Origin of the sequence: Enterobacter cloacae complex sp. 2024EL-00227 (assembly GCF_043945315.1) — a bacterium.
Lineage (GTDB): Bacteria > Pseudomonadota > Gammaproteobacteria > Enterobacterales > Enterobacteriaceae > Enterobacter > Enterobacter roggenkampii.
The window spans coordinates 56,468-109,473 of the sequence record NZ_JBIMQP010000009.1 but is presented as its reverse complement, the minus strand read 5'-3'; the positions used below and the strand labels follow the sequence as shown (position 1 = coordinate 109,473).

Genomic DNA, 53,006 nt, shown 5'->3' with positions numbered 1-53,006 from the left:
GTTGCCCTGATGCCAGAAGTTCGGGTAGTCGAGCTTGCTGACCGACTCCGCGCCCTCTTTAATCAGCATGCTCTTTTCAAAGTTGAGCAGGTCCGGCGTCTCTTTGCTGGCCTTCTTCCACCAGCTGTCGAAATGGCGAGCGGAGATGACGTCGTGGCTGATGCGCTGGTCATAAAACTCGAACAGCGCTTCATCATCCACCAGAATGTCGCGGCGGCGGGACTTGTGCTCAAGTTCCTCCACTTCCGCGCGCAGCTTCAGGTTTTCTCGGAAGAAGGCATGGCGCGTCTGCCAGTCTCCCTCCACCAGCGCGTGACGGATAAACAGCTCGCGGCTGAGCGCCGGATCGATCTGGCTGTAGTTGACCTTGCGCGCGGCGACCACCGGCAGGCCGTAAACGGTCACTTTTTCGGTCGCCATCACCGCACCCTGCGCGCGCTCCCAGTGCGGTTCACTGTACGAGCGCTTAAGCAGATGTTGCGCCACCGGCTCCACCCATTCCGGATCGATACGGGCGGCAATGCGTCCCCACAGGCGGCTGGTTTCCACCAGCTCGGCAACCATGGTCCATTTCGGCGGCTTCTTGAACAGGCCAGAACCCGGGAAGATGGCGAAACGGGCGTTGCGCGCGCCGGTATACTCCTGCTTCTCGGCGTCCTTCATCCCAATGTGGGACAGCAGGCCGGTCAGCAGCGCGATATGAATTTCGCGGTACTCCGCCGGTTCGCTGTTCACCGGAATGCCCAGCTCTTTCACCACCTGGCGAAGCTGGGTATAGATATCCTGCCACTCGCGCACGCGCAGGTAGTTGAGGAAATCCACCCGGCACTGGCGGCGGAACTGGTTCGAAGAGAGCGCCTTCTGCTGCTCGCCGAGGTAGTTCCACAGGTTCACGAAGGCGAGGAAATCGGACTCTTTGTCGTGGAAGCGACGGTGCTTTTCGTCCGAGGCCTGCTGTTTGTCCATCGGACGCTCGCGCGGATCCTGAATGGAGAGCGCCGAGGTAATGATCATCGCCTCGCGCACGCAGCCGTGCTTTTGCGCTTCCAGCACCATACGCGCCAGGCGCGGGTCGACCGGGAGCTGGCTGAGCTGGCGGCCCAGCGGCGTCAGCTTATAAACCGTCGCCTGCTCGTCGGTGGTAATCGCCCCGAGCTCTTCCAGCAGACGCACGCCGTCCTGAATGTTGCGTTTATCCGGCGCTTCGACGAACGGAAACGCCGCGATGTCGCCCAGCCCCAGGGCGGTCATCTGCAGGATAACGGACGCCAGGTTGGTGCGCAGAATTTCCGGGTCGGTAAACTCCGGGCGCGACAGGAAATCGTCTTCGGAATAGAGACGAATGCAGATCCCTTCCGACACGCGGCCGCAGCGGCCCTTACGCTGGTTAGCAGACGCCTGCGAAACGGGCTCAATCGGCAGCCGCTGGACCTTGGTGCGGTAGCTGTAGCGGCTGATGCGCGCCGTGCCCGGGTCGATCACGTATTTAATGCCCGGCACGGTGAGCGAGGTTTCCGCCACGTTGGTCGCCAGGACGATGCGGCGTCCGCTGTGCGGCTGGAAGACGCGGTTCTGTTCGCTGTTGGACAGGCGGGCATACAGCGGCAGGATCTCCGTGTGGCGCAGGTCGCGCTTGCTGAGCGCATCGGCGGTATCGCGGATTTCGCGTTCGCCGCTCATGAAGATCAGGATATCCCCCGCGCTTTCGTTACCCAGCTCGTCAACGGCATCAAAAATGGCCTGCAGCTGGTCGCGCTCGGTATCATCCGCCTCTTCCACAATCGGGCGATAGCGCACTTCCACGGGATACGTGCGTCCCGACACTTCAATAATCGGCGCATTGTTGAAGTGCTTCGAGAAGCGTTCCGGGTCGATGGTCGCGGAGGTGATGATCACTTTCAGATCCGGGCGACGCGGCAGCAGCTCTTTCAGGTAGCCGAGCAGGAAGTCGATGTTCAGGCTGCGCTCGTGCGCTTCGTCAATGATGATGGTGTCGTACTGCATCAGCAGGCGATCCTGCTGGATTTCCGCCAGCAGAATACCGTCGGTCATCAGCTTGACCATGGTGTTATCACTCACGTGGTCGCTGAATCGCACCTTATAACCAATGCAGCCACCCGGCTCCGTTTGCAGCTCTTCGGCAATACGGTTGGCGACGGTGCGCGCCGCCAGACGACGCGGCTGGGTGTGGCCAATCAGGCCTTTGATCCCGCGGCCCAGCTCCATACAGATTTTCGGCAGCTGGGTGGTTTTCCCCGAACCGGTTTCACCCGCGACAATCACCACCTGGTGGTCGCGTACGGCCTCAAGAATGTCCTGTTTCTTCTGGCTGACGGGCAGGTTTTCCGGGTAGGTAATCGCCGGGCGCGCAGCTTCGCGCAGCACAACCTTCCCTGCCGCCTGTTCAATCTCTTTCGCCATCTCCTGGTAAATGGCCTGTTGAGCATCAGGATTTTTAACCTTCTTGACGCCGTGCAGACGGCGGGCGAAGCGCTGTTTATCACGCAGCGTCAGAGAATCGAGCTGTTGCAGGAGCATCGGGAAGGTGAATTTTTGTTGTTCTGTCATAGCGTTAAAGGGCAGTACACGCCCTGATAAACTCTCTTTTTAATGATTGCTATAGAGTACCACACTGACGCCTTTCGTGCCTTATTCAAAAAATTCGAACATAGGCTTCGATATATTGCGCTATCTCTGTGGCAGGATTGTGAATAGAGTGTCAACAAGCAACGGGGCAACCCCCTTCAATCAAATGCAACAACAGGAATCACCCATGAGCAAAGTATTAGTTTTGAAATCCAGCATTCTGGCAGGGTACTCTCAGTCTGGTCAGCTGTCTGATTACTTCGTTGAACAGTGGCGTGAACAGCATTCTGCTGACGAAATCACCGTGCGTGACCTGGCTGCAAACCCCATTCCTGTGCTTGATGGCGAGCTGGTTGGCGCGCTGCGCCCAAGCGATGCACCGCTGAGCCCGCGTCAGCAGGAAGCGCTGGCCCTGTCCGACGAGCTGATTGCTGAGCTGCAGGCGCATGACGTTATCGTCATCAACGCCCCAATGTACAACTTCAACATCCCAACCCAGCTGAAGAACTACTTCGACCTGGTGGCGCGTGCTGGCGTAACCTTCCGTTACACCGAGAACGGCCCTGAAGGTCTGGTAAAAGGCAAGCGTGCGATCGTACTGACCAGCCGCGGCGGTATCCATAAAGATACCCCAACCGACCTGGTTGCGCCGTACCTGAGCCTGTTCCTGGGCTTCATCGGCATCACTGACGTGAACTTCGTGTTCGCGGAAGGCATCGCTTACGGTCCGGAAGTGGCGACCAAAGCGCAGACCGACGCAAAAGCCGCCATCGACAGCCTGGTAGCCGCGTAAGACTTCACCCTCTCACCGCCCGGTGGGAGGGTTTTTCTTTTCTCCCGCATTTCGCTATCATCCGCTCCCACTCTCCAGCCGGGCGGCCTGATGTCTGCGATCATTGATTCTTTTATTGCCCCACCGTGTCACGATGACATTCAGATCCTCTGGCAGGATGAACATCTGCTGCTGATCGACAAGCCTTCCGGCCTGCTCAGCCTCTCGGGCAAAAATCCGCAAAACCTTGATTCCGTCCACTATCGTCTGGTTCAGACGTTCCCGGGCTGCACGCTGGTGCACCGTCTGGATTTTGGCACGTCCGGGCTGATGGTGGTTGCGCGCAATAAGGCCATTAACGCGGCACTGTGCCAGCAGTTTAGCCAGCGCAGCGTGGAGAAAGTCTACAGCGCCCTGCTTTGCGGCCACGTGGAAAATGATGAAGGGGTTATTGATGCGCCGATTGCCAAAGACCCGGCGCTGTTTCCGCTGATGTCGATCTGCGCCATCACCGGTAAACCCGCCCGCTCCCGCTACCAGGTTGTGGAACGGTTTTATCAGGGGGCGGGATTACCGTTAACGCGAGTGAAACTGATCCCGGAGACCGGGCGAACCCATCAGCTGCGTATTCACTGCCAGCAGCTGGGACACCCGATTCTGGGCTGCGATCTGTATGGCGGTCTTGACGTGCCGGGTGCTGAGGAAGCGCCCCGGCTGATGCTGCATGCCTGCGAGCTGAATTTTATTCATCCCGCGAGCGGCGAGCCGGTTAACGCCCGCCACGCCGCCCCGTTCTGAATGTGGTTTACCACATCAAATCGTCAGGGATTTTGAAGTCCGCGTACGGATCGTCTTCGTCCTGCTCTTCCTGGCTGAGCGCGCTGTTTAACACGATGCTGTCGGCATCGCGCTGGGCAATTTTATCGGCCACTACCGCCGGGATAATCGCGTATTCGCAGTCGCCGCTGGCGTTGATGACCAAGCGGGCAATCGCCAGACGGCCGTTGATCAGCTGAGCCTGGGTTTGCTTGTCCACCTCAATTTTCTTGATCACATTACCGTCGGTGAAGTTAAAGGTAATGTTGCCCCTTGAGACGGTGATGCGGTTCATCTCGATCAGCTGCTTCACCTGCGCCTTAAACTCTTTCGCCAGCACGGCCTGCTTCTGCTGCTCGCTCAGCAGCTTGTCACGCTCGATCTGCGCCTTCTTGTTCTCTTCTACCGCTTCCCGAGCCTCACGCGCCTGAACGCGTGATTTCTTTGCCGTGCGCTGCACTTTCGCCGCTTTCTTGCTGCTGACGAGGCCCGCTTTCAGCATCTGCTCTTGTAAGGTGAGTTTTGTCATGATTATTTCTAAACCGGTTGGAAATTTTGGGGATTATAGCGGGAATTGCGGAGCGTGTGCCAGAGAAGCAGGCATGGCGTTTTGTTAGCTGAGTCTGGTTCATTATTCATTCAGCATTTACTAAGGTTAACGAGAAAGCGTGATTAAAAATTGTCAGGTCATTTTCTTAAAAAAAATGAGCCGTTCATAAATATGATGTGGGTTGAATATCTATGGTCACGTCAGGCGTAGGCTGGCTTTCTCTTAATAAAAGGATGCGGAGAAAAGATGGCCTTAAAAGGAACGATGCTGCTAAATGGTGCTGACTATGCGCCTTTTAACCTGTACGGCGTTGGCGTGTTTATGGCGCATTCCGGGCAGGGAATTTACAGAAACAACGGATTTTGTGGTGCAGTTAAAGGGTCGGGTCCAATTCCCCCAGGTAAATACTGGATTGTTGACAGAGGGACTGGAGGTTTCTTTTCAGGTTTAAAAGCGAAGGTTCAGGATCGGTGGAATAAGGTCAGGTCCGGTGCAGAATTTGGCCGCGATGAGTGGTTTGCTTTGTACAAGGATGACTGGGGAATCGATGATGGTACCTGGATTGATAACGTCTATCGGGGTTTGTTTCGGCTGCATCCGGGTACGGTATCTGAAGGATGTATCACGATTGCCCATAATTCTGATTACGCACTGATCCGGAATGCTCTCATGAGTACAGAGCTTATTCAGGTTCCCTGTATGCGGTCACTGATGGCACGCGGTTGGGTTGAGGTGAGTGAAAGTGGATATACCAACGAGTGCCCTTAAATGGGGCATCAGGCTGTTCAAAACGGTCTGGTTTCTTTGCATCAGCATTTTAGTAGGCCGCACATTGGGACCCGCTGAACGCTATCTTGATCATGACGTGGTCTCATCTCTATGTGATTTTATTTATGGTGATGTGAATGCTGAAACACTATACGACACATATACCAATATCGATATTTTAATCGTACTGACCCTCGCTACGGTTATTTACCGCTTAACAACGCTACTACTCAATAAAATAAGGAAATAAAGAATGCCTATTCCTCCCTATATGTGGCTAAAAGACGACGGTGGAGCACATATTAAAGGTTCTGTAGATGTTCAGGATCGTGAAGGTAGCATTGAGATCATAGGACTGAGTCATGGCCTTAACCTCCCGGTAGACAGCGCTAACGGCAAGATCACCGGCACGCGTCAACACTCATCTATGCGGATTGAAAAGGAAGTTGATAGCGCCACGCCCTACCTTTACAAAGCAGCATCTACCGGTCAGGCACTCAAAAGCGCTGAAATTAAGTTCTATCATATTAATGATGCCGGACAGGAAGTCTGTTATTACACCGTACTAATGGAGAACGTAAAGGTTACGGGTGTTAACTGCAGCGTGCCGAACGTGAAAATCGCTGCCAACGATAAAATGAACCATGTTGAAAGCGTAAGTCTGCAGTACGAAAAAATTACCTGGCGCATCGTCGACGGGAACATAATGCACAGTGACGCCTGGAACGAACGCCCTACAGCATAACGCTAAGGGGCGCGATGCCCCTTACTCTCTCACTTTCCTCTCCAGGCTGTGCGCAATCCTGTTCATGAACTTCCCTCATGTTGCATTGAAATTAAGTCACTTCCCCTGCGCCACGGGCTCAGGCATAAATTATGCATTGGTAACTTCTTAGCAACATGAACTTAGGATGCATAACCACAATGAGCAAAGCTTTCACATATACCCTTAAGCGCAGTTGCTTCGATGAGAATTACAACCCGTCAGAAAATACGCGTACGACCACCAACTTCGCCAACCTGGCGCGCGGAGAAAAGCGTCAGGAAAACCTGCGCAATACGCTGGTGATGATCAACAACCGCTTTAACGCCTTAGCGCGCTGGGATAACCCAAACGCCGATCGCTATGCGGTTGAACTTGAAATCATCTCTGTCGATTTGAATATTGGCGCGGAAAAGCCGTTCCCGGCCATTGAGATTCTGCAAACCACCATTGTCGACAAGAAAAACAACCAGCGTATCCCTGGGATCGTCGGGAATAACTTCTCGTCTTACGTGCGGGATTATGATTTCAGCGTGCTGCTGCTGGAGCACAACAAGAACCAGCAGCACTTCAGCATTCCGGAAAAATTTGGCGAACTGCACGGCAATATCTTCCGCCATTTTGTGAGTTCACCGGAATACAAAGAGAACTTCACAAAAGGACCGGTGATTTGCCTGAGCGTCTCCAGCAAAGATACCTATCGCCGCACCGGTAACCAGCACCCCGTGCTGGGCGTTGAGTACCAGCCGGATGGCGAATCGCTTACGGAGCAGTACTTCGCGAAGATGGGCCTGAGCGTGCGCTACTTCATGCCGGAACACAGCGTGGCGCCGTTCGCGTTCTTCTTTACCGGGGATTTGCTGAGTGATTACACCGACCTCGAACTGATCGCCACCATCAGCACGATGGAGACGTTCCAGAAGATCTATCGCCCGGAAATTTATAACGCCAACTCGGCGGCGGGGCTGTGCTACCGACCGGATCTGAACCAGCAGGATCACTCCTTAACCAAAATTGTGTATGACCGGGAAGAGCGAAGCCGCCTGGCGATTGAACAGGGTCGGTTTACCGAAGAGTACTTTATTAAGCCTTACAAACACATTCTTGAGCAGTGGTCTGATAACTACACGCTTTAATACATTAAAAAAGGTCTTTTATTATGAAAACATTGCTCCCGACTTCAACGGCTGGCAGCCTGCCAAAGCCGACCTGGCTTGCGCAACCTGAGACGCTCTGGTCACCGTGGAAGTTACAGGGTCAGGAACTGCTGGCAGGCAAGCAGGATGCGCTGCGCCTGTCTCTGGATGAGCAGATCCGCGCGGGAATCGATATCGTCAGCGACGGGGAACAGACCCGCCAGCACTTCGTCACCACCTTTATTGAACACCTGAGCGGCGTCGATTTTGAGAACCGCCAGACGGTGCGCATTCGTAACCGCTATGACGCCAGCGTGCCGACCGTGGTTTCCGCGGTTGCGCGCCAGAAACCGGTCTTCGTCGACGATGCAAAGTACCTGCGCCAGCTCACGGACAAGCCGATCAAATGGGCCCTGCCGGGGCCGATGACTATGATCGACACCCTGTATGACGCGCACTATAAAAGCCGCGAAAAGCTGGCCTGGGAATTTGCCAAAATCCTTAACCAGGAAGCGCGAGAGTTAGAGGCCGCAGGCGTGGACATTATCCAGTTCGATGAACCGGCGTTTAACGTCTTTTTTGATGAGGTCAATGACTGGGGCATCGCCGCGTTGGAGCGCGCCATTGAAGGGCTGAAGTGCGAAACCGCGGTCCACATCTGCTACGGCTACGGCATCAAGGCCAATACCGACTGGAAAAAGACGCTCGGCTCGGAGTGGCGCCAGTACGAAGAGGCCTTCCCTAAGCTGCAGACCTCTAACATCGACATCATCTCCCTGGAGTGCCACAACTCCCGCGTGCCGATGGATCTGCTGGAGCTGATCCGCGGTAAAAAAGTGATGGTTGGGGCGATCGACGTGGCAACCAACACGGTTGAAACGCCGGAGGAAGTGGCCGATACGCTGCGAAAAGCGCTGCAGTTTGTCGACGCCGACAAGCTGTACCCGTCAACCAACTGCGGCATGGCGCCCCTCTCCCGTCAGGTTGCCAACGGCAAGCTTAGAGCACTCAGCGCTGGCGCAGAAATTATCCGCCAGGAGCTTGGCGCGTAATCCCCTTACGCTGCCAGTACAGCGGCGTACCAAATCGCTCGACGTAATAATCAATCACCGCCCTGACGTTCAGGGGCGGATGTCGGGCATCAGGGTAGATCGCCGCGATAGCCTGTTGTTCCGTAGTGATGGCGCACTCCAGCGCGGGCAGGAGCGGAATCAGCTCACCGCGCTGGAGCGGCTCGCTCACCAGCCAGTCCGGAAACAACACAATCCCCATCCCTCCCCGCGCCGCAGCCAGCAACGCTTCCGCATTATTCGAGGTCATCAATGGCGTCACGGGATAGTGTGTCCACGCCTCGCCCGCCCTGCGCAACAGCCAGCGGTTAGGCCCTGACGATCCGCGATACACCAGGCAATGATGGCGGTTCAGATCGTCCGGCACTTCTGGCGCACCGTGTTTACGCACGTAGTCTGGCGACGCGGCCAGATGGTACACCTGCTGCCCAAACACCCGCGCGCGAAACGACGAGTCCGTCAGCACGCCAATGCGGAAGATAAGATCTGCCGCATCACGGTGGGGGTCAATGAAATCATCGGTCAGCGTCAGCTCTACGCTCAGGCGAGGATAGCGTGCCGACAGGCCGGGAAGTCCTGGGGCTATGTGCTTCTGGCCGAAAAACACCGGTCCGTTAATGCGGATCGCACCGGACGGCTCCACCGCACGCGCGTCCAGCTCCCGGCGCGCCTCTTCAAGATTCTCCGCCATCGACCGGGCGTAGCGAATAAACAGATGACCGCTTTCCGTGGGAATGACGGCCCGCGTATTGCGATAGAAAAGCTGCTGCCCGAGCGCATCCTCGAGCTGGTGGATCACGCGCGATATCTGCGAGGCCGATATCCCCTGCCGCCGCGCCACGACGGAGAAGTTCTGCGCTTCATACACGTCGATAAAGATCAGCAGCGCGCGGATGTTGATGTTGCTGGCGTCAACCATTAATGCATATCCTGCAAAGGTGTTTACACCATTATGGCATTTTTCTCATTGCACAACCCACGTAATCTTCTTCGCCTGAAAACGGAGGAAGAAGAATGCAGTTGGTTTTGATTTTACTGGTGATTGCTGGCGGGATGGGCCTCTCCGTCGAGGCGGGCCTGCTGGGCCCCCTGGGGGGAAAAGTCGGGGATTTATGGGCGACGTTCAGCATTTTTGGCGTCGGCGCCGCGCTGACGTTTCTGCTGATGCTGTTTTTCAGCCCGCGGAACAGCCCGTCGTTTTTCGCACAGCCCGGCTGGCAGCTCCTCGGCGGGGTGCTGGGTCCGATCTACGTCGTCATACTGACGCTCGCCACGCCGACTATCGGCATCGCGCTGACGATGATTGGCATTCTGGCAGGTCAGGTTTTTAAAAGCCTGATCATTGACCACTTTGGCCTGCTGGGTACGCCGCACAGGAAGATAAACGCAAGACGCATCGTGGCGCTGGTTTTTATTATTGCCGCACTGGTACTGGTCGCAAAGGGGTAAACACATGACACTGATGATGATAATTCTGGCCATCTGCGGCGGCGCGACGCTGAGCATACAGGCCGCAATTAATGGGCAGCTCGGCAGCAGCGTGGGCGTTTTCAAGAGCGCGTTTCTAACGTTTTCCGTCGGCGCGCTGGTGACCGCCCTGCTCATTTTCTTCTTTGAGCCTAAGCAGGCGGTCACGCTGCTGGACGTGCCGAAATGGCAGCTCCTCGGGGCGATGTTTGGCGTGCCCTATATCGTGATAATGGTGCTCGCCGTACAGCGGATCGGCACCGCCGTCGCCACGGTGGCGGTGATATTCGGCCAGCTCGCCATGAGTATGCTGATTGATAACTTTGGCTGGCTGGGCAATCCCGCCATTTCGTTTTCACCGAGCCGTCTGAGCGCGGTGGTATGCCTGGGGATTGCCCTGTACTTCATCTACTCCAGCAGCAAAACCGGCAGCGTCCGCGACTAAGCTGAGGTCTTACGGGTAAAGAACAGCGTTACCGTGGCGACGGTGACGCCCAGTTTCTTCATCTCGGTTTTATTAAACAGATGGTTCTCATCCTGCAGGTACATCCAGTCGTCAAAGTTCAGTAGCCAGGTGCTGCCGTTGGCCTTCACGTTCATGCTGTAATGCCAGTTGAACGCGTTGCCGGCGGCCTGCCCCGTTGCTACCCCTTCAATATCCCCCGCCGTGCCTTCGTAGCGATCGCTCCCCACGCGGCGGATATGCCAGACCCGCTGCTGCTTCTCGCCGTCGTCGTAAACGAAGTGCTCGTTCAGCGTCAGCGTATCGCCGATAACGTCCCCGGCAATCTCAACGTGAAAGCGGCGGATCTGCTTGCCGCTGCGATCCTGCACCATCCCCCACGCTTCGGTTTTGCCCTGGAAGTAATGGAAGATATCCAGCCGCGGCGACTGCTGGCGATACTCGGTCACCTCCGTGCTACAGCCTGCCAGCAGCATCGTCAATGCCAGCGCCATCATCAGGATACGTTTCATTTTTGGCCTCCGATTAACTGCTGACGCAGCTCAGGGTATTGCGTACGAGGGTCGAGCCAGATGGCCAGGAAGCGGGTGCTGAACGCTTCTGACTGACGCGGTCCGAGTGGAATAAAGGCTTTTTGCGCCGCTGACGCGCGATACCAGAACTGCCCCTGCCCGTCGTCGAGCACAAACGCCAGCTGTGCGCCCGGCCGGACATCCGGCCACAGAGAGCGCAGCATCTGTAACCAGGCTTCGCTTCGGGGTTCCCGTTGCAGGATCCCCTGCGCCTGCCACTGGTCGCGGGTCGCCTCGACAAGCTCATCGCGATCGATATCGCGCGCATAGGTAATAATCAGCGCCTGATCCTGGTTCTCCCGACCGTAACGCCCGTCCGGCGTACGCAGCTGGGAGGTATAGACGGTGAATGGCCCCCAGGTGAGCGTGGCGTCCCCCACCTTCCGCCACCCCAGCCAGTCGGTGGCCTGGGCAACAGGAACAACCAGCGTCAGACAAAGCAACAAAACCGCAGCTCTCATTTTTGTCTCCCCATCAGCAGGTGGAAAAACAGCATCAACACCAGCCAGCCCGGCGCCATCCAGCTGACGACGATAAAGGTCGGCTCCAGAAACGTGATGGCACCCAGCCGCTCGCCAATCAGGTACGCCACCGGCCCTCCCACGGCGGCCAGCAGGGTGAGCAGCCAGCCGGGCAACGTGGTGGTGCGCGTAAGCTGCGTCCAGACGGTGGCGAACATCAGCCATAATGCCACCATCCATAGCGGCATCAGGGCATCACCCGTGAAGGCGATCAGCCCCGTCAGCGCCCAGAGCGTATCCAGCAAACTGCCCGCCGCGGCCAGCCCAATGGCGTAAAAACGATATACAGACGGCAAGAGCAGGCACGCCAGGATCGCCAGCCCGAGCCAGATAATCAGGCCCTGTTCGCGAAAGAGCATCACCAGCGCCCAGTAGAGATCGAACGCGACGGCCAGCAGGAAGACCTGAAGATATCGTCTCATACGCGCTCTGCGGTCAGCTGCACCACGCTAATGGTGCGGGCGTTAAACCCGGCTTCACAGTAGCCAAAGTAATAAAGCCACATGCGGCGGAACCGCTCATCAAAGCCGAGCTTTTCAATCTCCTGCCAGGCGTGGACAAAGCGCTGCCGCCAGTGCGCCAGCGTGCGGGCGTAGTCCGGCCCCATGTCGAAGAGATTGCGCACCACGAAATCGGTGTGGCGCGTCATCAGCTCGTTCATGGCGGTGATGCTCGGCAGGAAGCCGCCGGGGAAAATGTAGCGCTGAATAAAATCGACGCTTTTGCTGTAGTCGCGATAGCGCTGGTCCTGAATGGTGATGGCCTGAATCGCCATTCGTCCACCCGGGCGCAGCCGCGCCTGACAGGTCCGGAAGAATGTAGGCAGATAGCGCTGCCCGACGGCTTCAATCATCTCTATTGAGACCAGCTTGTCGTACTGCCCGGTGAGGTCGCGATAGTCGCAGAGCAGCACCTCAACACGATCCTGCAACCCGGCGCGGGCGATCCGCTCGGTTGCCCAGACGTATTGCTCCTGCGACAGCGTGGTGGTAGTCACCCGACAGCCATAATGACGGGCCGCGTATTCCGCCATCGCCCCCCAGCCGGTGCCGATTTCCAGCAGGTGGTCGGCCTCGCTAAGCGCCAGCTGGTCGCACAGGCGCGCCATTTTGGCCTGCTGAGCCGTCGTGAGATCCTGCTCGTCTGCGGTAAAGAGCGCGCTGGAGTAAAGCAGTTCCCTGTCCAGAAAATGGGCATAGAAGGTGTTGCCCAGGTCGTAGTGGGCGGCAATATTTTCACGCGCCTGCGCGCGGGAGTTACGCCGCGTCCAGTGGCGCAAACGCTCCAGCGGTCGGCCAAGCAGCCGGAACCCTTTCTCAAGACGGCCAAGCACCTCGCCGTTGAGGGCCAGGATTTGCAGAAGCGGCGTGAGCTGCGCGGTTTCCCATTCGCCGTCCATCCAGGCTTCAGCGGCGGCAAGGCTCCCGCCCGTTAAGACGCGCCAGTAGACGGCGGGCGTGAGAATCTGCACGTCGGCGTGCAGCGCGGAGGATGTCTCGCCAAAATGGAAGGTCTGCGCCCCTTCACGCAGGGTGAGCGAACCACCGCGGATGCCGCTTAACAGACGAAACAGCAGCCATCGCGCGAGGCGGACGTTGCGCGGGATATCGGGTTCTAACGCAAAGACGGGATCGGTCATGAGCGTTCACTCCTGCTGACGGGATGGTTATACAGCGGCACGCGCTTGAGCCACAGCCTCAGCGCCTGCCAGTAAATGGCGAAAACGGTTTTCAGGGTCATAAGCGGGATGCGCAGCAGCAGCGCGCGCAGTGCCGGACGGGTCAGCGGCTCCCGGCGCAGGGCGAGCGTGGCGTCGAACACCTTCGCTTCCTGATGATTTTCAATGTGCATATGCAGCGTGTTATCCGGATCGTTGAAGCGCCAGTGGTAGATCATGTCCATCGGGTTGAAGGGGGAAACGTGAAACGCTTTTTCCGTGGGCTGGGCATGTTGCCCGTCGACCGCGTAATAATGACGCTCGTTCCACGGCGTGTTGCGAACCTCCGCCAGTACCCAGCGCAGAGTCCCCTTCCCGTCATAGCAGTAGTAAAAGTTGACCGGGTTAAAATGGAACCCGAAATACCGCAACTGCGTCAGAAGCATGACCCGCCCGTCCGGCCGTTCCCCGGTCAGGCTCTCCAGCCTGCTGAGCACGTTCTCTTTGAGCGGCGTGCCGAGCGGATAGTCCGCGTCATGGAACGCGGCGGCGGCAAAGCGATTGCGGCGCACGCCGACGGACGCCAGCAGCGGCAGCTCATCAAGATCCAGCCAGGCCATAAAGACGCTGTAGCGAAATTCATGGGTTTTCGGCTGAAGGCGGCGGTGGCGCAATACGCCGTGATAGAGGCAGCTGTTCATCTCAGTTCCCCTCTCCGGCCGCTATCGCGTTGACCACGTCCAGCGCGCTGCGCACGCCGTCTTCATGAAAACCGTTGTACCAATAGGCTCCGCAGAACCAGCTCCGCTGGTGACCGTTGATCTCGCCGCGCCGCGCCTGCGCCCGCCAGCTTTGCGGGTTAAACAGCGGATGCTCATAAACGAAGCGTTGCAGAACGAAGCGCTCATCCACCGCCGCGTCCGGGTTCAGGGTGACGCAGAACAGCGGGCTGCCCGCAGGCAGCCCCTGCAGAATGTTCATGTTGTAGGTCACACAGGCGCTGGCCTGCTCCTGCGCGCTCAGCCGATAATTCCAGCTCGCCCAGGCGCGCGGCCGCACCGGCAGCCAGCGTGGGTCGCTGTGCAACACCACCTCGTTGCGCTGCCAGCCGATATCGCCCAGCACCTCGCGCTCTGCGGAGGTCGGGTCGTCAAGCATCGCCAGAGCACTGCCGGAGTGGCAGGCAAATATCACCTGGTCGAAGGTATGGCTGCCGTTTTCAAGCTGGAGCGTGACCCCGTCCTCGTGGCGGCTCACCCGCTGAACCGGTGAATTGAGATGCAGCGTCAGCCGATCGCCCAGTTTGTCCAGCATCGCGCGGATATACTCTCGCGAGCCGCCCGGCACCACGTACCACTGCGGGCGATGGGTGATATCCAGCAGACCGTGGTTTTGGAAGAAACGTAAAAAAAGCGGCAGCGGGAAACGCTTCATCTCCTGCAGCGAGGATGACCAGATGGCGGCCCCCATCGGCAGAATATAGTGGCGCGCAAAAAAGGGCGTAAAGCCGTGCTGGTCCAGAAACGTCTGCAGCGTGGCGTTCGGGTCCACTTCCCCGTCCAGCGCCTGTTTTGCCAGACGATTGAAGCGGACGATTTCACCGAGCAGCCGCCAGAATGTCGGATTGACGAGATTTCGGCGCTGGGCAAACAGCGACGTCAGGGTGTGGCCGTTGTATTCCAGACCCGTCTCGGGGTTGTGTACTGAAAAGCTCATCTGGGTTTTTTGCCCGCTGATACCCAGCTCGCTGAGCAGGCCCATAAAGCGCGGATAGGTGCGGTCGTTGTAGACGATAAACCCGGTATCGATCGCGTATGTCCCCTGTGGCGTCGTCACGTCAACCGTTGCGGTATGGCCGCCCGGCGTGGCTCCCGCTTCAAACAGGGTCACCTGATGGTGCCCGGCCAGTCGCCAGGCGCACGTCAGCCCGGCAATGCCGCTGCCGATAATTGCAATGTTCATGAACGCACCATCCTGCGCAGCAGCGTGCGCTGAAGAAAAGCAGGCAGCCCTGAGAGCAGCCGCAAAATGAAGCCAAATCCGGCAGGAAACGCGATGTGCATTTTCCCGGCCGCCAGCCCGATACGGATCGCCTTCACCGCCTCATCGACGGTCACCCGACCCGGCATGGCAAAATCGTTTTTCCGCGTCAGGGGCGTATCGACGAAGCCCGGAGAGACAACCGTGACGGTAATCCCTTTTGGCTCCCAGTCCAGGCGCAGGCTTTCGGCAAACCAGCTCAGCGCCGCTTTGGACGCACCGTAGGCCTCTGCGCGGGGGAAAGGCAGCCAGTGGGCCATCGAGCTCACCAGCACCACGCGGTTGCCTCGAACCAGCTGCGGCTGCAGCGCCTCAAGGCAGTTCACCGGCCCGAGGAAATTGGTGTTCATGACCCGCTCCACCAGCGCTGCATCCACCACGCCACCGTCGAGGTATTCGCAGGTACCGGCGCAGAGAATAATCAAATCGGCGTAGCTGCCGGTCAGCGCCTGTCGGCAGGCCTCCCGGTCCGTCATATCGAACAGGCGAACGGTGAGATTGGGGCAGGTCTGATGCAGCGCTTCCAGACGCGCCGGATCGCGCCCGCAGGCAATCACATGATAGCCGTCAGCGGAGAAGGATTTCGCCAGCCCGGCGCCAATGCCCGAACTTGCACCGGTAATCAGTACCGTCTTCATGATTTGACCCTCCGCTTCACGCCGCGTACCGCCCAGCCCAGCAGAGGAAGATGTTCGTAGATCATCTCTCCCGCATCGTAGTAGTCGCGCTGGTGGGTGATGAGATCGTTTTCCGTCTCCACCACCGAGCACCCCGGCAGATCGAGCGGTTCGCCTCCGGCAATGCGCGGATGCGACCAGTGCATCACCCAGGTGACAACAAACCGGTTCCCGCTGCAGAGCGGCGGGTCGATAGAAAAACGGCAGTTCTCGACGTTGGCCAGCAGATGGGTGAAATAGCGCTGAAGCGCAAAGATACCGTCGTGCTCGCCGAACGGATCGACAAGCGTGGCATTTGAATGGTAAAGCCCGACCAGCGCGGACGGCGGCTGGCTATCCAGTGCGGCGTAGTACTCAACAAACCGACTCACGACAGAGGGCAAAGTGCTCATGGGTCACATCCTGGCTGTAAACAACGTGGCGTAATCACATACTTAAAACTTACACAATTAACGTTATTTGTCCAAGTTTGTGCAAACTTATTTTTTATTACCCATAAATATCAACAACTTGATAACTCAATCATTTGACGGTTTTGTCGACCGGGTAAGGCGTAGTCGCCACGCGGCTTTCACTTTCAGGTTATCCTTAAGGCAAATTCAGCGGTCATCTTCCAGGCTTATCCTTTTTATTCATAAGGATGCCTGACATGAAACGTTTCTTTCTCTCCCTCTTCTCAAGCCCGGAATCCTTACTGCAGGTGATGAGTCAGCAGGAAATTATTGAAGCCGTGGAAGATGGCGACCGCATCATTATCGACCAGGACGGGAACGCCTCGGTGAACTACAAGAGCAACGAGGTGCGGCAGGACTTTCTGCGTCACGTTAACGCGCTGAAGAGGGCCTGATATGGGAACGGCGATATTTATGGTGCTGATGGTCTGCGGGTACTGGTACACCAGCCGCGACCTGTCGACCCGCTTTAAAATCAAGCGTTCCTTTGGCTGGGATGTCTATTTTCTCGTTGCGCTTTACGGCTGTATTTTCGTTCTGCAGGGGGTGATTGCTACGGGGCTGCTCTGGCTGCTGCTGCTCACCCTTTCCGCCGCCAACAACGCCTTCCACTTTGCCTCACCAAAATACACCGACTGGCAAATCGACTTTATGAACTGGAGCTTTTTAGGCATTCAGGCGCCGGTGGTGGTGATGCTGGCGTTTGCCATTCTGTTTTGCCTCTACCGCTCTAACTGGGCAGGCAGCGCCAGGCTGGACGGCGAGAGTCGGAAAAAGCTCTACAAACGGCTTGCGCAGGCGAGCGGAATTGAACAACTGCTCTATCAGTGTATGGAGCAAGGCGAGCTGGCGCAGGTCACGCTCCGCTCGAGGCGGATTTACGTCGGCATGATCCACACCGCGACGCTGGAATATGAAAAAACGGCCAATATCGTGCTGATCCCGATGTTGAGCGGGTACCGGGATGCGAAGACGATGAACCTGCGCATCGAGAATAATTACAGCCGGTGGTACGCCGAGCATGACATTACGCTCGACTCTGAACCCCGCAGCGCCATGTCATTCCGCAAGGTGATTTTACTCAATCAGATTGAGAGCATCTCGCTGTTCGATCCTGCCAGCGCCAGCGCGCTGTCGCTGGCACAGCGGGACGAGAGCCCTGGCCCTAAAGAGACATCCCCATAATTTTGAGTATGCTCTGCTGTGAGGCAGTTTCGAAAAGGACGTTCTTGATGCAGAGCATGCCCTGCTTCTGGTAGAACCGGTACGCTCCCACGTTCTGCTCAAGCACTTCCAGCCAGAGAGAGTCCTTTCCCCTGCTTCGGGCCATGTCGATAATTTTATTGAACATGTCCTGACCATAGTGCTTGCCGGTCTCGGCAGGATCGAGGTAGAGCTTGTTGAGGAGAACGCCCCTCTTGTCCGTTTCCGGAAGCATGGCGTCCCAGGTCACTTTCATAAATCCCACTGGCCGATCGGTTTCTGCCACAAACCAGGAAACATGGCTCTCGGACAGGCTCTGCTCAATGACGGAAGGGGTATACTCGGCGTCCAAAAAATCCTTCATCTCTGCATCTGATACCCACAAATGCTGAAAATGCGCGGGATAGATACGATATCCCAACTCGCTTAATAGCGTTGAATCGGCCCCGGTGGCCTGTCGAATTCGAAGCGTCATGGAAGGTATCCCGCGTAATCACCCGCGTTGGGCATGTTGATAGAGGTCCCAGCGGTTGCCGTACATATCTTCAAACACCACCACCGTACCGTACTCTTCCTCACGCGGTTCTTCGCAGAAATGAACGCCTTTTGCCTTCATGGCATGGTAATCGCGCCAAAAATCATCCGTCTGAAGGAACAGGAAAACTCTGCCGCCGCATTGATTACCGATAAAACCTTCCTGCCTCTCATTAGACGCACGAGCCAGCAAAATGTTGCAGTCGCTTTCCGGATTGGGCGAGACGACCACCCAGCGTTTACCCGGTTGCGGCGTATCCTCTACGAGGGTAAACCCCAGCTTGTCTGTGTAGTACTCAATGGCGCGATCGTAGTCATCAACCACAATAGCCACGCAGCCGAGGCATCGTTTCTGTGTTCTCATTTCCGTTACCTTTACTCTAAATGGTTATGCTCAGCGCTTTTCCACTGAATACGCGCACATAAAAACAGCGATCGCATGCGCGACCCTACGAGCAATTTCTTCATCAGATAAGCTCTTTCTGGCGCCAGGCTTTATCTCAAGGCTTGTCATCTCTTCCGTCGTGACATCAAGGCCTTTCTCAAGAAACAGGCTGCATCAATTGCCATCGGGTAACCCTGCCAGCGCCCTCTTCAACGACGTGATGACCTCATCCGTCTCCATGCCCATCTGCGCATGAATAATGGCACCGTCAATGAGCAGCATGATTTCATTGACGACGCGCTCATCAGCGATCTTTGTCAGCAACGCAATAATCTTCTTTGTTTCGATTTTATGATCGCGGCATATCGCTTTTATTTCGCTTTCAATATCTTCGGATTTGGCTTCGGCGCTGGCATTAATAAACGCACAGCCGTGGAAATCAGGCGAAATAAACCATTCATAAAGGGTAGCCGATAGAGCGTCCGCAGGCGTCTGGCCTTCAACGAGATGTCGACGAAGCGTGGCCTCAAACCAGTTAATCCATATTTCATGTCGATAGTGTAAATAGGCGAGAATAAGCAAGCTCTTACTCGGAAAATGGCGATAAAACGTCACCTTCGTCACTTTCGCCTCTTTAATCAGCGTATCCACCCCCGTCGCTCTGAAGCCTGTGGAATAAAACAGATCGTGGGCCGTCAGTAATATTTTATCCCTGACGCTTATTTTTTTATCGTTGTTTTCGGATTCTGCTTTCATTTATCGATGGCCTCAAAACGGATGTTGACAGCGTTATTTTTCAGGCATAGATTAGCGCAAGTAGACAGATCTGTCTACATAATCACATAACGAGGTAATTGCCATGAACACACGTCCTCCCTTACCGCCCTTCACACGTGAAAGCGCTATTGAAAAAGTCAGGCTGGCAGAAGATGGCTGGAACAGCCGCGATCCGGCGAACGTTGCGCTGGCCTATACGCTGGATACCCAATGGCGCAACCGTGCAGAATTCGCCACCAACAGGGAGGAAGCGCAGGCGTTCCTGGCGCGGAAATGGAAAAAAGAGCTGGATTATCGTCTGATTAAAGAGCTGTGGGCCTTTACGGATAACCGCATCGCGGTCCGCTATGCCTATGAATGGCATGATGATTCGGGAAACTGGTTCCGCTCGTACGGCAACGAAAACTGGGAGTTCGCACCGGACGGCTTGATGAAGCGCCGCTTTGCTTGCGTTAACGATATGCCGATAAAAGAGTCCGAGCGACTGTTCCACTGGCCGTTGGGCAGACGCCCGGACGATCACCCCTCGCTGAGCGATCTGGGGTTATAGGATTTTCGCATCACTCCGGGCCGCCCCGGAGTGATGACTTTACAGCGCGCCCAGCTGTTTCATCAGCGTCAGATTGTCCTCAATATGCCAGTTCGCTGCAATTTTACCGTCACGGATTTCATAGATATCCGTGGCAATAAAATCTATTTTCTGCCCCTTTCCTTTCAGCCTGCCAAATGTCCCGGTGAATGTGCCGTAAAAATGTAAATGTGAGACCACGCGGTCGCCTGAAATAATCATCTGCTCAACGTCGCAGCGCAAATCGGGCACGGCCGTGCGAAACGCCCGCGAGGCTAAAATAGCGCCTTCCGGCCCCTGCTTACGGCCTTCCGGCGGTGTTTTATCAACAAAGTTTGCCGCCAGGGCATCACGCGCCAGAGTTTCATTACCGGTGTTCCAGAACGTGGCATATTCTCTGGCAACGGCTTCATTCGTCTTTAATTGCACCTGGGGCAGGCTCTTGTCCACAATCAGCTGTTTCGGCTGTACTCTTTCCCCCTGCGCGGAAATAGCATTGCCCGACAGACCAGCAAAAATAAGCGCCGCGATAGCGGGACGAAAGCACGTCGTATATTTCATGATGTCTCTCTACAGAGTGTTACGTTACCCGCAGACGATGCCCTGCGGATCACATTAATGAGGGGTCAGTTAATTAACGCCCCGCCCTCAATATCAATGACCGACCCGGTGACAAACGGATTGTCCATGGCGAAAAGATACCCTTGTGCGATGTCCTGCGCCCTTCCCCAGGCTTTGGCTGGCAGGGTTTCCGCCGCGCCTGCGAGCATTTTTTCCCGCGCGGCGGCGTCCATCCCCGCATACGCTTCCGTGTCGGTCAGCCCCGGACTCACGACGTTGACGCGCAGCGGGGAAAGCTCTTTCGCCAGCACCTTTGTCGCGGCCTCAATGGCGGCATTCATCGTGGTTTTTACGATGGCGCCCGCCCCGGTGCGGCGCGCCACAAACCCGCTGGTGAAGGTCAGCGTCCCGCGGGGAGCGATGTTCCCGCTGAGATAGCGGGCGACATTCAGGCTTCCCCAGAATTTTGTATCAAAGGCCTGTCTTGCCGCACGGAGATCCAGTCCGGAAAGCAGCCCGCCCGGCGCCTGTGAGCCCGCCGTGACGACAATATTATTGACCTCGCCCAGCGTTTCACTGAGCGCAACAAGCTCTGCCTCACGGCTGATATCGAGCACGAGAGTGCTAACAGACGCGGCATGAGCGCCCAGTCGTTGCCGTGCCGCGTCCAGTTTCGCGCTATCGCGTCCCGCAAGCATAATCTCCTCGCCGCGCCCGGCAAGCAGGGTGCCCACGGCGAAACCGATGCCGGAAGCGCCGCCGATAATTAAGGTTTTACGGGTCATCATATTTCCTCCTGCTGGGTGTACGTTGAGTAATCGGTATAGCCCTTGGCGGTGCCGCCAAACAGCGTGGCGGGGTCGCGCACCTGGGCCAGCGGCAAGCGGTGCGCCAGCCGGTGAGGCAAATCCGGGTTGGCAATAAACGGTCGTCCGAAGGCAATCAAATCGGCATAGCCCGCCGCCAGAATTTCTTTGGCTTTGGCAAGGTCATAGTTGCCCGCGACGATCAGGGTGCCGCTGAAGGTCTCGCGAAGCGATTGACGGAAATGCGCAGGAATCTGCGGCGCGTCGTCCCAGTCGGCTTCCGCCAGGTGGATAAACGCAATCCCCTTTTGTTCGCACCAGGCCGCAAGCGCGAGTATGGCTTCAGAGACCTGCGGGTCGTTCATCCCGCGCAGGGTAATAAACGGCGAAAGACGGATGCCCGTACGTTCGTGACCAATCGCCCCGGCAATCGCGCTTAACACGTCCTGGGCGAAGCGGATCCGGTTAGCCACCGTACCGCCGTACTCGTCCGTGCGTTTGTTGGAGGTTTGGCGCAGGAACTGGTCGATCAGATAGCCGTTTCCGCCGTGGACCTCCACGCCATCAAACCCGGCCTGAACGGCATTCAAAGCGGCCTGGCGATAGTCCGCGACGATGTTCTGAATGTCCTTGCGTGAGAGCGTTCTCGGCTGCGGGCAGTCAACCATCTGGCCTTCTCCACGCTCATTCACCACCCACACCTGCGCGTCCGGGGCCAGCGCTGACGGGGCGACGGGCTGACCGTCCTGGTGAAAACTGGCGTGCGACATTCGCCCAACGTGCCAGAGCTGAGAAAAAATGACCCCGCCCACCTGATGTACGGCCCCCGTCGTGAGCTGCCATCCTGAAACCTGCTCCGGCGAATGGATGCCGGGCGTCCAGGAGTATCCCTGACCCTGAGGCGAGATTTGCGTGGCTTCGGTGATGATTAACCCCGCGCTGGCCCGCTGCCGGTAATACTCCGCCATTAGCGCAGAGGGAATGTTGCCCGGCTGAAGGGAGCGCGCTCGGGTCATCGGCGCCATGACGATACGATTTTTCAGGTCCAGCGACCCCAGCCTGTAGCGTTCAAAGAGTGAAGCAGGTTTCATGTTTTCATCCCTTATGGTTTGGATGAAATCACTTTACAGTCGGCATCTGATTTTGATAATTACGCTAAAAATAGATGCACTTTTCGGAAAAGATGAATAATGGGTAAACTCGAAGACATGGCCTTACTGGTGGAAGTCGCCGAGGCCGGAAGTCTTTCCGCCGCCGGACGACGCCTGTCGCTTTCTCCTGCCACGATGACCGCCAGGCTGAAGGCAATTGAGGAGCGTTACCAGACGCGCCTGTTTCATCGCTCAACGCGATCCCTCACCCTGACCCGCGCAGGCGAAGAGTTTTATCACGCCGCGCTGCGCGTGCTGGAAGAGGTGCACCACGCCGAGTCGCTGCTGACGCAAAAAGAGGGCGTGCTCAGCGGCAATATTCGCCTTTCCGCGCCCTCGGACTTTGGCAGACAGTATCTCAGCCCTGCCGTCATTGAATTTTCTCGTCACCATCCTGCCGTCAAATTTTACATCTCGCTAAAAGAACACGTTGAGGATCTGGTCGCTAACCGGCTGGATATGAGCGTGCGCTTCGGCAATTTGCCGGACAGCAGCCTTGTCGTCAGAAACATCCGCCCGAACCGTCGGGTGCTGGTTGCCTCCGGGGCGTATCTTAACGACCACGGTATCCCCGCCAGGTTTGCCGATCTAGCCCGGCACCGGTGCCTGGCGCTGGAGTCTCAGGGCGTGGTGATGAACGAATGGCGCTTTGAACATGAGGGAGAGGAAAGCGTTGTTCGCGTCGAGCCCGCCATGGTGTGCGACGACGGGGCATTGCTTCGTCAGTGGGCCCTGGGCGGAGCGGGCATCGCCGGGAAATCGTGGTGGGACGTCAAAGACGACGTTGACGCCGGAAGACTCACGGTGCTGTTTGCCGACAGCTTCACCGGCTTTAGCCGCTACGATCGCAAAGATGTCGGGCTGCAGTTTGTTTACCCGCAGCGCAAGCTGCAGCCGCTTCAGGTTACGGCGTTTAGCCAGTTTTTTCTCGACTGGCTTAAAAAACATTAACGTAAAAAACAGTGATACACTTACTCCACCTGGCCGATTGTCCCGTCTTCACGACGTAAGACAGCACAACAGTAACCAAAGTACAAAATGGTCACTCGTTGCCAACCCTGGCTCGTCACGCTAAGCTTACATAATGACTAAAACTATGAACGCCCCATCAATACGTGGTCCACTTGACCATTCTGTCAGAGAGCAAATCGTCGAAGCGGCCTTTGAGCACTTCGGTCATTACGGCTATGAAAAAACCACCGTCGCCGAGCTGGCGAAATCTATCGGTTTTTCAAAATCCTACATTTATAAGTTCTTCGATTCCAAGCAGGCTATCGGCGAAGTGATCTGCGCTAACCGCCTGGAGCTGATCATGGCGGCCGTGCTTTCCGCCATTGAGGATGCGCCGTCAGCCAGCGAAAAACTCCGCCGTCTTTTTAAGTCGCTCACCGAGGCCGGCAGCGAGCTGTTTTTCCACGATCGCAAGCTCTACGACATCGCCGCCGTCGCGTCACGGGAGAAGTGGCCTTCGACGGAAAGGTATACCGAAAGCCTCCTGAAGCTGATTGAGAGCATCATTATCGAAGGCAGACAGGCTGGAGAGTTCGAAAGGAAGACGCCGCTGGACGAGGTCACCTGTGCCGTTTACATGGTGATGTGCCCTTACATTAACCCCGTTCAGCTGCAGTACAACCTTGAAACTGCCCCAACGGCGGCGGTACTTCTCTCCTCACTGATTTTAAGAAGCCTGGCCCCCTGATTAGTGACCATTGACTTTATTGGTCACTAATCACAGAATGCGGAAACTGTCCTGTTACTTCAAAAGGGTTTCCCATGCTCAGGCTCACTTCAGCCCGCCTTGCCATATGTCTTCTGCCGTTTGCCCTCGCGGCATGCGGCGATATTTCCGCGAGTGACGATCCGCGCACTAAGCCACCGCTTGTCAGATCCGCCTCTGTCGAGATGGCGAACCCTACCGCCCGCGCCTTCACGGGCGTGGTGGTGGCAAGAACGCAAAGCGACCTGGGCTTCAGGGTTCAGGGAAAAATCCTCGAACGCCTGGTGGATACCGGGCAGACCGTCAGACAGGGACAGCCTTTGCTGCGTCTCGATCCTGTTGACCTGAAATTACAGGCCCAGGCGCAGCAGCGCGCAGTGGATGCTGCCCAGGCGCGGGCGAGAAAAGCCACCAGCGATGAGGCGCGTTATCGCGGTCTGGTGGCGTCCGGCGCGGTGTCCGCCGCGGAGTACGATCAGATTAAAGCGGCGGCCGATACGGCCAGGGCGGATCTCAGCGCCGCCCGGGCGCAGGCCAACGTGGCGCAAAACGCCACGGGCTATGCCGTCCTGCTGGCGGATTCAGACGGCGTGGTGATGGAGACGCTTGCCGAACCCGGTCAGGTGGTCAGCGCCGGACAGGTGGCGATCCGCCTTGCCAGAGCGGGACAGCGCGAAGCGCTCGTGCAGCTTCCGGAGACGCTGCGCCCTGCCGTCGGCAGCGAAGCACGGGCCACGCTTTATGGCCGTGAACAACACCCGGTCACCGCCACGTTGCGCCTGCTGTCTGACTCCGCGGATGCCACAACCCGGACGTATGAAGCACGCTACGTGCTGGCAGGCCAGCTGGCGAACGCGCCGCTGGGGGCAACCGTCACGCTCAGCCTTGAAGACCCGAAAGCGGAAGGTCAGGCCATGCAGGTCCCGCTGGCCTCACTCTACGATGCGGGTAAAGGGCCCGGCGTCTGGCGCATTTCCGCCCAGCCGGCAAAGGTCATATGGACGCCGGTTAAGGTGCTGAGCGTGGGTGAAGACGCGGTCCAGATCGCGGGCGGCGTGAAGCCCGGGGAGAAGATCGTTGCGTTAGGCGCCCATCTTCTGCACGAAGGTGAAGTTGTCAGGCTGGCAGAACAGCGCCATGCCGCTCCGGCGGAGAACGCGCCATGAGCGGAAGTCGCTTCAACCTGTCAGCGCTGGCCGTCCGCGAGCGTTCCGTCACGCTGTTTCTGATCGTTCTGGTGACGATTGCCGGTATTTACGCCTTTTTTGGGCTCGGGCGCGCGGAAGATCCGCCCTTCACCGTGAAGCAGATGACGGCGATTGCCGTCTGGCCGGGTGCGACCGCACAGGAGATCCAGGATCAGGTCGCGGAGCCGCTGGAAAAGCGCCTGCAGGAACTCAAATGGTATGACCGTACCGAAACCTATACCCGCCCCGGCATGGCGTATATCACGCTGTCGTTGCAGGACAAGACCCCGCCAGCCGAAGTGCAGGAGGAGTTCTATCAGGCGCGTAAGAAGCTTGGTGATGAATCCCTGCGTCTTCCGGCGGGCGTCATTGGCCCGATGATCAATGATGAATTCTCGGATGTCACCTTTGCCCTCTTTGCCCTGAAAGCAAAAGGCGAACCGCAGCGGCAGCTGGTACGCGATGCCGAAGGCCTGCGCCAGCAGCTTCTGCACGTTCCCGGGGTGAAAAAAGTGAACATTATCGGCGAACAGGCCGAGCGGATTTATATCGCCTTCTCCCATGATCGTCTGGCCACGATGGGCCTCTCACCGCAGGATATTTTCAATGCCCTCAATAGCCAGAATGCCCTGGCCGCGGCGGGGGCCATTGAGACCCGGGGCGCGCAGATTTTTATCCGCCTGGACGGCGCGTTCGATGAACTGCAGAAAATCCGCGATACGCCTTTAGTCGCCCAGGGCAAAACGCTCACGCTGTCGGATGTGGCAACGGTTGAACGAGGCTATGAAGATCCCCCGACGATGCTGATACGCAATCAGCATGAACCCGCCCTGCTGCTGGGCGTTGTCATGCGTGAGGGCTGGAACGGCCTGGCGCTGGGTAAAGCGCTGGATGCGGAGACGGCGAAAATCAACGATAGCCTGCCGCTTGGCATGACCCTGACCAAAGTCACCGACCAGTCCGTGAATATCCGCTCCTCGGTCGATGAGTTTATGATCAAATTCTTCGTCGCCCTGCTTGTGGTCATGGTGGTCTGTTTTGTCAGCATGGGCTGGCGCGTGGGGGTGGTGGTTGCGGCGGCGGTGCCGCTGACCCTGGCGGTCGTTTTCGTGGTGATGGAGGCCGCGGGAATAAACTTTGACCGCGTCACGCTGGGCTCCCTGATCCTCGCCCTCGGCCTGCTGGTTGACGATGCCATTATCGCCATCGAAATGATGGTGGTGAAGATGGAGGAAGGTTACGACAGAATCAAAGCCTCGGCCTACGCCTGGAGCCACACCGCCGCGCCGATGCTGGCCGGTACCCTGGTGACGGCGATTGGCTTTATGCCGAATGGGTTTGCCCAGTCGACCGCCGGGGAATACACCAGCAATATGTTCTGGATTGTCGGCCTCGCCCTGATTGCCTCATGGTTTGTTGCGGTGGTGTTCACGCCGTATCTGGGGGTGAAGATCCTGCCGGCGATCCCCAAAGTGGAAGGCGGCCATGCCGCCATCTATAACACGCCTCGCTATAACCGCTTTCGCCAGCTGCTTGGCCGCGTTATCGCCAGAAAATGGCGCGTGGCCGGCTCCGTGGTCGCCATTTTCATTCTGGCCGTGCTCGGCATGGGGCTGGTAAAAAAACAGTTCTTCCCGACCTCCGATCGCCCGGAAGTGCTGGTTGAAGTGCAGATGCCTTATGGCACCTCGATTGCGCAAACCAGCGCCGCTACCGCAAAAATAGAAGCGTGGCTGGGCAAGCAGCCGGAAGCCAAAATCGTCACGGCCTATATTGGTCAGGGCTCGCCCCGTTTCTATCTGGCAATGGCCCCCGAGCTGCCCGATCCCTCTTTTGCGAAAATCGTGATCCTGACGGACAGCGAGACGTCACGCGAGGCGCTCAAGTTCAGGCTCAGGGAGGCCGTTGCCAGCGGCCTTGCGCCCGAAGCCCGCGTGCGGGTGACGCAGCTGGTGTTTGGCCCCTACTCGCCTTTCCCGGTTGCCTGGCGCGTGTCGGGGCCGGATGTCAAACAGGTGCAGGACATCGCCGAACGGGTGAAAGCCGTGCTTCAGGCAAGCCCGATGATGCGAACCGTTAACACCGACTGGGGCTCGCGCGTTCCGGTGCTCCATTTCACTCTCGATCAGAACCGCCTGCAGGCGACCGGCTTAACCTCCAGCGCCGTTGCCGGGCAGCTTCAGTTCCTGCTCTCCGGCGTGCCTGTCACCTCCGTGCGGGAAGATATTCGATCGGTAGCGGTCGTTGCCCGCGCGGCGGGTGATATCCGCCTTGACCCGGCAAAAATCGAAGGCTTTACCCTGGTCGGCAATGCGGGACAGCGCGTGCCGCTGTCTCAAATTGGCAAGATAGAGGTCGGCATGGAAGACCCGATCCTGCGCCGCCGCGATCGCACCCCCACGATTACCGTACGGGGCGATATCGCCGACAATCTTCAGCCGCCGGACGTGTCGGTCGCCATCATGAAGCAGCTCCAGCCGATCGTTGATTCGCTGCCGGCTGGCTACCGCATTGACATGGCGGGGTCGATTGAGGAGTCGGGTAAAGCCACGCAGGCCATGTTACCGCTGTTCCCGATCATGATTGCCCTGACGCTGCTGATCATCATTTTGCAGGTGCGCTCACTCTCCGCGATGGTCATGGTGTTCTTAACCGCGCCGCTGGGGCTGATTGGCGTCGTGCCGACCCTGCTGATATTTAATCAGCCGTTTGGCATCAACGCGCTGGTCGGCCTGATCGCCCTCTCCGGCATTCTGATGCGCAATACGCTGATCCTGATCGGTCAAATCGATCATAACCAGAAGGACGGCCTCGATCCGTTCCAGGCGGTGGTCGAGGCGACGGTCCAGCGCGCACGCCCGGTTTTATTGACCGCCATGGCGGCCGTGCTGGCGTTCATTCCCCTGACGCATTCGGTGTTCTGGGGCACGCTGGCCTGGACGCTGATCGGCGGAACGCTGGGCGGGACGATCATTACGCTCGTCTTCCTGCCCGCGATGTATGCGATCTGGTTCCGGATCCGCCCGGTTGAACAACGCGTGCAGCCTGCCACGGAAAACGTGTAAACTACCATCAGTAGATAACTGACCCGAGGCAAGCATGGTTGTTAAGCGCTTAAGAAAAGAGGACCGCCGCGTGCAGCTGCTGGAGGTTGCGCGAGGGATCGTGCGTCAGCAAGGCACGGAGGCGTTGACCCTTGGCTATCTGGCAGAACGGGCTAACGTGACCAAGCCCATCCCCTACGACCACTTTGGCGATCGTGAAGGGCTATTGATAGCGCTGTACCAGGACTATAGCGATCGGCAGCTGGCAAAATTCCGCGAGACGCTGGCGGTGGACAGCAAAACGCTGGAGAAGACGATCCGCTTTTTCAGCACGGCCTATATCGACTGTGCGATTGCCGCCGGACCTGAAACCGGGCCAATCGCCGCGGCGCTGTCCGGTTCTCGCGCGCTGCAGACGTTTCGGGAAGCGTGCGTGGCCGAATGTGCCGACTGCCTGCGCACCGCGCTTTCGCCTTTTATCGTCTTAAAAGGCGTTCAGGGAGAAGCGGTACTGACGGCCATCATTGGCGCGGCGGAGGCGCTCAGCACCGCGGCGGGCAACGGCGTGCTCGCCCGAAATGTGGCAGAAGATATGCTCTGCGGCGCCATGACCGGGGTGCTGGAGACCTACGCGAATAGCACAAAATGATCGCCGGGGGCGGATTGACACCTAAGTTACCAATAGTAATATGGGCATCACTTCTCCCCCATCTGGAGGTCGCTATGTCTGCAACACATGCCATTAAAAACGCGCTGATCGTGACGGCACACCCGATCGACAATTCGTTATCCCATACGCTGGCAGCCCGCATTGCCGGGAAATTACGCGAGGAAGGTACGCAGGTTGAGATCGCCGATCTGCATGCTGAAGGGTTTAATCCGTCGATGACCCGCGCCGATCTCGATTTGTATCACGGCGATCCGAGCGCCCTTCCCGACGATATTCTGCGCGAGCAGCAGCGCGTCGAGCGCGCGGATATGCTGGTATTCGTCTTCCCGGTGTACTGGTGGTCGGTTCCCGCGCTGTTGAAAGGCTGGTTCGATCGCGTGTTAACCCTGAACTGGGCGTATAAGGTGGCCGACGACGGCCGGATTGTGGGCAACTTACGGGATGTTCCCGTCCGCCTGATTGCCACTGGCGGTAGCGATCTCACCGGATTTGATAAACACGGCTATTCGACGGCGATTCAGACACAGATAATCGAAGGGGTATTTGGCTTCTGCGGGTTGAAGAACGTTAAGCTCGATATCCTTTACCAGGCAGACACGGCGACGCCCGAGCAGGTTGACGAATTCCTGAGCGAGATCGGCAACCTAAAATAATATCGGCTATCCAGCCAGCAACGACGTGCCTCCTTCGCCATAAGGAGGCACGAGTTCTCGATGTTACTAACCGTCAGAGATCCTGCTGGCAAACCGGAACTCTCTTTTTTATGATTATTCAAAAAATAACGAGAAAAGGCCTATCGTCATCACTACACTCATAATCACCTGAATCAAAATAATAAAAAAAGCGATCCCACCCAATACCGTGATTTTTCGACGCAGAATGAAAGTTATGCCGGAAAGTACAGCACTGAACAGAATGGCTTTAAGTATATAGGAAAGCGGCACCATGGCCGGGTGACCGGTCTGTACTCCAGCAAGCCCAATGAGACCCAGTAGAAAATTACCGCAAATTCCCCATCCCCAGAAAGTCATCGGTAAGCTCATCTGCCCCGCGACTAATCTTTTCAACATACGCACATCCTTTTTGTGATTTTTTATCGAAACACAACGGTTTTTATCCAGTCTCTCGCACTATTGGATTGTGCAATAAGTCGAGCCGACAAATACGCAACTACCAAATATGCTGATATGATTTTGTTCATCTTTACATGCATATTGATGGTATTGAAAAGAACTATCGGCAGCAAATTTTTAAAGTTTAACGGCTCGTCCGAATATGATTTAAAAGATATATCAGCGAAGGTCATAACATGTTTACGTCAGTTCAGCCAACACCCCCCCTCACCACCACCGGACCCTTCGGCGGTGCGAGCGTATCTGTAGTGAACGACTGACAAACAGAACCTCAATCCCCCGCCGACATGGACGGGGAAATGTTTCTCCGTTCACCACCTTCTGAATGGAGAAAGGAAATGGTTTCATCTGACAATGCTCTCTTGATTATCGACATGCAGCAGGGCCTCTTTCGGGGCCCGATTTCCCCTCGCTCCGCCGATGCCGTTCTGACCAATATCCGCTTGTTAATCGCCAACGCCCGAGACGCGCAGGTATCCGTCTTTTTTGCCCGCCATATTGGGCCGGACGACTCCCCCTTCTCAGAAAAGGGGCCGTTAACACAGCTGATACCTGAACTGGACGTGAAGGAGCAGGACGTTGTTTTCACCAAGCGCTATCCCAGCTGTTTTCGGGATACGGTATTGCTGCGTGAACTTAATCAGAGAGGCATCAAACAGCTGGTCATTGCCGGGATGAAAACAGAGTTTTGCGTCGATACGACCTGCCGGGCCGCACCGGAGCTGGGTTTCAGGACGGTATTAATTTCAGATGCGCATACCACAATGGATAATGACTGTTTATCCGCCAGCGACATTATTGCCCATCACAACAACACGCTGGCAGGCCCGTTTGTGACGCTGTCGACTGCTCGTGACTGGCTTTTTAGTACGGTGAGTGGACTCAGGTGAGCGCTTATCTCTTTACCCGGCTCGCCTTTCCGCGCGCCGGGCACATAAGAGAATAATTACAGGGTAAAACCACCGTCACCCACCTGTGCCTGAGCGTACCATTGCATCAGCTTCTCGGTGCCGGGCTCGTTTTCTGCCGGTGACCATGGGGCGGTATCATGCTCGGGCACGGGCTGATACGCCCCGTGTTTAACCTCAAAAATGACGCCGCCTTTATCCAGCGACAGCACGGCATGCCAGGTTCCGGCATCCATCTCCAGGACTTTACACTCTTCGCCTAACACCACGCGCCGGGTCACGTTGCCGCTGTCGTCAAAATTCAGCACCAGAAAGCGGCCGCTCAGCGCCGTCAGCAGTTCAAACGTGTGCGGATGGCGATGGGGCCGGACATAGGTACCGGGTTCCATTGCAATGGCCAGGCGCTGCACCGGGTCGCTCAGGTCAGGGTGTAAATTACGGTGCGCGCGTAAGCGAGGAGAATGTGCGGCCTGCTCGCTTTGCTGCTGCAGGTCACTGAAAGTAATCTGTTTCATATACGCCTTTAGGTATGTGGGCTGTCTGCGGCAACCCGGTTGCCGCAGGACGTTATACCATCCTGAACGGTCGAGGCGCGATGGGATTTGTGAAACAAATCACTGCCGGGCGAGTGGTCAATCCCCCGGCAGGAAGCTCATCAGTAGAACTGACATGAAAACCGCCATTCCCCTTCTGATGACCGGTGAAAGTAACCGATACCGTTATCCGCCCACATCCAGTTTACTTTTTCTTCTGACCCAACCTGAAAAACAAACTCTTCGATTCCCACACCGTGTTGTATCTCAGTCGGAAATCCCCCTACCTTGGTTCCCCTGTATCGATTGAAATCTTCAAAAAAACTATCACTGGCCTGCTCATCATCATTTACGCAAGAGAGATCAATAATATCCCAGGCATCTTCCCATCCAGGAGCATCGTCAATGACACTCAGCCAATGAACTGGAAACGGCCGATACGGCGTGTCCAATTCAGGCAATGGCTGAAGCCCTTCGAGGCTGGCATACTCGCGAATTAACCATCCTTCACCGTGCGGTTCGTCAAAGGGATGTTGTTCCACATTGTGAAACAACACCAGAAGGGCTATGCCCTTCAACTGGTCAGGAATAACAGGAAGCTCGTCGACCCTGATCTGAAGAAGTGGAAACATGGGTTTGCCCTTCCAGGTGGGTAATCCTTCATCTGCACGAGAAACGCCCTTCAGAAACCATGACGTAATGGGATCTTCAGGCGGCCGGAACCCACCGACCTGCGCGACCGATGCGGGTCTTAGCCTGGTCCGGAGTTCTTCTAAAACTGACGCACTCTCTAATCTCATGTTTGCTCGCCTCTGTAGACGCTTGTCGGACAGATATTCTGCTGTTCATTGTAAGTTAATCATCACATCTGGAGAATCTCATTGAAAAATAAAACCTATGTTGAGTAAAACTCACATTGATTCCCACTATTTCTCGTTTTTCAAACCTGATCGCACTGAAATACCATCCCTTCATTCCCGGTCTCTTCCTGACCTGGAACAGAGAGCGAAACTCAAATAATAAATACACCTGCATGCATATGGAGTACGTATGACACTCGATGTTTTATTTCATCTAATGAAAATGATCTCACCTGAAAAAAACATCGCGGGTGAAAATATACATGCGTTAATGACGTTACTTTCGTCAGAAAACGATAGCGGTGAGGTGCTTTCGCCCTTTATTCATCGACTGCATCTTCTGTCTTTCGCCCAAAGCAATCCGCGTAACGCCGAAGAGCTGCTCTCTGCGCATTTACCCAAAGACGACGGGATCCTTCCGGTTCTGGACTTCGCGGACTGGCCCCGGGTGCGTTACGCCGCTTCAGGCGAAGTTCAGACGCCTGAATCTGAGGAGTACTTCCGTGAAATGACATCGGCTACCAATCTATTACGTTCTGCGCTGATCGAAGCTGAACGCGCAAAGGGAACCCCTGCGCTATATATACTGGATAAATTACTCAACCTGAACAGCGCCCTGCCGGAAAGATATAAAAAGATGGCAAATATTCCCTACGCATAAATACGTTCACTGTGCGGAATATCTCCCTGTTAATATTCCGCTATTTATTAAATCCGCTTTTCATTGAAATCAAGACAGACAATATCCAAAGAGGGCACCACTGGCGCATTAAGGTTAAGCCAGGCCAGCAACCGTTCAATACTCTGTCCTCTGAGCGAATTTTTGGGCCAGACAAGGTAGTAACCGTCCCCTGTTGCTATCGCCTCCCTGAAGGGCAGCGCGAGAAGGCCGCTTTTCAGCGCGTCGAGCGTGAGCCGGAGATCCGCCATCGCTACGCCGTGTCCATGCATGGCCGCAAGGCTGCCCTGCTCCAGGGTGTCGAACACGATCCCGCCGCCCATGTCGAGGCCGGGGAATAAGCCCGTCCTTTTCAGCCAGCGCTTCCAGTCCCGTCTGTCCGGTGACGGATGAATAAGATCGCACTCTGGAAGCCGATGCCGGGCAGGCTCCAGCAAAGACGGCGTACAAACCGGAATAAGCCATTCGCTGAACAGCAGCCGGCTCTCCGTTGACTCGCCAAAATAGCCGTTCCCGAGGAGGATCGCACAATCGTAGGGCTCGCGGCTGAAGTCAACGGTGTCGAAGTCCATCCAGACGCTGGCGATTTCGATTTTCGGCTTCGCGTGGTTCTCGCGAAAGGATTTAAGCACATTGAGGAGCCATCGCATCGTCAGGGTGCTGGGGGCTTTGAGGCGCAGAAGGTGGTTTTCACTTTTGAATGCGCGACAGGCCCACTCAATATTCGAGAAACTTTCGCTAAGCTGCCCGGCCAGAATGCGCCCGGCGTCGCTGACCTCCACTCTCGGACCTTGCCGCTTAAACAGCTCGCAGTCAAACCACATCTCAAGCGTCCGGACATGCCTGCTGACCGCCCCCGGCGTGATGTTCAGGACTTCAGCCGCTTTGCTAAAGGAGTTCAGCCGTGCGGCAACTTCGAACGCGCGCAGCGCATACAGTGGCGGTAAAGACATACGTTCCCTTTTTGTCAGGTGTAATCATGCTGTTTTTGTATTATCGGCACTCGGTGACGTTTCATCCCATTCCTCGACCGGAAACGTCAGCAGCAGCACCCTGAGCAGGGACTCAAGCTGCGCGCGTTGCGCCTCAGAGAGGTTTCTCAGCAGCGCATTTTGCGTTTCCGTATGCACGAGCAGCGCCTGTTCGATACGCTCCTGCCCGTGCGGCGTCAGGCTGACGAGCGAGCTGCGCTTGTCGTCGGGATCGGCAATCCGCCTGATAAGGCCTTGCTGTTCGAGATGGTTGAGCCGGTTCGTCATCGCCCCTGAGGTGATCAACAGGGATGTATACAGCTGCGTGGGCGAAAGGCAGTACGGCTCCCCGGCGCGGCGCAGCGTGGCGAGGACGTCAAACTCGCCCTCGCGAAAGCCAAACGGCGCCATGGCCAGCGCGCGTTCTTTTCCCAGGTGCTTCATCAGCCTGAGCATTCGGCCAAAAATTTTCATCGACGAGGCGTCCAGCTCGGGCATGGCGCGGCTCCACTGGCCGACAACGAAGTCTACATGGTCTTTCATCTTCACCCCGTATGGCGTGGGAATTTATCGAGTTGTGCGGTACATCTTACACTAAAACAGATTTTATCTTAACGTTAAGATAAATGCTCGCGGCAATTTGCCCGGGCCATTCACACCCGAAAAGGATGCCATGTTGAAACGCACGTCACCGTTACTCTTCGCTATTATCGCTTTTATCGTCGGGCTGAACCTGCGCCCCATTCTGGCCTCGGTTGGCCCCCTGTTCTCCGTGCTGCAGCGCGAAGCAGGGCTGACCGCGACGCAATTCAGCCTGCTGACCACCCTGCCGGTGGCGATGATGGGACTGGCTGCCCTGTGTGGCCCCTGGCTTTTAGCCAGGATCGGTGCCGTCAGGGGAATTATGCTCGGGCTGTTCATCCTGCTGGTAGCCTGTTCATTACGCGGTTTTAGCACCTCGCTGACGGGTTTGATGGGCACAGCGTTACTGGGCGGGGCCAGCATCGGCACGATCCAGGCGTTAATGCCTGCCCTGATAAAAAAGGCGTATACGCAAACGGCCAGCACGATCATGTCGCTATTCAGCACGGGCATTATGGCCGGTGCGGCAGTCGCCGCCGCCAGCGCCGAGCCGCTGTTTTCATGGCTCACGCTGAAGCCCGCGCTGGCTATGGCAGGCGTGCTTGCGCTGCTGGCGCTGATGCTGTGGTTACCCCTGGTTAAGCAGCCTCAAGGTGAACAAACAGCACATGAATCCGTTACGCTCTCTTCCTCCCGGACTGGACTCCTTCTGCTCTTTTTCGGCGTGGGGACGGGTGCCTACACGCTGGTCTTAGCCTGGCTGCCCCCGCTCTATATTCAGGCAGGATGGTCCGCACGCAGCAGCGGCTATATGCTGGCCTGGCTGACCTTAACCGAGGTGGCCGCCGGGTTTGCCGTCTCCGCGCTGATCGGTAAATTCCCCGACCGCCGTGTTCCGCTGATAACTGTACTGTTACTGCTGCTGGCGGGGTTACTGTGTCTGGTCTTCTCTCCAGGTACCACGCCGGTCTTATCAACCTTGCTGCTTGGCATCGGTATCGGCGCCCTCTTCCCGCTGTCGCTTATCGTCACGTTCGATCATGCGCGAACGCCCGCGCAGGCCGGGAAGTTACTGTCTAAAGTTCAGGGAGGAGGATATATGATCGCCGCGCTCATGCCGCTAGTTGCCGGGATCGTTCGCGACAGTTCGGTCTCGCTGACCAGCGCCTGGCTGGTGATGAGTGCGGGAGTCGTGCTGTTAATCGTTATCGCGTTCACTTTCAAACCCGCCGCGAACGTGCAGGCGCGGTGAATGCGATACCAGAATTGAGAGTCGTATTTCAGACAGCTCTACGCTAAATTCCATCATTTCAGGCTATTAAGGAGTGGATATGTCGCAGACGTTACCGGAAATTGATGTCATGTTCGTCGCCGGGTTCGGGCCCATTTCACAGGATACAGCGTCCAGCACCGCGTTTTATATCCAGACACTCGGTCTGCCGCTGAAGCCGATGGAGGGCAATGCCGATTATCTGCTCACTGAAGAGGGACGCTTACCGGGCGTGAAGCATTTTGCCGTCTGGCCGCTGTCACAGGCGGCAACGTCCTGTTTTGGTAAATCGGAATGGCCAGTGGAGCATCCGATACCGCAGGGATGGATTGAATACGAGGTGCAGGATCTCGATTCCGCTACCCGTGTTCTGAGTGAAAAAGGCTATCGGTTGTTGGTCGCCAACCGCACGGAACCGTGGGGACAAACCGTTACTCGCCTGCTCAGCCCGGAAGGTTTGCTGACCGGACTAACAGTTACGCCGTGGCTGCGTGGATAGAGGATGTTATAAGGTGCTGGCTTATATCACGATAGGGACAAATGACTTTCAGCTCGCCGTGAACTTTTATGACGCTATTTTTAACGTGCTGGGCTATTCACGTCTGCCCGCCTGGACTGATAGCTGGGCAATGTGGGGAAACGAAAATCATCCGGATGACGAATTTAGCTTCTGCATTTGTCCTCCTTTTGACCAGCAACCCGCGACGGCGGGAAACGGGACAATGTTCGCATTCAGAGCCGATAGCGCGGAAATTGTCAGACGCTTCCATGCAGCGGGCCTCCGTGCGGGAGGAAAGGATGAAGGCGTGCCCGGTACACGAACCGCCTACGGCCCCGATTTTTATGTTGCCTATCTGCGCGATCCTGACGGGCATAAACTGGCGTGCGTTTGCCAGCATTATTCTCCTGATGCAGATAAGCTATCAGGCGAAGAAGAGTCACTTCACTAATAAAATTTTGCGGTAAGGACCGGTAGACACCCAGTCCTGCGGAGATCACTTCAACTCCAGCGTGCTTATTACATGGGCAATATCCGCGATGTCGCCAGCTGACAACGGTTGCAGAGGGCGAGGCAGGCAATCCATGTCGGTAAGCCCAAGCACGCCAGCCGCAGCGGCAATAACGCGAATACTTCCGCCATGTTTCCGGAAGAGCGACCACAACGGCTCAAGGCGGGTTGTCAGGGCTGTAACGCGTTGATGATCGTTTGCCGCCGCAGCTTCGGTGATTTGTTTCGCCATCTCAGGGAACAGACCGCCACACACGGAATACCACACTTCACAACCGGCGTTTAATCCCAGCCCCGCATAAGCGTCGCCACTAATACCGATTGTTACGCCAGGACGCAAAAGTTGACGTAACGCATTCACCCGTTCAATCGCTGCAGCGTGGCTATCCGGGACGCCAGGGATCTTGACCGAGCGAACCCCCTCAAGTGAGGAGAGACGACCGTGAAGTTCATCCGTAAAGGTAAAATGCGTAGTGCCCGGATTATCATAGATACACACCGGTACAGACGCGTGCCGGGTAACGGTCTCAAAGAGTGAAAAGACTTCTTCGTCACGGAGTGGCTGGTAGCTGACCGCCGGGAGTAACAGCGCATTCGCACCAGCTGCCTGTGCATCCTCTGCCAGATGCAGAATGGCATCGGTACTGACCGCTCCCACACACACCATAACGGGGATGTTCCCTGCATGCTGTTTAGCCAGCGTTGCTACGCGCTTGCGCTGCTCCCGGGTCAGATAGGCGTAGCTTCCGGTTGACCCCAGGATGCCCATAGAATCAACCCGAGCGTCTGTAAGACGGGAAAGAATATGGCTAAAACCCTTTTCATCCACGCCGCGGGCAGTGACTGGGGTTAATGGAAACGCCGACAAACCGGTAAACATAACTCTTTCTCCTGAAAGGTATTACTGCTGTTGTTCTTCGATGAGAGTAACTTCAAACCACAGACCGGGCATCATTTTTTCCAGGCCGTCGGTCAGCATCTTGCCGGCTTCGTGAAGTCTATCCAGCGGCATCTGCGGGAGACTCTCCAGAATGAACCACATTTGCTGAGCCTCCACGCCTAAGCGGGTTCTGATCCCCTGTCGCCAGTTCCAGCGACGGCAGGTCACGCCGATATCATCACACCAGATAACCTCGCCTTGTGAAGGATACTCAACGGTGGCCTCTCCCTCTTTGACGGTATCAAAAGGCTCTGTTCCTTTTGCCACAGTCAGACGCGGCGCCCCCTGATAGGCAGAGAGATTCTCTCCACCAACCGGAACGGCATAGCGGAGACTAACGGCATTATAAAGATCAACGATAGGATCGAGCGCTGGCATCGTTCCGTCACGTAACACGCGCTTGCGTAACGCATCTGCTGAGCAAGGGGTGCGTTTAGGTTTAGCACCAAACTTTTGAAAAACGTCGGCCCATGCCGCCAGATGAGAGTCCGCCCAATCTGGTTCACCGGCCAGAACGGCTTCACAGGCTTCATGCAGCGCCGTTTCCCCAATGTCGGGATTAAGCACTGGCGCAGCTTTTACGCAAATGCTCAGTGCACGAAAACCGGGAGCAATACGATAAATTTCAGGGGTAATTGACGGAGATACTGTTAGCACGTGATAATCCTGTAATGACCAATTTATTCCATGATAATGACCAATGACCAAAAAAGTCAATTTAATGACCGATGCGAACGCTATCGTCAATACTGTGAATGAAGCCGTATCTCAGCGAATTAAACTCTATCGTAAGCATAAGAAGATATCCCTCGATGAACTCTCCCGTCGGGCAGGCGTCAGCAAGGGAGCGCTGGTTGAGATAGAGGGATGCCGGGCGAATCCCAGCATTGCCCTGTTATGCCGCCTGGCTGCCGCAATGGGGGTTTCGGTGGCTGATTTTGTGGATGTCAGTTCAAAACCGACCGTGCATCTCATTGCTGAAGATGAGATCCCAGAATTGTGGGAAGGTGAAAAAGGCGGGAGAGCAAGATTGCTCGCAGGGTCAGGTGGCCCTGATATGACCGAGCTCTGGATGTGGGAAATGCAGCCGGGGGAAAAGTTTGCGTCCCCCGGCCACACGGAAGGTACGCTTGAACTGTTTTATGTGCAGTCGGGCACGCTCACACTCGGCGTTCAGGAACACGTGTATCGGGTAAATACTGGCTGTTCGGCTACCGCCAGAACGGACGTTCCTCATTTCTATGAAAACCAGGGGGAGAACCCGCTGGTATTTATCATGACAGTACATGAAAAAGCATCCTGAGCATTCCCCGGCATAGAGGACAGCCCTGTGCCTCATCACAAGTAGCCCAAAAGGAGGAGTTCGGTGAATAATCAGCATTTGCGTTTTACCAAAGACAAATTTATTGTCACAACCGATCCCAGCTTTTTTCAGCTAGAAGCCATTCACGATTACCTCTCGCAATCGTCCTGGGCTCCTGGTATTGATGCTGAAACGGTCAGGATATCAATCCAGAACAGCCTTTGTTTCGCGCTCCTGGATGGAACAAGACAAATCGGCTTCGCCCGTCTGGTCACAGACTATGCCACTTTTGGTTATTTGTGTGACGTCTACGTGCTGAACGATTATCAGAAAAGTGGTCTTGGCCGTTGGCTGATTGAATGCTGTCATGCCCATCCATTGTTGTCACGTCTGCGACGGATAATGCTGGTAACCGACAGCGCGCCATGGTTATACCAGAAGCTGGGGTATAACCCATTGAACCGACCAGATTTTGTCTGGCAAATCAATCGACCCGATATTTATCGTAACCCCGGGCAAAAATAAAAGTACTTTGCAGAGAGTAATGATAAATGTGAATCCGCAGGGCCTGTCACTCTGATGCAGAAGAATTTGCTCTTTTAGCCGAACGAATCTTACGACATCCGCTTCTGGCACTGAGCGGATATGCTAACTGAGCTAAAGGTCCGCTGTGAGTGAGAAGCAAACATCTTAAGTAGGTTGTTCTTTTATGCTACTACCTCTATGTAGCCATGTTATATGGCTACATTTATACAGAAGTAAGGATTAGTCTTTTCCCGGACCATAATTAAATTTTGTCCCTTTGCCAATGGCGTAAAACTGTCCGCCAGCAACGTAATGGACAGTACGTAATTCATCTGGTGCATCATCAAAAATCCAGTGCCCATTTTTGAAAACGCGATCATCACTCCATGCTCCGACAATTTCACCCATGAACAAGTTGTGCTGCTTTTCATTTTCTTCATTGGGTATGACCTTACATACTAACCAGCCAGCGCAACCTTCCACTAAAGGCAGATCAAACTCTTTCTGATAAAATAGTGGGATTTTACTATTTTTATCGGGTGTGTCGGAATAACTGTGACCTCCAGCATATAAAACCATTTCCATCTGATTCACTACTGGGATCTGTACAACGTAATATCCGCTTTTTTCTACAAGCCCGCGAGTAAATGCCTGTGGACCTATAAAAGCCATCACTTTGTTATTGCCTACTAATCCCACCCAGGCCGCTGCCATGACATTTTCAATGCCATCATTTTTAGCCGATATCATCGTCGTTGGCCCGACCTGTAATAAACGATAGGCTTTGTTTAACTCTACTGGTTGAATTGACATAATTTACTCTTTTGAGTTCTGATAAAAAGTAAGACAGGCTACTTATTTGATTGTTCGATTATATGGCTGGAATAGTTGCAAATTAATTGCTATTATCAAAATACATTATTGCAGATTTCACAATAATCATGGACAAACTTGACGCTCTAAAATTTTTTATCATAGCCTCTGAGACCTTGAACTTCCGCGAAGCAGCCATCAAGCTGTCGGTTTCACCATCAGTAGTAACCCGAACAGTCGCTGAGCTGGAGAAACAACTTGGTGAACCTTTATTCAAACGCAATACGCGTTCGATCTTTCTCACCAGTTTCGGCGAACTATTTTTACCCCAAGCGAAGCGACTGCTTGAAGATTCTGAAAAACTATTTCAGACAGCGAAAGATGATAATGACATGAAGGGTATTGTTCGTATCACATTACTTCGATTTCCAAATCATGAACAAATCTTGTATGAACTATTGACTGCACTACGTCCCTATCCTGAGTTATTTATCGACTGGCGTTTAGATATGATGAAACTTGATACTATTGAGCATCGTATCGATATAGGTATACGCGTAGGGCGAGAACCTAATCCAAACTTTATCATTAAAAATATCGGACAAGTTGAACATATTTTGGTTGCATCCCCTGAACTTATTGAGCGACTGGGAGCACCTACTGATTTAGAAGATCTTCGACAGCGTTATCCATTTAGTGGTTTAATTAATCCTGAAACGGGAAAATCATTTGAGTTTATGAGTGACGCAGTAAATACTTTTGTCCCTCGTCATATTGAGTTTTATACTACAGATCCATATGCCGAAATTCAGGCTGCATTGGCCGGGAGAACGGTTGTACAGTCCAGCGACTTTATCTGTAGGGAGTACTTAGCAAGCGGCCAACTTGTTCCCCCATTGCCAGAACTGCGACAGGAGAAATGGCAATTTTATTTATATCGGCCTTACCAGCTGATTACTCCCAAAAGGGTGACGGTCGTTTTCTCGTTATTAGAAAAAATATTACGCAAATATTTCGCATCAAAATAACATTCTCCTCGACGTCCGCATCTGGCACAGAGCGGACATCAGAATATCGTCTATCCCCAACAAACGGATGGCTCTGGCGACAAAAACACTCACCTTCCCAGTGCCGCAACAATTGCCCCCTCCATTTTCTCGGGCGTAGTCATCGGTGCAAAGCGCTTGAGGGGTTTACCGTCACGCCCGACAAGGAACTTGGTAAAGTTCCACTTGATCCGCCCACCCAGCACGCCGGGCAATTCGTCTTTCAGATAACGAAAAATCGGATGTGCTGCGGCACCGTTGACCTCGACTTTCTCGAACATGGGAAAGCTGACGCCGTAGTTAATGTAACAGGTCTTTGAGATGTCGTCGGCACCGCCGGGTTCCTGCTTACCGAACTGGTTGCAGGGGAAGCCAAGCACCACCAGCCCTTGATCGGCGTATTTTTTGTACAGTGCTTCAAGCCCCGCATACTGTGGCGTAAAGCCGCACTGGCTGGCCGTATTAACAACCAGAACCACCTTACCCGCATAGTCGGCAATAGAGATAAGTTGCCCATCCAGACGGGTGGCGGTAAGTTGATAAAAGCGAGTCATACTAATATCCCTCAAAGCTGGCCGAAAAGTCATGGTGACCACCCGCAGGGCCGTCACCGTGTAGAAAGTTTACATTCAAGCAGGCTATTTGTGATACATTCCTGGCGCGCCATGACCACCACACTCGCTATCAGGTATGCAGAACATAACAAAAAAATTTCGCTGGCTTCTGCTTACTCTGCCACTCCTCAGCGGTTGTGGCACGCTCTCGCAAATGTCCTCCCCGGAAGGCACTCAGGAACTTCTCACTCATGATTCGCTGGATGGCGACGTTGACAGCGTGGTGCGTCACTACATGGCGCAAAAATCCGTTCCCGGGATGACGGTCGCGGTGATCCATAATCACGGCTCACCGCAGTTTTACACCTGGGGCGTAACCGATGCGGTCAATCGCTATCCGATCAGGACCGACACCCTGTTTGCGCTCGGCTCACTCAGCAAAGGGATCACGGCAGAAGTAGTGGCTTGTCTGGTGAATGAAGGGCAACTGAACTGGAACGATAGCCTGGCGACATTGCTTCCGCCGGGGACGGCGCTTAGCGCGGATGCACAAAAAATCACCCTACTTGAACTGGTCACCCACACCTCCGGCCTTCCGCGTCAGAATATGGATGTTCCGATGCTTGGAAAATTCATCAGCTACTTAAGCACCGGCGATAATTTCTACGGTGAGCTGGATAGCGATAACGTGCTGCTCTACCTCGCCGACTGGCGAGCGCCAAAGAATAAAGTGCCGCAATACTCCAATACCGGCTACGCCCTGATCGGCTACATCCTGAAGCACAAAACCGGCGAAGATATCCAGAGTTTAGCCTCGCGCTATATTTTCCATCCGCTGCAAATGGCTAACAGCAGCTTTACGCCCCGGCAGCTAAAAGGGTACCCCCAGCGTGCGCTTGGCCACGCGGGCGATCAGCCGAAATTTATCCCACGCGGGCAAATCACCCCGGACTGGCATTTTTCCAACAATATGGTGGCGGCAGCGAGCCTATACAGTAACGCCGAAGATCTGGCGACCTACGCCCGCTATCACGTCTCAACGACCCACAATCCCCTGCTGGACAGCGTCTTTGCCGAAGTGAGAAATACCGATATTCAACGTCCCGACGGGGTACAAGGTATTGCCTGGACCACCGACTTTATCGGTCTGGAAAAAATCACCTATCAGGTCGGCTATATCGGCGGCTACTCCAGCTTTATCGGTTATGACAAAGAAAAAGGCAATGCGGTGGTGGTGCTGCAAAATACCTTTAACTGGAGTAATTACATCGGCATTGCGCTATTGATGGATATGGCGAAAAAAGACGGCCTTACCCCTGGTTCGCCGACTTCGGCCTCAAATTCTCGTCAAACGTCAGCCGTTTCCGTTCAGGTTCAACCTCGCGCAGCGGCTCGACCTGGTGCATAGTGAGCTTGCAGCGCTCCACCAGCACCTGGTATTCCCGCGTGCCCTGCTGCTTCCAGGCCAGCTCCTGCTCGCTCAGCTCACGGATCGCCTTGGCCGGGCTGCCGATGATCAAATGGTTGGCAGGCATCTCCGCTTTGGCCTTCACGAACGCCGCCGCGCCGACGATGCTGTTTTCACCAATGACCGCCCCGTCCATCACCACCGCGTTCATGCCCACCAGCGCATTGCGGCGGATCACGCAGCCGTGAAGAATGGCGCTGTGGCCGATGTGTCCGTCCTCTTCCACCACCGTGTCCTGCTCCGGGAAGCCGTGCATCACGCAGTTATCCTGAATGTTCGCCCCGTCTTTCACCACGATACGGCCAAAATCACCGCGCAGGCTGGCATTGGGACCGACATAAACGCCTTTGCCCAGAATCACGTCGCCAATGAGCACCGCCGTTGGGTGAACATAGCTCTCGTCAGGCACGACCGGCGTCAGGCCGTCAATTTGATAAACAGGCATCTTCCCTCCTTATGCGCTTGTAAGACCACCGAAGCGTTGATAGTAGAGCGTGCCGGGCACGGGCAGTTCGCCGACAGAGGTTTCGCCCTTCTCGCTGACAAACGCCAGCGCTCCCGGCGCGACACGCTGATAGATATTTATGCAGAGCAGTCGGGCGCTTTGCCCCGCCCAGTGCGCAGGCAGTAACTCTTCCGGCAGGAGCGGGTCCTTCAGCACCACGCGACGATAAAAATGAATCAGCAGCAGCTGGATCTGGAAGCAGCGTTCCGGCGTCAGCTCCTCTGGCGCGGCCTCTTTCAGCAGCGGCAGCAGCGGCCGGAACGAGTTGATAAACGACTCGTACATCGCGTTTTGCTCGGTTAGCTGCCAGCACTCTTCTACGCGTGAACGCAGCGCGGCGCGTGAGAGCGCCAGCGGCGAGTGGGCTTCAAAGAAAATCACGTTTTCGGCCACGCCGGCATCGTGAAGCAGGGACTGCACGTCCGCCAGATGCTGTGACGGCGAGGCCATCAGGCTCGGTGCCAGCGTGCCAAATCCTTGCCAGATGAGCTGTTTTTTCACATCCGCGAGCGTAGTTTTATCCAGCCCTTCGGAAAGCAGCAGCAGCCATTTGCCGTCCCAGGCGGGCAGTTCCGCGCGGTAGATCTTATTCTCCGCGCGACGCGTCAGGCGCAGCCCCTTATCGCTCAGGCGGTAAAAGCTGCGCCGCCCGATGCGCGAGACGTCCAGCCAGCCCTCTTTGTTGAGGCGAAACAGTGCGGTACGCACGAACCGTTCGCCAAACCCCATGCCTTCCAGTAAGGCTGCCAGGCTGCCGAGCCAAATCTCACCGCCGCGATGGGAAAGCGCGTCACCGTATAACGAGGAGATAAGCGAGGTCCCGCTGACGGGAACGGAGCTGACCGCGTGCTGGATAAAGGCGTCGAGTTTATTCATGTGATTCATTCTGTTGTTATTTTTGTCCTGGATGAATCATAGCATAGGATTCTGGGATAGCCCCTCACCCTAACCCTCTCCCTTTGGAAGAGGGCCGGGGTGACGGAAACTTAACCGTTGGCCGCAACTTTTCGCAGGTCAAACACCCGGCAGGCTTTCCCCTCCGAGCGCGGGATGCTGCCGCAGTTCACGATCGTCACGTCGGTGGAAATCCCCACCATCGATTTAATGCGGTGGCGCAGCTGGTGGCACACCTGGCAACGCTGCTCGTGCGTCAGCATCAGGCTGCTCTCTTTCAACTCCACCTTCACGGAAAGTGAATCAAGATGTCCGCGACGGTTCACCTCCAGCTGGTAGTGCGGAGAAAGGTGTTCGAACTTCACAATCTCCTCCTCCAGCTGCGACGGGAAGACGTTAACGCCGCGAATGATCAGCATATCGTCACTGCGGCCGCTGATGCGGTCCATACGGCGCATGCTGCGCGCGGTGGCCGGGAGCAGACGCGTCAGGTCGCGGGTGCGGTAGCGGATCACCGGCAGCGCCTCTTTGGTCAGCGTGGTGAACAGCAGTTCACCCTGCTGGCCGTCATCCAGCGGCGTGCCGTCGTTCGGGTTAACGATTTCCGGGTAGAAATGATCTTCCCAGATGGTCGGGCCGTCGACGGTTTCGATACACTCCATCGCCACGCCCGGCCCCATCACTTCGGAGAGGCCATAGATGTCCAGGGCCGTAATGCCTAAGCGTTTTTCAATTTCGCGGCGCATGGCCTGCGTCCACGGCTCGGCGCCGAAGACGCCCACGCGCAGGGAACAGCCGCTGGCATCGCCGCCCATCTGGCGTTCCAGCTCCTCAATCAGGTTGAGACAGTAGGATGGCGTCACCATGATCATGTCCGGCTGGAAATCGCGGATCAGCTGCGCCTGTTTCTCCGTCTGGCCGCCGGACATCGGGATCACCGTCGCGCCTAAGCGCTCGGCGCCGTAGTGCGCCCCCAGCCCGCCGGTAAACAGGCCGTAGCCATAGGCCACGTGAATTTTGTCCTTCGCGCTGCCGCCCGCCGCGCGCAGGGAGCGCGCCACCAGGTTGGCCCAGTTGTCGATGTCGCCCTGCGTATAGCCGACAACGGTCGGCTTGCCGGTGGTGCCGGATGACGCGTGGATGCGCACCACCTGCTCCATCGGCACGGCGAAGGTATCGAACGGATAGTTATCCCGCAGATCCTGCTTGGTGGTGCACGGGAACTTACGGATATCCGCCAGCTCGTTGAAATCGTCAGGATGAACGCCCGCGGCATCAAACTTGCGTTTGTACATCGGCACGTTGTTATAGGCGTGATGCAGCGTCCATTTCAGACGCGCGGTCTGCAGCGCCTGTAACTCGTCAAGGGAGGCCGTTTCAATCGGATCAAGCTTTGTTGTATTTGTCATCGCAGGGTACTCACATTGTTTTTATGCTCAAACACGCTCAAGGATCATGGCAATGCCCTGACCCACACCGATGCACATCGTACACAGCGCGTAGCGCCCGCCGCGTCGGTGCAGTTCGTTACTCGCGGCCAGCGCCAGCCTGGCGCCGCTCATGCCCAGCGGGTGGCCCAGCGCAATCGCGCCACCGTTCGGGTTGACGTGCGCGGCATCATCCGGCAGGCCCAGCTGACGCAGCACGCCCAGCGCCTGCGCGGCGAAAGCTTCGTTAAGCTCAATGACGTCCATATCGTGAATACTGAGTCCGGCGCGCTCCAGCACCCTGCGGGTGGCAGGTACCGGGCCGAGCCCCATCAGACGGGGCTCCACGCCTGCCGTCGCCATCGCCACGATCCGCGTGCGCGGGACTAACCCCTGCGCCAGCGCCATCTTCTCGCTGGCGACGATCAGCGCCGCCGCGCCGTCGTTGACGCCGGAGGCATTGCCCGCCGTGACCACCCCGTTCTTACGGAACGGCGTTTTCAGGCCGGCAAGCTGTTCGAGCGTGGTGTCCGCGCGCGGATGTTCATCCACGCTGAACGCTGTGACTGCCCCTTTTTTGCCCGGCACCGGCACCGGGACAATCTCCTGCGCCAGAATGCCGTTCTGCTGCGCCTGCGCGGTACGCTGCTGGCTGCGCAAGGCAAACGCGTCCTGATCGGCACGGCTGATATTTAACAATTCAGCTACATTCTCTGCCGTTTCCGGCATACTGTCAGTTCCGAATTGCTGATGCATGAGCGGATTCACAAATCGCCAGCCGATGGTGGTATCGAAGATCTCCGCCTGTCGCTGAAACGCCGCGGTGGCTTTGCCCATCACAAACGGCGCGCGGGACATCGACTCCACCCCGCCCGCAATCAGCAGGTCGCCGTCGCCCGCCTTAATGGCGCGCGCGGCAAAACCAATCGCGTCCAGCCCGGATCCGCACAGGCGGTTGATTGTCGTGCCGGAGACCGTCTGCGGCACACCGGCCAGCAGCAACGACATGCGCGCCACGTTGCGGTTATCTTCCCCCGCCTGGTTGGCACAGCCGAAAATCACGTCGTCAATCCGCTCCAGGTCGAGCTGCGGGTAGCGGGCCAGCAGCGCGCGCAGCGGCACGGCGCCGAGATCGTCAGTTCGAACGGCGGAAAGCGCGCCGCCGTAGCGGCCCACCGGGGTTCGAACGCCATCACAAATAAATGCGTCACGCATCAGGCCTCTCCTGTCACGCTGCCGCCAATGCGGTGAGATTTTCCGCGAAAAAGGGCGACGGTTTTCTGTTGTTGGTTTTGGATTTCAATGTCATACACGCCGGTCAGCTTTCCCTGATGCTTCACCCGCGCGGTGGCGGTAAGCGTGTCCCCGGCGAAGCCCGGACGCAGAAAGTCAATCGAGCAGCCGGAGGCTACCGCCGCCAGCCCCTGGCTGTTGCAGGCGTAGGCAAAAGCGGCGTCCGCCAGCGAAAACAGCTGTCCGCCGTGGCAGGTTTTGTGACCGTTCAGCATCTGCGGGGTGATGGTCATGGTTACCACCGCGTAGCCCTCGTCCATCTCGACAATGTCCATCCCCATCGCCTGCGCGCAGGCGTCCCGTTCGTACATGGTGCGGGCGTTATGCCAGGCGTTATGACTCATAGCTACTCTCCAGAAGCGCGCGCTGGCGCAGCAGTGAACAGGGGCGATAGCGCTCTTCGCCGTAATGACGCTGCAGGTTCTCCAGCAGCGTCAGCAGGCGCTGCCAGCCCAGGCGCTCGCCCCAGGCGATCGGCCCGCTCGGGTAGTTCACGCCCAGGCGCATGGCCGTGTCGATGTCCTTCTCGCTGGCGACCCCTTTTTGCAGGGCATCCAGCGCCTCGTTGGCAATCATCGCCAGCGTCCGCCAGATCAGCAGGCCGGGATAATCGGCAATTTGCACTACCCGGAGCCCCTGCTGCTGCAGGTAGCGGATGGCTTTTTGCGTCGCGGTATGCGGGTTGCTGGCCGCGGCGGCAATGACCGCCACGTCGCGCTCAATGCGGTCGACCACCACCACCGGGCCGTTGAGCCGCAGCGCCAGCGCCTGCGCGGTCTCCCCCTGCGTTTCAATCAGGTACACATCATCAATTCCTGTGACACCGTCACGTCTTTTTTCCACGCGCATCGGGCTATAGCTGTCGTTCACCGCCTTGACCCACTGCACGTCGGGTTTGTCACCCAGCCAGTCGTAAACGCCCTTCCCGCTCTTTTTGCCCAGCCTGCCTGCCAGCACCAGCTCCTGCTGAACCAGCGAAGGCAGAAAACGACGCTCCTGCCAGAAGGCGTTAAAGACCGAGCAGGTCACCGCAAAGTTCACGTCCTGACCAATCATGTCGGTCAGCTCCAGCGGCCCCATCGGGAAGCCGCCGCCTTCGCGCAGGGCGGCGTCAATCACCTCCGGCGGCGCGACCTGCTCTTCCAGCGCACGCCAGGCCTCGGAATAGAACGGACGCGCAACGCGGTTGACGATGAACCCCGGCGTGGACTGGCAGCGAACGGGCTGTTTGCCCCAGTTCAGCGCCAGCTCGCACAGCGCGTCGGCCACTTCCGGAGAGGTCGCCAGCCCGCTGACCACCTCCACCAGCTTCATCACCGGCGCCGGGTTAAAGAAATGCAGCCCTGCGACCCGCTCCGGGTGGTGGACGTCCGCCGCAATCGCCGTGACGGAGATGGAAGAGGTATTGCTGGTCAGCACCGTCTGCGGCGGACAGATCTCAGCCAGCTGCGCAAACAGCGCCTTTTTCACCTCCAGCCGCTCTGAGGCCGCTTCAATCACCAGATCGGCCGCGGAGAGCGCCTCGATATCCGTGACGGGAACCAGCCGGGCAAGGATCTGGCTCCCGGCATCGGCAGAGAGTTTTCCGCGCGTTACCCGGGAGGCCAGACGCTGGCGGATCCCGTCGATGGCGCGCGATATCGCATCGCTTGAGATGTCGTAGATCAGCACCTGATGACCATGGCTGGCGGCGACTTCGGCAATCCCTGCGCCCATCGTGCCGCTGCCGATCACGGCGACAGTCCGTATATTCAGCATCTTATTTCCCCGTAAAGTTCGGCGCGCGCTTCGCCAGGAAGGCGCTGACGCCCTCGCGGTAGTCATCGCTGCGCCCGGCCAGGCGCTGATAGTCGCGCTCGAGATCGAGCTGGGCGTCCAGGGTGTTGGTTTCCGCGGCATTGATAGCCTGCTTGATCAGCCCCAGCCCGAAGGTCGGCTGCGACGCAAAATGCAGGGCCATCTGCTGTGCCGTGGTGGAAAGCTGCTCGTCATCCACCACCTGCCAGATCATCCCCCACGCCTGCGCCTGTTCAGCGCTGAGCTTGTCACCGAGCAAAGCCAGCCCCATGGCGCGGGCGCGTCCGGCCACGCGCGGCAGCAGCCAGGTGCCGCCGCAGTCCGGCACCAGGCCGAGCTTGCTGAAGGCCATCACAAAGCTGGCGGAGCGCGCCGCAATCACCATGTCGCACCCGAGCGCCAGCGTGGCGCCCGCGCCCGCCGCTACACCGTTAACGGCACAGATGACCGGCTTTGGCAGCTTTGCCAGGCGGCGCACCAGCGGGTTGTAGAAGGTTTCAACGGACATGCCCAGATCCGGCGCAGGGCCGTTGGGGTCGACGTTGCGGTCGTTCAGGTCCTGACCGGCACAGAAGCCGCGTCCAGCCCCGGTGATCAGCAGGCAGCGGATAGTGTCATCGCGCTCGGCCTGTTTCAGGCAGTCGGCCAGCTGCTGGTGCATCACGTCGTTAAAGCTGTTCAGACGCTCCGGACGGTTCAGCGTAAGGGTCATCACGCCCTGTTCTACATGACTGAGAATAAATTCCACAATTAGCGTCCTTTAAAGTCGGGGGTGCGTTTTTGTAAGAAGGCGTCGATGCCTTCCCGGCGGTCTTCGGTGGCAGAAAGCAGCGTAAACAGCTGGCGCTCCTGGGCCAGACCGGCCTGGAGCGGCACCTCCTGGGACTGGCGCAGCGCCTGCTTCGCCGCCTGCAGCGCCAGCGGGGAGTGGCGCGCCATCAGGGCCGCCTGCTTCAGGGCATACTCCAGCGTCAGCGCCGCCGGGAAAACATCGCTCACCAGTCCGGCGTTCAGCGCCTGCCCGGCGGTAATGCTCTCGCCGGTCAGCACCATTTTGCTGGCCAGGGATTTCCCGACGCTGCGGATAAGACGCTGGGTGCCGCCCGCGCCGGGCATGATGCCGAGCGTGATTTCCGGCAGGCCGAAACGGGCGTTGTCACCGGCAATCACCACGTCGCACAGAAGCGCCAGCTCGCAGCCCGCGCCCAGCGCGAAGCCATTTACGGCGGCGATCAGCGGTTTAGGAAACGCGTTGATCCGCGCCCACAGCTGCGGGCGAATATCGTTCAGAGTGGCAGGCAGGTCTTTCTCCGCCATTTCGTTGAGATCGGCCCCGGCGGCAAAGCAGCGCTCGCTGCCGTAAATCACGCAGACGGCGATGTCGGCATCCACAGCGGCGGCCTCAAGCTGTTCCGCAAGCTGAGTCAACAGCGCGTTGTTGAGGGCGTTGCGCGCCGCCGGACGGTTCAGCGTCAGCTGCAGCACGCGGCCATGACGGGTAACAATCAGTTCGCTCATGCCATCCCCTTCGCGTCGAAGTCGACGATCACGTCGGCGGTTAACGGCAGCGACTGGCAGCTCAGCACATACCCGGCCGCCAGCTCGTCCGGCTCCAGGCTGTAGTTGGTTGCCATGTCCACCTTCCCGCGCAGCACTTTGCATTTACAGGTGGCGCAGACGCCGCCCTTGCAGGCATACGGCAGATCCGCTCCCTGACGCAGGGCGGCATCCAGAATGCTTTCGTCGTCCGCCGTCAGGGTGATTTCACGGTCGCGCCCGTCCTGGCGAACGGTCACTTTCTGGCCTTCTGCCTGCACGTGCGCCGCGCGCTTAACGGTGATTCCGGAGGTGTTAAAGCGCTCAAGGTGAATGGATTTCTCCGGCATCCCCAGCGCCTTCAGCGTGGCTTCCGCGTCATCCATCATGGCAGACGGGCCGCAGATAAACGCCTCGTCATACTGGCGGAAGTTGATCAAGGTTTTCGCCAGCGCCTGCAGCTTTTCCCCGTCGATGCGGCCATAGAGCAGGTCGCTGTCCAGCCGCTCCTGGCTGAAGATGGAGAGCAGCTGCAGACGCTGCGGGTATTTGTCCTTCAGGTCCGCCAGCGCCTGGCGGAACATCATGCTCTGGCTGCTGCGGTTGCCGTAGATCAGGGTGAAATGGCTGTTGGGTTCGGTCACAAGCGTCGCGGAGATAATCGCCAGCATCGGGGTGATCCCGGAGCCTGCCGCAATCGCCAGGTAGTGGCCTTCGCGTTCGGCCCGGGGCTGGTAGCCAAACTGCCCCTGGGGAACCATCACCTCCAGCGCCATGCCCGCTTTGATCTCATCCCGGGCATAGCGGGAGAAGCGCCCGCCCTCAATCGCTTTGACCGCCACGCTGATTTCGCCCGGGGCGGTACTCCGGCAGATGGAGTAGCAGCGGCGCAGCTCGTCCCCGCCAAGCGTCGTTTTTAACGTCAGGTGCTGGCCGGGACGGAAGCGGTAGGCCTCCTGCAGGGCCTGCGGCACCGCAAAGGTGATGGTCACCGCGTCGCGGGTTTCGGGTTCCACTTTTGCCACTGTTAATGAATGAAACGTTGTCATGGCAGCCTCAAATACATTTGAAATAGTCGAAGGGCTCACGGCAGGAATTGCAGCGGTAGAGGGCTTTGCAGGCCGTCGAGCCAAATTCACTGATAAGTGCGGTGTCGGTGCTGGCGCAGCGCGGGCAGCTCACCTCCACCGGGGCGTGCGCGTGACAGCTATGCCCCACGGGCGGACTGATGCCGTACGCCCGCAGGCGCTCGCGCGCGTCGGGGGTCATCCAGTCGGTGGTCCAGGCGGGTTCAAGCTGGAGCACAATGTGCACCGGGGTAAAGCCGTGCGCGGTCATCGCCTCGCGGATCGCCCCCAGCAGGTGTTCCGTCGCCGGGCAGCCCGAGTAGGTGGGCGTGAAGCCGATAACCCAGCCTTCCCCCTGCGCCTTCACGCTGCGCACCATGCCTAAATCGGTGATGGTTAACACCGGGACTTCCGGATCGGGGATCTGGCTTAACAGCGCCCAGATCTGCGGGATTTGCGCAGGCGCGATGTCGACGAGGCGTTGCATAACGTTCTCCTTTACCACTGCTGACCGGGATACGCGCGCTGGAGATACTGCATTTCCGCCAGCATCGGGCCCAGATGTTCGGTGTGCAGCCCCTGCTTGCCCCCGGTGCGGTACGCCACCTCGGCGGGCACCTGCAGGCAGGCTTCATTCAGACCGGCATACACTTCGCTTTCCCACGGCTGGCGCAGGAGGCGCGGGTCAACCGCCACGCCGGACTCAATCAGCTCCCGCTCGACGTCATCGGCGTCAAACAGCTCCGCCGTAAAACGCCACAGGCTGTCGATGGCCTGCTGCATTTTCTGCGCGGAGGTTTCGGTCCCGTCGCCCAGCCGCACCAGCCAGCCGCGGCTGAAGCGCAGGTGGTAGCGCGCCTCTTTAATCGCTTTGGCGGCAATGGCGGCAAGCTGGCCGTCGCGGCTTTGAGCCAGGCGTTCATACAGCGCCACGTTCCAGGCATCCATCAGGTACTGGCGGGCAATGGTGTCGGCGAAGC

At 56.9% G+C, this 53,006-nt stretch carries 63 protein-coding genes (2 of these 63 running past the window's edge); 26 read left to right on the top strand and 37 right to left on the bottom strand.

The window, feature by feature from the left end:
* Positions 1-2,568, bottom strand: the 5' portion of a protein-coding gene (gene hrpA / locus ACHH0Z_RS16610) for an ATP-dependent RNA helicase HrpA (protein ID WP_045410064.1). 1,335 nt of this gene lie to the left of the window's left edge; 2,568 of the gene's 3,903 nt are visible here — the first part of the coding sequence; it begins with the start codon at positions 2,566-2,568; its stop codon lies beyond the left edge, outside the window.
* Positions 2,569-2,773: 205 nt separating this feature from the next.
* On the opposite strand from hrpA, the gene azoR reads away from it, so the two are divergent.
* Positions 2,774-3,379 carry an FMN-dependent NADH-azoreductase gene (gene azoR, locus ACHH0Z_RS16605; protein WP_008502313.1) on the top strand — a complete coding sequence of 202 codons (606 nt, stop codon included), beginning with the start codon at positions 2,774-2,776 and terminating at the stop codon, positions 3,377-3,379.
* Positions 3,380-3,469: 90 nt separating this feature from the next.
* Positions 3,470-4,156, top strand: coding sequence for an RluA family pseudouridine synthase (locus ACHH0Z_RS16600; RefSeq protein WP_045410062.1), 687 nt, complete (start codon positions 3,470-3,472; stop codon positions 4,154-4,156).
* Positions 4,157-4,163: 7 nt separating this feature from the next.
* Here ACHH0Z_RS16600 and ACHH0Z_RS16595 read toward each other — a convergent pair whose 3' ends face one another.
* Positions 4,164-4,703 (bottom strand): DUF2058 domain-containing protein, encoded by a 540-nt coding sequence (locus ACHH0Z_RS16595; protein WP_044596388.1) that lies wholly within the window; start codon positions 4,701-4,703, stop codon positions 4,164-4,166.
* 267 nt (positions 4,704-4,970) lie between these two features.
* Between ACHH0Z_RS16595 and ACHH0Z_RS16590 the strand changes: the two genes are divergently transcribed.
* The 4 genes from ACHH0Z_RS16590 to ACHH0Z_RS16575 all read left to right on the top strand — a co-directional run bounded on the left by ACHH0Z_RS16590 (position 4,971) and on the right by ACHH0Z_RS16575 (position 8,443).
* A complete protein-coding gene (locus tag ACHH0Z_RS16590) occupies positions 4,971-5,492 on the top strand; it encodes a DUF2778 domain-containing protein (protein WP_045410060.1) in 522 nt (173 codons plus the stop codon).
* 253 nt (positions 5,493-5,745) lie between these two features.
* Complete coding sequence (locus tag ACHH0Z_RS16585; protein ID WP_008502317.1) at positions 5,746-6,237, top strand: type VI secretion system tube protein TssD; 492 nt, start codon at positions 5,746-5,748, stop codon at positions 6,235-6,237.
* A gap of 179 nt (positions 6,238-6,416) precedes the next feature.
* Positions 6,417-7,391: a DUF1852 domain-containing protein gene (locus tag ACHH0Z_RS16580; protein WP_023292484.1), complete on the top strand. Its 975-nt coding sequence runs from the start codon at positions 6,417-6,419 to the stop codon at positions 7,389-7,391.
* A 23-nt stretch (positions 7,392-7,414) separates the two neighbouring features.
* Positions 7,415-8,443, top strand: a complete 1,029-nt coding sequence (locus tag ACHH0Z_RS16575; RefSeq protein WP_045410058.1) for a methionine synthase — start codon at positions 7,415-7,417, stop codon at positions 8,441-8,443.
* Here the strand turns inward: ACHH0Z_RS16575 and ACHH0Z_RS16570 are convergent.
* Positions 8,418-9,380, bottom strand: a complete 963-nt coding sequence (locus ACHH0Z_RS16570) for a LysR family transcriptional regulator (RefSeq protein WP_044596386.1) — start codon at positions 9,378-9,380, stop codon at positions 8,418-8,420. The genes ACHH0Z_RS16575 and ACHH0Z_RS16570 overlap by 26 nt on opposite strands.
* Positions 9,381-9,475: 95 nt before the next feature.
* Between ACHH0Z_RS16570 and ACHH0Z_RS16565 the strand changes: the two genes are divergently transcribed.
* The gene (locus ACHH0Z_RS16565) at positions 9,476-9,910 is read left to right on the top strand and encodes a DMT family transporter (RefSeq protein WP_023292486.1); all 435 of its coding nucleotides are present in this window, start codon (positions 9,476-9,478) and stop codon (positions 9,908-9,910) included.
* Between the two features lie 4 nt (positions 9,911-9,914).
* The gene (locus ACHH0Z_RS16560; protein ID WP_008502322.1) at positions 9,915-10,373 is read left to right on the top strand and encodes a DMT family transporter; all 459 of its coding nucleotides are present in this window, start codon (positions 9,915-9,917) and stop codon (positions 10,371-10,373) included.
* On the opposite strand, the gene ACHH0Z_RS16555 is transcribed toward ACHH0Z_RS16560, so the two are convergent.
* Genes ACHH0Z_RS16555 through ACHH0Z_RS16520 form a run of 8 tightly spaced genes read right to left on the bottom strand, consistent with a single transcriptional unit; the run spans position 10,370 to position 16,250 of the window.
* Positions 10,370-10,903, bottom strand: coding sequence for a DUF3833 domain-containing protein (locus ACHH0Z_RS16555; protein WP_045410055.1), 534 nt, complete (start codon positions 10,901-10,903; stop codon positions 10,370-10,372). The two genes, ACHH0Z_RS16560 and ACHH0Z_RS16555, sit on opposite strands and share 4 nt — an antisense overlap.
* Positions 10,900-11,424, bottom strand: coding sequence for a hypothetical protein (locus tag ACHH0Z_RS16550; RefSeq protein ID WP_008502324.1), 525 nt, complete (start codon positions 11,422-11,424; stop codon positions 10,900-10,902). The genes ACHH0Z_RS16555 and ACHH0Z_RS16550 overlap by 4 nt, the downstream gene beginning before the upstream one ends.
* The gene (locus ACHH0Z_RS16545; RefSeq protein ID WP_045410052.1) at positions 11,421-11,906 is read right to left on the bottom strand and encodes a DUF2878 domain-containing protein; all 486 of its coding nucleotides are present in this window, start codon (positions 11,904-11,906) and stop codon (positions 11,421-11,423) included. Before ACHH0Z_RS16545 ends, ACHH0Z_RS16550 begins: the two co-directional genes overlap by 4 nt.
* Positions 11,903-13,123: a cyclopropane-fatty-acyl-phospholipid synthase family protein gene (locus ACHH0Z_RS16540; protein WP_023327405.1), complete on the bottom strand. Its 1,221-nt coding sequence runs from the start codon at positions 13,121-13,123 to the stop codon at positions 11,903-11,905. The genes ACHH0Z_RS16545 and ACHH0Z_RS16540 overlap by 4 nt, the downstream gene beginning before the upstream one ends.
* Positions 13,120-13,842 (bottom strand): DUF1365 domain-containing protein, encoded by a 723-nt coding sequence (locus tag ACHH0Z_RS16535; RefSeq protein ID WP_008502327.1) that lies wholly within the window; start codon positions 13,840-13,842, stop codon positions 13,120-13,122. The genes ACHH0Z_RS16540 and ACHH0Z_RS16535 overlap by 4 nt, the downstream gene beginning before the upstream one ends.
* Before the next feature lies 1 nt (position 13,843).
* A complete protein-coding gene (locus tag ACHH0Z_RS16530; protein WP_045410049.1) occupies positions 13,844-15,103 on the bottom strand; it encodes an NAD(P)/FAD-dependent oxidoreductase in 1,260 nt (419 codons plus the stop codon).
* Entirely contained in the window at positions 15,100-15,819 is a 720-nt protein-coding gene (locus ACHH0Z_RS16525) for an SDR family NAD(P)-dependent oxidoreductase (RefSeq protein WP_023292494.1), read from the bottom strand. Before ACHH0Z_RS16525 ends, ACHH0Z_RS16530 begins: the two co-directional genes overlap by 4 nt.
* Positions 15,816-16,250 (bottom strand): nuclear transport factor 2 family protein, encoded by a 435-nt coding sequence (locus tag ACHH0Z_RS16520; RefSeq protein ID WP_008502330.1) that lies wholly within the window; start codon positions 16,248-16,250, stop codon positions 15,816-15,818. Before ACHH0Z_RS16520 ends, ACHH0Z_RS16525 begins: the two co-directional genes overlap by 4 nt.
* A 257-nt stretch (positions 16,251-16,507) precedes the next feature.
* Between ACHH0Z_RS16520 and ACHH0Z_RS16515 the strand changes: the two genes are divergently transcribed.
* Together ACHH0Z_RS16515 and ACHH0Z_RS16510 are read left to right on the top strand one after the other, a co-directional pair.
* The gene (locus ACHH0Z_RS16515; protein WP_008502331.1) at positions 16,508-16,705 is read left to right on the top strand and encodes a hypothetical protein; all 198 of its coding nucleotides are present in this window, start codon (positions 16,508-16,510) and stop codon (positions 16,703-16,705) included.
* Between the two features lies 1 nt (position 16,706).
* The gene (locus tag ACHH0Z_RS16510) at positions 16,707-17,495 is read left to right on the top strand and encodes a hypothetical protein (protein ID WP_008502332.1); all 789 of its coding nucleotides are present in this window, start codon (positions 16,707-16,709) and stop codon (positions 17,493-17,495) included.
* On the opposite strand, the gene ACHH0Z_RS16505 is transcribed toward ACHH0Z_RS16510, so the two are convergent.
* The 3 genes from ACHH0Z_RS16505 to ACHH0Z_RS16495 all read right to left on the bottom strand — a co-directional run bounded on the left by ACHH0Z_RS16505 (position 17,476) and on the right by ACHH0Z_RS16495 (position 19,188).
* Positions 17,476-17,877, bottom strand: coding sequence for a GNAT family N-acetyltransferase (locus ACHH0Z_RS16505; protein WP_241772306.1), 402 nt, complete (start codon positions 17,875-17,877; stop codon positions 17,476-17,478). The two genes, ACHH0Z_RS16510 and ACHH0Z_RS16505, sit on opposite strands and share 20 nt — an antisense overlap.
* A gap of 129 nt (positions 17,878-18,006) precedes the next feature.
* Positions 18,007-18,411, bottom strand: a complete 405-nt coding sequence (locus ACHH0Z_RS16500) for a VOC family protein (RefSeq protein ID WP_008502334.1) — start codon at positions 18,409-18,411, stop codon at positions 18,007-18,009.
* Between the two features lie 195 nt (positions 18,412-18,606).
* Positions 18,607-19,188: a TetR/AcrR family transcriptional regulator gene (locus ACHH0Z_RS16495; protein ID WP_045410044.1), complete on the bottom strand. Its 582-nt coding sequence runs from the start codon at positions 19,186-19,188 to the stop codon at positions 18,607-18,609.
* Positions 19,189-19,291: 103 nt separating this feature from the next.
* Here ACHH0Z_RS16495 and ACHH0Z_RS16490 point away from each other — a divergent pair, with 103 nt between their 5' ends.
* Positions 19,292-19,759 carry a nuclear transport factor 2 family protein gene (locus ACHH0Z_RS16490; RefSeq protein ID WP_023327398.1) on the top strand — a complete coding sequence of 156 codons (468 nt, stop codon included), beginning with the start codon at positions 19,292-19,294 and terminating at the stop codon, positions 19,757-19,759.
* A 39-nt stretch (positions 19,760-19,798) separates the two neighbouring features.
* Here the strand turns inward: ACHH0Z_RS16490 and ACHH0Z_RS16485 are convergent, their stop codons facing one another.
* The 3 genes from ACHH0Z_RS16485 to ACHH0Z_RS16475 form a co-directional block, all read right to left on the bottom strand.
* A complete protein-coding gene (locus tag ACHH0Z_RS16485) occupies positions 19,799-20,338 on the bottom strand; it encodes an ester cyclase (protein ID WP_045410041.1) in 540 nt (179 codons plus the stop codon).
* Positions 20,339-20,403: 65 nt separating this feature from the next.
* On the bottom strand, positions 20,404-21,126 hold the full coding sequence (locus tag ACHH0Z_RS16480; RefSeq protein ID WP_186436498.1) for an SDR family oxidoreductase: 723 nt from the start codon (positions 21,124-21,126) through the stop codon (positions 20,404-20,406).
* Positions 21,123-22,235, bottom strand: a complete 1,113-nt coding sequence (locus tag ACHH0Z_RS16475) for an alkene reductase (RefSeq protein WP_045410038.1) — start codon at positions 22,233-22,235, stop codon at positions 21,123-21,125. The genes ACHH0Z_RS16480 and ACHH0Z_RS16475 overlap by 4 nt, the downstream gene beginning before the upstream one ends.
* 99 nt (positions 22,236-22,334) lie before the next feature.
* On the opposite strand from ACHH0Z_RS16475, the gene ACHH0Z_RS16470 reads away from it, so the two are divergent.
* From ACHH0Z_RS16470 to ACHH0Z_RS16445, 6 genes are all read left to right on the top strand, one after another.
* Positions 22,335-23,246: a LysR family transcriptional regulator gene (locus tag ACHH0Z_RS16470; protein WP_045410035.1), complete on the top strand. Its 912-nt coding sequence runs from the start codon at positions 22,335-22,337 to the stop codon at positions 23,244-23,246.
* 133 nt (positions 23,247-23,379) lie between these two features.
* A complete protein-coding gene (locus ACHH0Z_RS16465) occupies positions 23,380-23,994 on the top strand; it encodes a TetR/AcrR family transcriptional regulator (RefSeq protein ID WP_031275020.1) in 615 nt (204 codons plus the stop codon).
* 74 nt (positions 23,995-24,068) lie between these two features.
* The gene (locus ACHH0Z_RS16460) at positions 24,069-25,178 is read left to right on the top strand and encodes an efflux RND transporter periplasmic adaptor subunit (protein WP_023327393.1); all 1,110 of its coding nucleotides are present in this window, start codon (positions 24,069-24,071) and stop codon (positions 25,176-25,178) included.
* On the top strand, positions 25,175-28,264 hold the full coding sequence (locus ACHH0Z_RS16455) for an efflux RND transporter permease subunit (RefSeq protein WP_045410033.1): 3,090 nt from the start codon (positions 25,175-25,177) through the stop codon (positions 28,262-28,264). The genes ACHH0Z_RS16460 and ACHH0Z_RS16455 overlap by 4 nt, the downstream gene beginning before the upstream one ends.
* A 34-nt stretch (positions 28,265-28,298) precedes the next feature.
* Complete coding sequence (locus tag ACHH0Z_RS16450) at positions 28,299-28,892, top strand: TetR/AcrR family transcriptional regulator (RefSeq protein ID WP_045410031.1); 594 nt, start codon at positions 28,299-28,301, stop codon at positions 28,890-28,892.
* 74 nt (positions 28,893-28,966) lie between these two features.
* Positions 28,967-29,566 (top strand): NAD(P)H-dependent oxidoreductase, encoded by a 600-nt coding sequence (locus tag ACHH0Z_RS16445; protein ID WP_023292508.1) that lies wholly within the window; start codon positions 28,967-28,969, stop codon positions 29,564-29,566.
* Positions 29,567-29,680: 114 nt separating this feature from the next.
* Here ACHH0Z_RS16445 and ACHH0Z_RS16440 read toward each other — a convergent pair whose 3' ends face one another.
* Positions 29,681-29,983 (bottom strand): hypothetical protein, encoded by a 303-nt coding sequence (locus tag ACHH0Z_RS16440; RefSeq protein ID WP_032651739.1) that lies wholly within the window; start codon positions 29,981-29,983, stop codon positions 29,681-29,683.
* A gap of 401 nt (positions 29,984-30,384) precedes the next feature.
* Between ACHH0Z_RS16440 and ACHH0Z_RS16435 the strand changes: the two genes are divergently transcribed.
* Complete coding sequence (locus ACHH0Z_RS16435; protein WP_045410030.1) at positions 30,385-30,936, top strand: cysteine hydrolase family protein; 552 nt, start codon at positions 30,385-30,387, stop codon at positions 30,934-30,936.
* 56 nt (positions 30,937-30,992) lie between these two features.
* Here the strand turns inward: ACHH0Z_RS16435 and ACHH0Z_RS16430 are convergent, their stop codons facing one another.
* Positions 30,993-31,469, bottom strand: a complete 477-nt coding sequence (locus ACHH0Z_RS16430) for a WbuC family cupin fold metalloprotein (protein ID WP_045410027.1) — start codon at positions 31,467-31,469, stop codon at positions 30,993-30,995.
* A gap of 140 nt (positions 31,470-31,609) precedes the next feature.
* On the bottom strand, positions 31,610-32,287 hold the full coding sequence (locus ACHH0Z_RS16425; protein ID WP_045410024.1) for a DUF1963 domain-containing protein: 678 nt from the start codon (positions 32,285-32,287) through the stop codon (positions 31,610-31,612).
* A 250-nt stretch (positions 32,288-32,537) separates the two neighbouring features.
* Between ACHH0Z_RS16425 and ACHH0Z_RS16420 the strand changes: the two genes are divergently transcribed.
* Complete coding sequence (locus ACHH0Z_RS16420) at positions 32,538-33,008, top strand: hypothetical protein (RefSeq protein WP_032663583.1); 471 nt, start codon at positions 32,538-32,540, stop codon at positions 33,006-33,008.
* A gap of 47 nt (positions 33,009-33,055) precedes the next feature.
* Here the strand turns inward: ACHH0Z_RS16420 and ACHH0Z_RS16415 are convergent, their stop codons facing one another.
* Together ACHH0Z_RS16415 and ACHH0Z_RS16410 are read right to left on the bottom strand one after the other, a co-directional pair.
* Positions 33,056-33,979, bottom strand: coding sequence for a LysR substrate-binding domain-containing protein (locus tag ACHH0Z_RS16415; RefSeq protein WP_021241350.1), 924 nt, complete (start codon positions 33,977-33,979; stop codon positions 33,056-33,058).
* A gap of 24 nt (positions 33,980-34,003) precedes the next feature.
* Positions 34,004-34,540, bottom strand: coding sequence for a MarR family winged helix-turn-helix transcriptional regulator (locus tag ACHH0Z_RS16410; RefSeq protein WP_045410022.1), 537 nt, complete (start codon positions 34,538-34,540; stop codon positions 34,004-34,006).
* A gap of 130 nt (positions 34,541-34,670) precedes the next feature.
* On the opposite strand from ACHH0Z_RS16410, the gene ACHH0Z_RS16405 reads away from it, so the two are divergent.
* From ACHH0Z_RS16405 to ACHH0Z_RS16395, 3 genes are all read left to right on the top strand, one after another.
* Positions 34,671-35,831, top strand: coding sequence for an MFS transporter (locus ACHH0Z_RS16405; protein ID WP_045410021.1), 1,161 nt, complete (start codon positions 34,671-34,673; stop codon positions 35,829-35,831).
* Between the two features lie 79 nt (positions 35,832-35,910).
* Complete coding sequence (locus ACHH0Z_RS16400) at positions 35,911-36,348, top strand: VOC family protein (RefSeq protein ID WP_045410019.1); 438 nt, start codon at positions 35,911-35,913, stop codon at positions 36,346-36,348.
* Positions 36,349-36,361: 13 nt separating this feature from the next.
* Positions 36,362-36,799 carry a VOC family protein gene (locus tag ACHH0Z_RS16395; protein ID WP_072050677.1) on the top strand — a complete coding sequence of 146 codons (438 nt, stop codon included), beginning with the start codon at positions 36,362-36,364 and terminating at the stop codon, positions 36,797-36,799.
* Positions 36,800-36,844: 45 nt separating this feature from the next.
* On the opposite strand, the gene ACHH0Z_RS16390 is transcribed toward ACHH0Z_RS16395, so the two are convergent.
* On the bottom strand, positions 36,845-37,738 hold the full coding sequence (locus tag ACHH0Z_RS16390) for a dihydrodipicolinate synthase family protein (RefSeq protein ID WP_045410015.1): 894 nt from the start codon (positions 37,736-37,738) through the stop codon (positions 36,845-36,847).
* Between the two features lie 21 nt (positions 37,739-37,759).
* Positions 37,760-38,455 (bottom strand): B3/4 domain-containing protein, encoded by a 696-nt coding sequence (locus ACHH0Z_RS16385; protein WP_045410012.1) that lies wholly within the window; start codon positions 38,453-38,455, stop codon positions 37,760-37,762.
* Between the two features lie 43 nt (positions 38,456-38,498).
* Here ACHH0Z_RS16385 and ACHH0Z_RS16380 point away from each other — a divergent pair, with 43 nt between their 5' ends.
* Both ACHH0Z_RS16380 and ACHH0Z_RS16375 read left to right on the top strand, forming a co-directional pair.
* The gene (locus ACHH0Z_RS16380) at positions 38,499-39,101 is read left to right on the top strand and encodes an XRE family transcriptional regulator (protein WP_023292519.1); all 603 of its coding nucleotides are present in this window, start codon (positions 38,499-38,501) and stop codon (positions 39,099-39,101) included.
* A gap of 63 nt (positions 39,102-39,164) precedes the next feature.
* Positions 39,165-39,626 (top strand): GNAT family N-acetyltransferase, encoded by a 462-nt coding sequence (locus tag ACHH0Z_RS16375; protein ID WP_008502363.1) that lies wholly within the window; start codon positions 39,165-39,167, stop codon positions 39,624-39,626.
* 240 nt (positions 39,627-39,866) lie between these two features.
* Here the strand turns inward: ACHH0Z_RS16375 and ACHH0Z_RS16370 are convergent, their stop codons facing one another.
* The gene (locus ACHH0Z_RS16370; protein ID WP_021241342.1) at positions 39,867-40,439 is read right to left on the bottom strand and encodes a flavin reductase family protein; all 573 of its coding nucleotides are present in this window, start codon (positions 40,437-40,439) and stop codon (positions 39,867-39,869) included.
* A gap of 128 nt (positions 40,440-40,567) precedes the next feature.
* On the opposite strand from ACHH0Z_RS16370, the gene ACHH0Z_RS16365 reads away from it, so the two are divergent.
* Complete coding sequence (locus ACHH0Z_RS16365) at positions 40,568-41,467, top strand: LysR family transcriptional regulator (protein ID WP_032664119.1); 900 nt, start codon at positions 40,568-40,570, stop codon at positions 41,465-41,467.
* An 89-nt stretch (positions 41,468-41,556) separates the two neighbouring features.
* On the opposite strand, the gene ACHH0Z_RS16360 is transcribed toward ACHH0Z_RS16365, so the two are convergent.
* A complete protein-coding gene (locus tag ACHH0Z_RS16360; RefSeq protein WP_021241340.1) occupies positions 41,557-42,039 on the bottom strand; it encodes a glutathione peroxidase in 483 nt (160 codons plus the stop codon).
* 136 nt (positions 42,040-42,175) lie between these two features.
* On the opposite strand from ACHH0Z_RS16360, the gene ACHH0Z_RS16355 reads away from it, so the two are divergent.
* Positions 42,176-43,447 carry a serine hydrolase gene (locus tag ACHH0Z_RS16355; protein ID WP_045410009.1) on the top strand — a complete coding sequence of 424 codons (1,272 nt, stop codon included), beginning with the start codon at positions 42,176-42,178 and terminating at the stop codon, positions 43,445-43,447.
* Here the strand turns inward: ACHH0Z_RS16355 and paaY are convergent.
* From paaY to paaC, 11 genes are all read right to left on the bottom strand, one after another.
* A complete protein-coding gene (gene paaY / locus ACHH0Z_RS16350) occupies positions 43,350-43,952 on the bottom strand; it encodes a phenylacetic acid degradation protein PaaY (protein WP_045335928.1) in 603 nt (200 codons plus the stop codon). The two genes, ACHH0Z_RS16355 and paaY, sit on opposite strands and share 98 nt — an antisense overlap.
* Before the next feature lie 9 nt (positions 43,953-43,961).
* Positions 43,962-44,897, bottom strand: coding sequence for a phenylacetic acid degradation operon negative regulatory protein PaaX (gene paaX / locus ACHH0Z_RS16345; protein WP_045410006.1), 936 nt, complete (start codon positions 44,895-44,897; stop codon positions 43,962-43,964).
* Positions 44,898-44,998: 101 nt separating this feature from the next.
* On the bottom strand, positions 44,999-46,315 hold the full coding sequence (gene paaK / locus ACHH0Z_RS16340) for a phenylacetate--CoA ligase PaaK (protein ID WP_008502371.1): 1,317 nt from the start codon (positions 46,313-46,315) through the stop codon (positions 44,999-45,001).
* Positions 46,316-46,342: 27 nt separating this feature from the next.
* Positions 46,343-47,548: a 3-oxoadipyl-CoA thiolase gene (gene pcaF, locus ACHH0Z_RS16335; RefSeq protein WP_045410003.1), complete on the bottom strand. Its 1,206-nt coding sequence runs from the start codon at positions 47,546-47,548 to the stop codon at positions 46,343-46,345.
* Positions 47,548-47,970 (bottom strand): hydroxyphenylacetyl-CoA thioesterase PaaI, encoded by a 423-nt coding sequence (gene paaI / locus ACHH0Z_RS16330; RefSeq protein WP_395149553.1) that lies wholly within the window; start codon positions 47,968-47,970, stop codon positions 47,548-47,550. Before paaI ends, pcaF begins: the two co-directional genes overlap by 1 nt.
* A complete protein-coding gene (gene paaH / locus ACHH0Z_RS16325; RefSeq protein WP_045410002.1) occupies positions 47,960-49,384 on the bottom strand; it encodes a 3-hydroxyacyl-CoA dehydrogenase PaaH in 1,425 nt (474 codons plus the stop codon). Before paaH ends, paaI begins: the two co-directional genes overlap by 11 nt.
* Position 49,385: 1 nt before the next feature.
* Positions 49,386-50,174, bottom strand: coding sequence for a 2-(1,2-epoxy-1,2-dihydrophenyl)acetyl-CoA isomerase PaaG (gene paaG / locus ACHH0Z_RS16320; protein WP_102046742.1), 789 nt, complete (start codon positions 50,172-50,174; stop codon positions 49,386-49,388).
* Complete coding sequence (gene paaF / locus ACHH0Z_RS16315) at positions 50,174-50,941, bottom strand: 2,3-dehydroadipyl-CoA hydratase PaaF (protein WP_045410000.1); 768 nt, start codon at positions 50,939-50,941, stop codon at positions 50,174-50,176. Before paaF ends, paaG begins: the two co-directional genes overlap by 1 nt.
* Entirely contained in the window at positions 50,938-52,008 is a 1,071-nt protein-coding gene (gene paaE / locus ACHH0Z_RS16310; protein ID WP_044596347.1) for a 1,2-phenylacetyl-CoA epoxidase subunit PaaE, read from the bottom strand. The genes paaF and paaE overlap by 4 nt, the downstream gene beginning before the upstream one ends.
* Positions 52,009-52,015: 7 nt before the next feature.
* Positions 52,016-52,513 carry a 1,2-phenylacetyl-CoA epoxidase subunit PaaD gene (paaD, locus tag ACHH0Z_RS16305; RefSeq protein WP_008502378.1) on the bottom strand — a complete coding sequence of 166 codons (498 nt, stop codon included), beginning with the start codon at positions 52,511-52,513 and terminating at the stop codon, positions 52,016-52,018.
* Positions 52,514-52,524: 11 nt separating this feature from the next.
* Positions 52,525-53,006 carry the 3' portion of a 1,2-phenylacetyl-CoA epoxidase subunit PaaC gene (gene paaC, locus ACHH0Z_RS16300; protein WP_045409999.1) on the bottom strand. 265 nt of this gene lie beyond the right edge of the window, so 482 of the gene's 747 nt are visible here — the last part of the coding sequence; its start codon lies beyond the right edge, outside the window; the stop codon is at positions 52,525-52,527.

What these genes read in the sequence shown, in the direction of transcription:
- ACHH0Z_RS16505 (WP_241772306.1), bottom strand. Translation starts at nt 17,877, where the DNA reads ATGAAGGATTTTTTGGACGCCGAGTATACCCCTTCCGTCATTGAGCAG.
- ACHH0Z_RS16590 (WP_045410060.1), top strand. Translation starts at nt 4,971, where the DNA reads ATGGCCTTAAAAGGAACGATGCTGCTAAATGGTGCTGACTATGCGCCT.
- ACHH0Z_RS16490 (WP_023327398.1), top strand. Translation starts at nt 19,292, where the DNA reads ATGAACACACGTCCTCCCTTACCGCCCTTCACACGTGAAAGCGCTATT.
- ACHH0Z_RS16540 (WP_023327405.1), bottom strand. Translation starts at nt 13,123, where the DNA reads ATGACCGATCCCGTCTTTGCGTTAGAACCCGATATCCCGCGCAACGTC.
- ACHH0Z_RS16525 (WP_023292494.1), bottom strand. Translation starts at nt 15,819, where the DNA reads ATGAAGACGGTACTGATTACCGGTGCAAGTTCGGGCATTGGCGCCGGG.
- paaD (WP_008502378.1), bottom strand. Translation starts at nt 52,513, where the DNA reads ATGCAACGCCTCGTCGACATCGCGCCTGCGCAAATCCCGCAGATCTGG.
- paaE (WP_044596347.1), bottom strand. Translation starts at nt 52,008, where the DNA reads ATGACAACGTTTCATTCATTAACAGTGGCAAAAGTGGAACCCGAAACC.
- ACHH0Z_RS16460 (WP_023327393.1), top strand. Translation starts at nt 24,069, where the DNA reads ATGCTCAGGCTCACTTCAGCCCGCCTTGCCATATGTCTTCTGCCGTTT.
- paaF (WP_045410000.1), bottom strand. Translation starts at nt 50,941, where the DNA reads ATGAGCGAACTGATTGTTACCCGTCATGGCCGCGTGCTGCAGCTGACG.
- ACHH0Z_RS16360 (WP_021241340.1), bottom strand. Translation starts at nt 42,039, where the DNA reads ATGACTCGCTTTTATCAACTTACCGCCACCCGTCTGGATGGGCAACTT.
- ACHH0Z_RS16365 (WP_032664119.1), top strand. Translation starts at nt 40,568, where the DNA reads ATGGACAAACTTGACGCTCTAAAATTTTTTATCATAGCCTCTGAGACC.
- ACHH0Z_RS16555 (WP_045410055.1), bottom strand. Translation starts at nt 10,903, where the DNA reads ATGAAACGTATCCTGATGATGGCGCTGGCATTGACGATGCTGCTGGCA.
- paaH (WP_045410002.1), bottom strand. Translation starts at nt 49,384, where the DNA reads ATGCTGAATATACGGACTGTCGCCGTGATCGGCAGCGGCACGATGGGC.
- ACHH0Z_RS16440 (WP_032651739.1), bottom strand. Translation starts at nt 29,983, where the DNA reads ATGTTGAAAAGATTAGTCGCGGGGCAGATGAGCTTACCGATGACTTTC.
- ACHH0Z_RS16570 (WP_044596386.1), bottom strand. Translation starts at nt 9,380, where the DNA reads ATGGTTGACGCCAGCAACATCAACATCCGCGCGCTGCTGATCTTTATC.
- ACHH0Z_RS16565 (WP_023292486.1), top strand. Translation starts at nt 9,476, where the DNA reads ATGCAGTTGGTTTTGATTTTACTGGTGATTGCTGGCGGGATGGGCCTC.
- paaI (WP_395149553.1), bottom strand. Translation starts at nt 47,970, where the DNA reads ATGAGTCATAACGCCTGGCATAACGCCCGCACCATGTACGAACGGGAC.
- ACHH0Z_RS16410 (WP_045410022.1), bottom strand. Translation starts at nt 34,540, where the DNA reads ATGAAAGACCATGTAGACTTCGTTGTCGGCCAGTGGAGCCGCGCCATG.
- ACHH0Z_RS16430 (WP_045410027.1), bottom strand. Translation starts at nt 31,469, where the DNA reads ATGAAACAGATTACTTTCAGTGACCTGCAGCAGCAAAGCGAGCAGGCC.
- paaY (WP_045335928.1), bottom strand. Translation starts at nt 43,952, where the DNA reads ATGCCTGTTTATCAAATTGACGGCCTGACGCCGGTCGTGCCTGACGAG.
- ACHH0Z_RS16550 (WP_008502324.1), bottom strand. Translation starts at nt 11,424, where the DNA reads ATGAGAGCTGCGGTTTTGTTGCTTTGTCTGACGCTGGTTGTTCCTGTT.
- ACHH0Z_RS16560 (WP_008502322.1), top strand. Translation starts at nt 9,915, where the DNA reads ATGACACTGATGATGATAATTCTGGCCATCTGCGGCGGCGCGACGCTG.
- paaX (WP_045410006.1), bottom strand. Translation starts at nt 44,897, where the DNA reads ATGAATCACATGAATAAACTCGACGCCTTTATCCAGCACGCGGTCAGC.
- ACHH0Z_RS16415 (WP_021241350.1), bottom strand. Translation starts at nt 33,979, where the DNA reads ATGTCTTTACCGCCACTGTATGCGCTGCGCGCGTTCGAAGTTGCCGCA.
- ACHH0Z_RS16425 (WP_045410024.1), bottom strand. Translation starts at nt 32,287, where the DNA reads ATGAGATTAGAGAGTGCGTCAGTTTTAGAAGAACTCCGGACCAGGCTA.
- ACHH0Z_RS16510 (WP_008502332.1), top strand. Translation starts at nt 16,707, where the DNA reads ATGGGAACGGCGATATTTATGGTGCTGATGGTCTGCGGGTACTGGTAC.
- ACHH0Z_RS16585 (WP_008502317.1), top strand. Translation starts at nt 5,746, where the DNA reads ATGCCTATTCCTCCCTATATGTGGCTAAAAGACGACGGTGGAGCACAT.
- ACHH0Z_RS16390 (WP_045410015.1), bottom strand. Translation starts at nt 37,738, where the DNA reads ATGTTTACCGGTTTGTCGGCGTTTCCATTAACCCCAGTCACTGCCCGC.
- ACHH0Z_RS16465 (WP_031275020.1), top strand. Translation starts at nt 23,380, where the DNA reads ATGACTAAAACTATGAACGCCCCATCAATACGTGGTCCACTTGACCAT.
- ACHH0Z_RS16380 (WP_023292519.1), top strand. Translation starts at nt 38,499, where the DNA reads ATGACCAAAAAAGTCAATTTAATGACCGATGCGAACGCTATCGTCAAT.
- ACHH0Z_RS16450 (WP_045410031.1), top strand. Translation starts at nt 28,299, where the DNA reads ATGGTTGTTAAGCGCTTAAGAAAAGAGGACCGCCGCGTGCAGCTGCTG.
- ACHH0Z_RS16470 (WP_045410035.1), top strand. Translation starts at nt 22,335, where the DNA reads ATGGGTAAACTCGAAGACATGGCCTTACTGGTGGAAGTCGCCGAGGCC.
- ACHH0Z_RS16435 (WP_045410030.1), top strand. Translation starts at nt 30,385, where the DNA reads ATGGTTTCATCTGACAATGCTCTCTTGATTATCGACATGCAGCAGGGC.
- ACHH0Z_RS16485 (WP_045410041.1), bottom strand. Translation starts at nt 20,338, where the DNA reads ATGAAATATACGACGTGCTTTCGTCCCGCTATCGCGGCGCTTATTTTT.
- ACHH0Z_RS16600 (WP_045410062.1), top strand. Translation starts at nt 3,470, where the DNA reads ATGTCTGCGATCATTGATTCTTTTATTGCCCCACCGTGTCACGATGAC.
- ACHH0Z_RS16455 (WP_045410033.1), top strand. Translation starts at nt 25,175, where the DNA reads ATGAGCGGAAGTCGCTTCAACCTGTCAGCGCTGGCCGTCCGCGAGCGT.
- ACHH0Z_RS16475 (WP_045410038.1), bottom strand. Translation starts at nt 22,235, where the DNA reads ATGAAACCTGCTTCACTCTTTGAACGCTACAGGCTGGGGTCGCTGGAC.
- ACHH0Z_RS16520 (WP_008502330.1), bottom strand. Translation starts at nt 16,250, where the DNA reads ATGAGCACTTTGCCCTCTGTCGTGAGTCGGTTTGTTGAGTACTACGCC.
- ACHH0Z_RS16355 (WP_045410009.1), top strand. Translation starts at nt 42,176, where the DNA reads ATGCAGAACATAACAAAAAAATTTCGCTGGCTTCTGCTTACTCTGCCA.
- ACHH0Z_RS16595 (WP_044596388.1), bottom strand. Translation starts at nt 4,703, where the DNA reads ATGACAAAACTCACCTTACAAGAGCAGATGCTGAAAGCGGGCCTCGTC.
- ACHH0Z_RS16580 (WP_023292484.1), top strand. Translation starts at nt 6,417, where the DNA reads ATGAGCAAAGCTTTCACATATACCCTTAAGCGCAGTTGCTTCGATGAG.
- ACHH0Z_RS16495 (WP_045410044.1), bottom strand. Translation starts at nt 19,188, where the DNA reads ATGAAAGCAGAATCCGAAAACAACGATAAAAAAATAAGCGTCAGGGAT.
- ACHH0Z_RS16575 (WP_045410058.1), top strand. Translation starts at nt 7,415, where the DNA reads ATGAAAACATTGCTCCCGACTTCAACGGCTGGCAGCCTGCCAAAGCCG.
- ACHH0Z_RS16420 (WP_032663583.1), top strand. Translation starts at nt 32,538, where the DNA reads ATGACACTCGATGTTTTATTTCATCTAATGAAAATGATCTCACCTGAA.
- ACHH0Z_RS16500 (WP_008502334.1), bottom strand. Translation starts at nt 18,411, where the DNA reads ATGAGAACACAGAAACGATGCCTCGGCTGCGTGGCTATTGTGGTTGAT.
- ACHH0Z_RS16480 (WP_186436498.1), bottom strand. Translation starts at nt 21,126, where the DNA reads ATGATGACCCGTAAAACCTTAATTATCGGCGGCGCTTCCGGCATCGGT.
- ACHH0Z_RS16530 (WP_045410049.1), bottom strand. Translation starts at nt 15,103, where the DNA reads ATGAACATTGCAATTATCGGCAGCGGCATTGCCGGGCTGACGTGCGCC.
- ACHH0Z_RS16445 (WP_023292508.1), top strand. Translation starts at nt 28,967, where the DNA reads ATGTCTGCAACACATGCCATTAAAAACGCGCTGATCGTGACGGCACAC.
- paaK (WP_008502371.1), bottom strand. Translation starts at nt 46,315, where the DNA reads ATGACAAATACAACAAAGCTTGATCCGATTGAAACGGCCTCCCTTGAC.
- ACHH0Z_RS16370 (WP_021241342.1), bottom strand. Translation starts at nt 40,439, where the DNA reads ATGTCAATTCAACCAGTAGAGTTAAACAAAGCCTATCGTTTATTACAG.
- ACHH0Z_RS16545 (WP_045410052.1), bottom strand. Translation starts at nt 11,906, where the DNA reads ATGAGACGATATCTTCAGGTCTTCCTGCTGGCCGTCGCGTTCGATCTC.
- ACHH0Z_RS16515 (WP_008502331.1), top strand. Translation starts at nt 16,508, where the DNA reads ATGAAACGTTTCTTTCTCTCCCTCTTCTCAAGCCCGGAATCCTTACTG.
- azoR (WP_008502313.1), top strand. Translation starts at nt 2,774, where the DNA reads ATGAGCAAAGTATTAGTTTTGAAATCCAGCATTCTGGCAGGGTACTCT.
- pcaF (WP_045410003.1), bottom strand. Translation starts at nt 47,548, where the DNA reads ATGCGTGACGCATTTATTTGTGATGGCGTTCGAACCCCGGTGGGCCGC.
- ACHH0Z_RS16400 (WP_045410019.1), top strand. Translation starts at nt 35,911, where the DNA reads ATGTCGCAGACGTTACCGGAAATTGATGTCATGTTCGTCGCCGGGTTC.
- ACHH0Z_RS16535 (WP_008502327.1), bottom strand. Translation starts at nt 13,842, where the DNA reads ATGAACAGCTGCCTCTATCACGGCGTATTGCGCCACCGCCGCCTTCAG.
- ACHH0Z_RS16405 (WP_045410021.1), top strand. Translation starts at nt 34,671, where the DNA reads ATGTTGAAACGCACGTCACCGTTACTCTTCGCTATTATCGCTTTTATC.